Raw genomic sequence first — 57671 nt, forward strand, 5'->3', positions numbered from 1 at the left:
CTTGCCGGCCAGCGGCGGATACGCTACCCACCCGGTCTGGGCGAATTCGCCCACGCCCAGCGAGATGTTGATGAGTATCACCCCCACCACAAAAAACCAGAAGCTGATGGAGTTCAGGAAGGGGAATGCCACGTCGCGGGCGCCGATTTGCAGCGGCACCGCCAGGTTCATCAGGCCGACCACGAATGGGGTCGCCATGAAGATAATCATGATGACGCCGTGGGCGGTGACCACCTGATCATAATGGTGGGGCGGCAGGAAACCGGCTTCGCCGGCGGAGGCCAGCGCCTGCTGCGAGCGCATCATGATGGCGTCCGCAAAGCCGCGCAGCAGCATTACGAAGGCCACAATCATGTACATTACGCCGATTTTTTTATGATCCACCGAGGTAAACCATTCATTCCACAGATATTGCCATTTGCCAAAATAGGTAATGGCCGCCACCAGAGCCAGGCCGATAACGACAATGGCGGCCACGGTGATAATAATGATCGGTTCATGATACGGAACCGAATCCAGCGTTAATAATCCGAACATCGTGTTATTCCTCGGTTCCCGCGTGAGAGTGCTCACTCATGCTCATGTCCATCCCGTTTTTCTGGGTCATGTCCATGCTCTTGCCCTTTCCCATGAATTTACCGATGACCGAATCGAACAGGTCGGGTTTCACACTGGAAAAATACTCCACCGGATGGAATTCGCTCGGCGCGGCCAATTGTTCATAGGCATCCATGGTATTTAGGGTTTCCGGCGACGATTTCACCTTTTGGACCCACTCATCAAAACCCTGCTGGTCCGGTGTGGCAATCGCGGTGAACTTCATGCCGGAGAATCCCCTGCCGCTGAAATTGGAAGAGATGCCGTTGTAAGCACCGGGTTCATTGGCAATCAGGTGCAGCGTGGCATTCATTCCCGCCATGGCGTAAATCTGTCCGCCGAGCCGGGGAATAAAGAAGGAGTTCATTACCGAGTTGGAAGTGATGTTGAACTTGACCGGCACATTCACCGGGAAGGCAATCTGATTAACGGTGGCGATACCTTGCTCCGGATAAATGAACAGCCATTTCCAGTCCATCGCCACCACTTCGATATTGATGGTCTTGGCATTGGATGCGATGGGTTTGCCGGGATCCAGCGCATGGGTTGATTTCCAGGTCAGTGTCGCCAGAAAAATGATAATCAGAATCGGCACGGTCCAGACCACCAGTTCCACTTTACCTGAGTGGGACCAGTTGGGACTGTACGTTGCCTTGGTGTTGGTAGCGCGATATTTTATGGCGAAGACCACCGCCATGACGATAGCAGGTATGACTACCAGCAACATCAGCCCGAGGGCAGTCAGTATAAGTGAACGTTGCTCCAGTCCGATCTGTCCTTTGGGATTCATTAACGCCATATCGCAACCGCTCAGTAAAGCGGCGGCGGAAATCAATGACAGAATCCCTATACTTTTATTGTATTTCCTGAGTCTCATCTAACGACCTCAATAAAAAAGGGCTCTAATGTCGTTTCTTGTGTGTGGGCATTTTACGGGAAGGTTGCAGTACTGTAAACATGCTTAAGGTTATGTCAGAAACATGTTTCCGCTCGATGTGAAAGATATCATTGGCTTGGAAAATTATGACAAAATATGAATACTCACAAAGGCTTAGAGAAAAATAAGCCACAGAACAAATATTCTCGATTCATAAAGAATAACGCGGCGGTGTTCTTATCATTACATTAACATAAAAATAGCATTTAACGACAAATAAGCTACAAAAAAGCAAATATGTACCTCCCGCAATAGTAAAGTTGTTAAACTATAACCTTCCTGCCCTATTGCGATAATAAAAATCAGATACAAAAAAAGCCCTTTTTGTATAGCAATAAGAGACGTTTTTACGGCAAAGAGATGAGGAGAAATTCTTATTTAGTCTATTTTTTGGCCTATCAGCCGGCATCCTGTGAACGCCGCATCGACGCAAAATCACAGCAGCATCCCGCCAGTATGGCCAGGGAGATCAGCGCGGCGCCGCTTTGCCAGCAATAGCCGGTCACCGGCGTGGCGTCCAGCCATCCGGCCGACTGCGCCAGCATAAGCACCAGGCCCGCCGCAAGCAGCGAGGCGCCGGCCAGCAGTAACCACAGCGCCCACCGGTAGGGGCCGGCATAACCGACGCGTCTGGGAAAGTCGCCGGTTTCCTGGGCGAAGCTCAGCGTATCCCGGCACACTATCAGCAACAGCAGGCCGGGGACGCCGGCAACGACGGAGAACAGATAGAACCAGGCCCAGCCATGGAGTTCCACGAACCAGCCGGCGATGGGGCCCACATAGACCCGGCCGACGGCGGACAGGGCGGAAAGCAGTGCGAACTGGGTGGCGGAAAAGGACTTATTGCAAAGGCTCATCAGCAGGGCCACGAAGGCCGCGGTCCCCATGCCGCCGCAGAGATTTTCCACAAAGATGGCCGCGCCCATGGAGGCCAGATGCTTATCGGTGACCGCCAACACCCAGTAGCCGGCATTGGATACCGTTTGCAGCACGCCGAACAGCAGCAGGGCGCGAAACAGCGTCAGTCGCTGCATTAATACGCCGCCAACCAGAGTACCCAGTATGGTGGCCAGCAAACCGAAGGTCTTGTTCACTACACCCACTTCTCCGGCGGCGAAACCCACCCCTCGTATCAAAAATGTCGTACTGAGGGCGCCGGCGAAGGCATCGCCAAGTTTGTAACTCACTATCAGCAACAGGATAAGCCAGGCATTGTTGCGGCCGAAGAAATCCCGCAGCGGTTCCACAATAGCCTGCTCCAGCGTCCGGGGAGCCGGAATCGCGTTATCCGGCTCCGGCGCCATCGAGGCCGTCGCCACGCCAATCACCATTAAGCCGGCCATAAGATAATAGGTGTATTGCCATCCCAAAAAACCGTCCGCCAGCCAAAGCGCCAAACCTCCCGAAACCAGCATGGCGATGCGATAGCCTAATACCGAGACGGCGGCGCCGGTTCCGCGCTCTTCCGGCGGCAGCAGATCGGTTTTATAGGCATCGAACACGATATCCTGCGACGCCGAACAGAAGGCCACCCAGACCGCCACCACGGCCATAGCGCCCAGGTTGCGCTCCGGCGTGAGGCTCGCCATGGCGAGAAGGCCGCCTATCAGGGACAATTGGGTAATGATCAGCCAGCCCCGCCGCCGGCCGAACGACGGCGGGGTATAGCGGTCCATCACCGGCGACCACAGGAATTTAAAGACATACGCCTGGCCCACCAGGGAAAAGAAGCCGATGGTTTTCAAATCCACATTGGCCACGGTCATCCAGGCCTGGAGCGTGCCGGACGTTAACGCCAGCGGCAGGCCGGAGGCAAAGCCCAGGCACAGCAACATCAGCGATCGGGGTTGGGCCAGGGTTGCAAGGCTAAGATGGCGATTGGGCATAGGTCGTTCAGTTCGTTAACCGGTGGGTTAAAAGCCCACCCGCGCGGAGCGGGTGGGAACGTGGAAGGGTCGATAGGAATGATACCGCTTATTAATGAGAGTTTTCTTTAATAAATTGGCTGATGCTGGTGTCCTGCGCCATATCGCTGATGACATCGCTCAACACGCTGTTAACGGCTTTGGTGATATTTTCGTTGTTGGCGTTGAATGCGCCCTGCACGCTGTAGTTCGACTGATAATGCTTCATCTGCTTGTTGCCGTTTTTCGCCGTGGCGATAATCGAGATGTCGGCGTTGGTGGTGATGTTATATCGCACGTTGCCTTGGGAAACGTCGGCAAAGAGCTTGTTGACCACGATTTGCAAGTCAACCGCACCGTTCGGCCCTATCATATAGCCACGTGCGGTCATTTGTTTTTCCAGGACTTCCTGCAGCAGGAAGCGCAGATCCCGCGAGGGCGTCAATACCACTATTTGGCCGTCGCGGTTCACCTTCGCCAGGGCCTGGTCGGGGCGCTGGTCGGCACCGTTAATGCTGACCGTAACGCCCATTAGGGAAGGATCCTGCTGCGGCAGGTCGATTCTCGGGGTCACTTCAAGGGTATTGCTTTTGGCGGCGCAGCCGGCGAGCAGCAGCGCAGCCAATAAGGGGAAGAACATTTTTTTCAGCATAATCGCCTTCTCAATCATTAAGATGCATAGGGGGAGACAAATTGGCCACATAATAACATTGCCGTTCGCGGTGGGAAGATCAGAATCACGTTAAATTATGCTAACGTTGCTCTTCCGGCCCGCAATTTTCCTGGTTGGCAAAAAAACACATTACCGGCGCTTTAGCGTAGCGCAGGTCATCTGGGTTGAAGTTTCGGCTTTTTAAGACAAATATTTATGATATTAGTGCTATGAGTTAATAAAAAGTCGGCTAAAGTTCTAATTGACGATATTGAGCGCGCAGCCTAGGCAGTAAGGAGAAAATCATGTTCCGCGAGCAAATAGAAGCAAAAATAAGGGCAGCGTTTGATCCTATCCATCTGGAGGTCATCGACGAGAGCTATCGGCACAACGTGCCGGCGGGTTCGGAAAGCCATTTCAAGGTGATAATGGTGAGCGAGCGTTTTGCCGGCGAGCGGATCCTGAACCGGCATCGCGCGTTATACGCGGTTCTTTCCGAGGAACTGGCCGGGCCGGTGCACGCCCTGGCCCTGCATACCTACACCCTTAAAGAGTGGGCCAGTTTGCAAAATGCCGTACCGGCGTCGCCGCCCTGTCGCGGCGCGGGGCTGATGGCCTGATGAGAGTCTTCGTCTACTCCTTTTCCATATTGAAATTATTCATGCAATCAGAACGGCCGCCCGGCCGTTTTTTTTATTTTTGTGGGCGGCGGCTCGCGGTTTGTGTCAAATTTCGCGCTGTTCTCGACTCATAAACTCTATGCCGCTATAATGCCGCGTCTTATATTTCCGGAATGTATTCGGGATGCTTCTGACGACGACGGGGAACGGGTTTCTGTTCACTCAGACCTCCCGGTTCTAAGAGGCCATTTTCACGTCAGTGGACCTGGATGACCGCTTCTTTGAAAACGGCTTCTGGAGTTGACCGAGCACTGTGATTTTTTGAGGTAACAAGATGCAAGTTTCTGTTGAGACCACTGAAGGCCTGGGGCGCCGCGTAACCATTACCGTTGCCGCCGACAGCATTGAGCAAGCGGTAAAAAGCGAACTGGTGAACGTCGCCAAAAAAGTTCGCATTGATGGCTTCCGCAAAGGAAAAGTGCCGATGAATATCGTGGCACAGCGTTATGGCGCTTCGGTACTTCAGGATGTACTGGGCGACCTGATGCAGCGTAACTTTGTCGATGCCATTATCCAGGAAAAAATCAATCCGGTCGGCTCGCCCGACTATGTCCCCGGCGAATACAAGAAAGGGGAAGATTTTACCTACCATGTTGAATTTGAAGTTTATCCTGAAGTTGAGCTGAAAGATCTGGATACCATCGAAGTCGAAAAGCCCGTGGTTGAGGTTAACGACACCGATGTCGATCAGATGCTCGAAACCCTGCGCAAGCAGCAGGCGGACTGGAAAGAAACCGACCGTGACGTTATCGCTGAAGACCGCGTGACCCTTGATTTTACCGGCACCATTGACGGCGAAGAATTTGAAGGCGGCAAAGCCGCTGATTTCGTGCTCGCGCTGGGCCAGGGCCGGATGATTCCGGGCTTCGAGGAGGGCGTGATTGGCCATAAAGCCGGCGATAGCTTCGAGATCGACGTCAATTTCCCTGAAGATTATCATGCGGAAAATCTGAAAGGCAAAGCGGCCAAGTTTGCCATCGTATTGAAAAAAGTCGAAGAGCGTGAATTACCGGAACTGTCCGAAGACTTCATCAAACGTTTCGGCGTGCCTGACGGCTCCCTCGACGGCCTGCGCGCCGAAGTGCGTAAAAATATGGAACGCGAGCTGAAAAACGCCGTTCGCAACCGGGTTAAGAACCAGGTTATCGACGGACTGATCAGCGCCAATGACATCAATGTCCCGGCGCGGTTGGTGGACGGTGAAATCGACGTCCTGCGCCGCCAGGCCGCCCAGCGTTTCGGCGGCAACGAAAAGCAGGCATTGGAATTGCCGCGCGAACTGTTTGAAGAACAGGCTAAACGCCGCGTTAAAATTGGATTATTGCTGGGCGAAGTGATCCAGACCAACGAGCTGAAAGCCGATGAAAACCGGGTCAAGACCTTGATTGAGGAAATGGCCTCGGCATACGAAGACCCGCGCGAAGTCATCGAGTTTTACGCAAAAAATCAGGAAATGATGAATAATATGCGTAACGTGGCTTTGGAAGAGCAAGCGGTTGAAGCTTTGTTGGCCAGCGCTAAGGTAGTGGAAAAAAACACCACGTTCAGCGAACTGATGAATCAACCCACCGCGGCATGATAAATCTGTCTGGCCGGGGGCTTGCTCCAGACCAGGCGCTGTGTTTATCATTAATGGCCCGTCATCCTATGGTGGCGGGTTTTTTTATTTGCGCAAGGCTGTTCTATGCATCCGTTGCGTCTTCATAAAGGGCGGCGGTTTAGCGCAAATAGTTATGCTTATTTGATACTTAGCGGCCGCCGTTAGATATCGGCACGATGGTTTTCACGTTGCAGCCAATGAAAGAACAGGCGCCGGCGCTTGAAAAGCGTGGTCGGACCCCCCAATTAAAGGTTACAGGGAATTATTACGCCCAAACGCATACGTCCCTGCTGATAACATCCGCTCGACCGAAAAGGCGATCCGTCTGCTTGAACGTGGTGATTGTTCCTCATCTCAAGTAGAATTGGTAAGAATGGCGCCGAAAGAAATTTATCTAGGAGATGGTAATGTCATACAGTGGCGAAAAAGATCAACACGCACCCCGCATGGCGTTGGTGCCGATGGTGGTTGAGCAGACTTCACGCGGAGAGCGTTCTTACGATATCTTTTCGCGCCTGCTGAAGGAACGTGTCATATTTATGACCGGCCAGGTCGAAGACTATATGGCGAACCTGATTGTGGCGCAGATGTTATTTCTTGAGGCCGAGAATCCCGAGAAAGACATCTATCTTTACATCAATTCGCCGGGCGGGGTTATCACCGCAGGCATGTCGATATACGATACCATGCAGTTTATCAAGCCGGATGTCAGCACTATTTGTATGGGGCAGGCCGCCTCCATGGGGGCATTCTTATTGACGGCGGGCGCCAAGGGTAAACGGTTCTGCCTGCCCAATTCCCGGGTGATGATTCACCAGCCTTTGGGCGGCTTCCAGGGTCAGGCGACGGATATTGAAATTCATGCGAAAGAGATTTTGAAGGTGAAATCCCGCATGAACGAACTGATGGCCAAACATACCGGCCGTCCGCTTGAAACAATTGAGAAAGACACGGAACGCGATCGTTTCTTATCCGCCGATGAGGCGGTAGACTACGGATTAGTGGATGGCATATTAAACCATCGCGATTGAGGCGAAATTCTGAATACCCATAGACTATAGTTAGAGTATAGGTGTTCGGGTAGACTCATATTCACTCATCGCGCCGGTTTTACGTTTAGCAGTCGCGTTGCCGCCGTGGTTGATTTGCGGGACAAGACTAGAGAAAGAGGTTACTGATGACAGATAAGCGCAAAGACGGTTCAGGAAAGCTGCTGTATTGCTCTTTCTGCGGTAAAAGCCAGCATGAGGTGCGGAAGCTGATCGCCGGGCCGTCAGTGTATATCTGCGATGAATGCGTCGATTTATGCAATGACATTATTCGCGAAGAGATCAAGGAAGTTGCCCCGCACAGGGAACGCAGCGCGTTGCCGACGCCCCATGAAATCCGCCACCATCTGGACGATTATGTGATCGGCCAGGAGAAAGCAAAAAAAGTCCTGGCGGTAGCGGTATATAACCATTACAAGCGATTGCGCAACGGCGATACCACCAATGGTATCGAACTGGGCAAGAGCAATATTCTTTTGATCGGTCCCACCGGCAGCGGCAAAACGCTGCTGGCGGAAACGCTGGCGCGTTTTCTGGATGTGCCTTTTACCATGGCGGATGCAACCACGCTGACCGAGGCGGGTTATGTCGGCGAGGATGTGGAAAACATCATTCAGAAACTGCTGCAAAAATGTGATTACGACGTGCAAAAAGCGCAGCGCGGCATCGTTTACATTGATGAAATCGACAAGATATCCCGCAAATCGGATAATCCGTCCATCACGCGTGATGTGTCCGGCGAGGGCGTCCAGCAGGCGCTGTTGAAACTCATCGAAGGCACCATTGCCGCCGTGCCGCCCCAGGGAGGCCGCAAGCATCCGCAGCAGGAGTTCCTGCAGGTGGACACCTCGAAGATCCTCTTTATCTGCGGCGGCGCCTTTGCCGGTCTGGACAAAGTCATTGAGCAGCGTATCGATACCGGCCGCGGCATAGGTTTTAGCGCCACGGTCAAAGGCAGCGCCGAAAAGGCGTCCGAAGGACAGCTGCTGACCAAGGTTGAGCCGGAGGATTTGATCAAATTCGGCCTGATACCTGAATTTATCGGTCGTCTGCCGGTGCTTGCCACCCTTAATGAATTGAGCGAGGACGCGCTGATTCAAATCCTGAAAGAGCCGAAAAATGCCCTTACCAAGCAGTACCAGGCATTATTCAATCTGGAAGGAGTGGAGCTGGAATTCCGCGACGAGGCGCTGACGGCCATTGCCAAAAAAGCCATGGCCCGTAAAACCGGGGCGCGTGGATTACGTTCCATCGTCGAGGGCGCGCTGCTGGAAACCATGTATGAACTGCCTTCGCAGGATAGCGTGGAAAAAGTGGTCATCGACGAGTCGGTTATTGACGGCCAGTCGGAGCCATTATTGATCTATGGTAAACATGAGGCACAGCAGGCTTCCGGTGAATAATAGGCCGGCAAGCCGCTGAAATAACGACAAAGTAATTAATGTGGGGGATTTTATCCCCCATTTGTTTTCCATTACCTTGCCCGTTGAATGTAAAAAAATTGCCCCCATATACTCTGATACCTATTTGTTGAAACTGGCAAAAGCCGAGTTTTGCGAATCCCCTAAACCTGGCGGAAGCTAAACTAAGAGAGAGCTCTATGAATGCTGAGCGTTCCGAACGCATAGAAATCCCCGTATTGCCTCTGCGCGATGTGGTGGTCTATCCGCATATGGTCATCCCGCTGTTTGTCGGGCGGGAGAAATCGATTCGGTGCCTTGAAGCAGCCATGGACAGCGACAAAAAAATCATGCTGGTGGCGCAGAAAGAGGCCTCTACGGATGAACCGGGTATTAACGATCTTTTTTCAGTGGGGACCGTCTCTTCGATTCTCCAGATGCTGAAATTGCCCGACGGTACGGTAAAAGTACTGGTTGAGGGTTTACAGCGCGCCCGTATAACGACTTTGTCGGACAGCGGCGAACACTTTGCCGCCCAGGCTGAATATTTCGATACCCCCGAAATAGACGAGCGTGAACAGGAAGTCCTGGTACGTACGGCGATCAATCAATTTGAGGGATACATCAAACTCAATAAAAAGATTCCGCCCGAAGTACTGACGTCTTTGAACAGTATTGATGACGCCGCCCGTTTGGCCGATACCATAGCCGCGCATATGCCGTTGAAATTAAGCGACAAGCAATCGGTTCTGGAAATGGCCGATGTTACGGAGCGGCTGGAATATCTGATGGCGATGATGGAATCGGAAATCGACCTGCTGCAGGTGGAAAAACGGATCCGTAACCGCGTCAAAAAGCAGATGGAAAAAAGTCAGCGCGAATACTATTTGAATGAGCAAATGAAAGCCATTCAGAAAGAATTGGGTGAAATGGACGACGCACCCGATGAAAACGAAGCGCTGAAACGCAAAATCGAAGCGGCGAAAATGCCTAAAGAGGCGCGTGAAAAAACCGAAGCGGAATTGCAAAAGCTAAAGATGATGTCGCCGATGTCCGCCGAAGCCACAGTGGTGCGCGGTTATATCGATTGGATGCTTTCGGTGCCTTGGCACGCGCGCACCAAAGTGAAAAAGGATTTGGTGAAGGCGCAGGAAATACTGGATAAAGACCATTACGGCCTGGAACGGGTTAAGGAACGTATCCTTGAGTATCTGGCGGTGCAGAGCCGGGTCAGCAAGATAAAAGGGCCGATACTCTGTCTGGTGGGACCGCCGGGGGTGGGTAAGACCTCTCTGGGGCAATCCATCGCCAGGGCCACCGGGCGCGAATATGTGCGTATGGCGCTAGGGGGAGTGCGGGACGAGGCTGAAATACGCGGCCACCGCCGGACCTATATCGGTTCCATGCCGGGTAAACTTATCCAGAAGATGTCCAAGGTCGGGGTGAAAAATCCGCTGTTCCTGCTGGATGAGATCGATAAAATGTCCTCGGATATGCGCGGCGATCCCTCTTCCGCGCTGCTGGAAGTGCTGGATCCCGAACAGAACGTGGCATTTAACGACCATTATCTGGAAGTGGATTACGACTTGTCCGACGTCATGTTCGTGGCAACGTCGAACTCCATGAATATCCCGGCGCCGCTGCTGGATCGTATGGAAGTGATTCGCCTGTCCGGCTACACGGAAGACGAAAAACTCAATATCGCCCGCGAGCATCTGCTGCAAAAACAGATTGAACGCAACGCGTTGAAATCGGGTGAGCTGACTATCGAAGACAGCGCCCTGATCGGTATTATCCGCTACTACACCCGTGAAGCCGGGGTGCGTAATCTGGAACGGGAAATTTCCAAATTATGCCGCAAGGCGGTGAAGACGCTGCTGATGGACAAGACCATCAAGCATATCCATATCGACGGCGATAACCTCAAAGACTATCTGGGCGTGCAGCGTTTCGACTATGGCCGCGCCGAAGGCGAAAATCGCGTAGGGCAGGTTACCGGCCTGGCCTGGACCGAAGTCGGCGGGGAACTGCTGACCATCGAAACGGCCTGTGTGCCGGGCAAGGGCAAACTCACCTATACCGGTTCGCTGGGCGAGGTGATGCAGGAGTCGATTCAGGCGGCATTGACCGTGGTGCGTTCCCGTGCGGATAAATTGGGCATCACCGCCGATTTCTACGAAAAGAGGGATATCCATGTGCATGTGCCGGAAGGCGCGACGCCCAAAGATGGTCCCAGCGCCGGTATCGCCATGTGCACCGCCCTGGTTTCTTGCCTGACAGGTAATCCGGTGCGGGCTAACGTTGCCATGACCGGTGAAATAACGTTGCGCGGTCAGGTGCTGCCCATCGGCGGTCTGAAGGAAAAATTGCTGGCGGCGCATCGCGGCGGGATTAAAACCGTATTGATCCCTTACGAGAATAAACGCGATTTGGAAGATATGCCGGCGAATGTGATTCGCGATCTGGATATCCACCCGGTTCAGCGTATCGACGAAGTGCTGACGCTGGCCCTGCAAAACTCGCCTTTTGGCATGGAGATAGTGACCGCGGCGGCAAAATAGTGGCTCAATGTAACATATAGCGTTAAAAATAAGGCTGACAGGCGAATTCCCGCTTGCCAGCCTTTTTTTGTACCGTTAAGTTAGGTAGCTGTCTGGCCTGGTCGGTAATTGCGTTACACTTGCCAGTACATAACAGGCTTGGTATAACAGCTGCGCTGTCGCGTTTAAGGAAAATTCCGCCGCGACAAGAGAATTTTAGAGGGGATGAACGAGTGAATAAGTCACAACTGATCGACAAAATTGCCGCAGGTGCTGATATTTCCAAAGCGGCTGCCGGACGTGCATTGGACGCAATTATTGGTTCCGTTACCGAAACCTTGCAACAGGGAGATGACGTTGCATTGGTCGGCTTCGGCACTTTTACGGTTCGCGAACGCTCTGCCCGTACCGGTCGTAATCCGCAAACTGGTAAAGAAATCAGTATCCCAGCGGCTAAAGTGCCCGGCTTCCGCGCCGGCAAGGGTTTGAAGGACGCTGTCAACTGATTGTTGCACCGTTGTTTTTTGCGTCAAACTATTACCTGACGCAAGTGAACGGGTAGGGTAGAATACAGGGCGCATCTTTTCGATGTGCCTTTTTTGTTTTCTCCTGACAGATGGCTAACGTTGTTGTCAGAGGAATAGCTTTAGCGCGCAGCCGCTCTCGGATGACGGCATGATATACCCTATATGATCCTAGTTGCAGGAAGGCCAACGCACCTGCGGCTTGAAATATGACGGGTGTAGCGGGATATCACCGCCGCGCAGGGTTTCATTCATTTTACAGCGGAGTGTTGTCACACTATGATGGACAATTTACGCGCGGCCGCAAATCACGTCGTGCTCAAAATTATTCTGGCCATTGTCGCCATTTCATTCGTGCTGACCGGGGTAGGCAACTATCTGATAGGCGGCGGCGGAGATTATGCCGCCAAGGTCAACGGTCAGCAGATCAGCCGCGCCCAGTTGGAGCAGGCGGTGCAAAATGAGCGTAATCGCCAGCAGGAATCCTTGGGCGACAGCTTCTCGGCCCTGGCGGGCAACGAAGGTTATATGCTCCAGATGCGGCGGCAGGTCTTGTCCCAGCTGATAGACGAAACCTTGCTTGACCAATATGCGCAGACCCTGGGTCTGGCGGCCAGCGACGACCAGATCAGAGACGCGATCTTCGCCATCCCGGCGTTCAGGACCGACAACAAATTCGATAATGAAAAATACCGCTCCATCATCAACAGCATGGGATTGACGCCCGACCAATATGCGCAGCTGATGCGCAAACAGCTATTGACCCAACAGTTGATTCAGGGCATGGGGGGCACCGGTTTTATGCTGCCGGACGAAACCACCCGCCTGCTGTCGCTGGCTATTCAGGATCGTAAAGCGCGCTTGGCGACCCTGGACATCGATACCCTGGTGGCCGCACAGACCGCCACCGATCAGGAAATCCAGGACAATTACAATCAGAACAAAAACGCTTACGTCCTGCCCGAATCCTTTAAGGTCTCCTATATCCCCCTGGACGCCGCCTCGATGATGGATAAAACCACCGTCAGCGACGCCGAGGTACAGGCCTATTACGACCAGCACAAAGATCAGTTCACCCAGCAGGCACGGAAACATTACCGCATCATACAAAGCAAAACCGAGGCTGATGCGAAAGGCATCCTGGCGCAGCTGCAGCAGGGAGCTGATTTCGCCACCCTGGCGAAACAGAAATCCACCGATGTGATTTCCGCCAGAAACGGCGGCGATATCGGCTGGATGGAGGCTGACTCCACCGTCGAAGAACTTAAACAGGCCAACCTCAACGATAAAGGCCAGCTTTCCGGCGTGATCACCTCGTCGGTCGGGTATTTGATTGCCCGGCTGGATGATGTCCAACCGGCGCAGGTAAAGCCCCTGGCCGAGGTGCATGACAGCGTCGCGGCGAAGGTGAAGCAGGAGAAAGCGGTGGATGCTTATTATGCTTTGCAGCAGAAAGTAAGTGATGCCGCCAGCAATGATAACGAATCGCTGGCTTCGGCGGAAGCCGCCGCCGGTACCAAGGCTATCGAAACCGACTGGTTCAGCCGCGACAGCGTTCCGGCCGGGCTGAATTTTGATCCGGTGAAACAGGTCATCTTCGACGGTTCCCTGCTGGGCGCCAACGGCGCCCCCGGCAATAATTCCGATGTCATTACCGTGGACGGCGACCGGGCCTTTATCGTGCGTATCGCCGAGCATAAACCGGAGTCCACCAAATCCCTGGATACGGTGCGCTCGCAGGTGGAGCAGCAGGTTAAACGCCAGAAAGCGGCGCAGCAGGCCCGGGTGGACGCCGAAAAGATCCTGATGGCTTTGAAACAGGGCAAAGGGGATGATGCCCTGAAGGCGGCGAACCTGGCGTTTGGCGAGGCGCAGACCTTCGATTCCACCCGGCAGAACGACCGGTTGAGCCAAGCGGTCTTTACCCTGCCGCAACCGCAGCCGAATAAATCCTCCTATGGCCTCTCCGAGGATGGCAAGGGTAATATAGTTCTGCTGGCACTGGATGAGATCATTCCGCGCAAGCTTGACGATCGGCAGCGCAGCCTGTTTGTCGGCCAGTTGAATCAGGGCATGACCGGCGTGACTTTCGATGCGCTGCTTAATAACCTGCGCGGTGAAGCCAAAATCAAATTGGGCAATGCCGCACAAATGCAATAGCGGTCATAAAAATCCCGCATAGGATGTAACGGCAAAGGGTCCCGCATGGGGCCTTTTGCATCTTCGGTATTCCCTGGTTGTCCCTTTCTCCCGCCTCGGGCATTCTGCCACCCGTGCAAGCAAACAAGGAGAAAGCACAATGTATACATCATGGAAACGCACCCTCGGTATCATTCTGTCCACCGGTTTATTTATCATGCCGCTTGGCGCCTATGCGACGGTGGGAGATGACCAGGATACGACGGCCATCGGCCACATTGCCGAAGCTCATCACCATACCGGGCAGGATGAAGGCGGGACTAAAGCGACGCGCGGCGACTCATCAGCAGAGGTCGATGCTCTAACCCCGGACCTCGAAGCCACATCAACGGCAAGCGGCCAGGATTTGCCTATTGCCCAAACGGGAGATAAGGTCGTCCAGGGGGCTGATTCACAAACGGCCGTGGCTCCGCAGGACGACGCCGAAGGCAACGCAAAGGATAAATCCACGCAAACCGACGTCTCGGCGGCGGAAGGAGAAGGCGCCGGCAAGTCTGATAAAGCCGATAGCACTGCCGATGATGAAGATGAATTCGAAAAGGTCAATATCAATACCGCCACCGCAGAGGAATTGGCGGAGGGTTTGAAAGGCATCGGCCCGTCCAAAGCCGGCGAAATTATCAAATACCGTGAAAAGCACGGTCCTTTCAAGAAAATAGATCATCTGAAAAAGGTCAAGGGAATAGGAACTGCAACCTACGAAAAGATCCAATCTCAACTAGAGCTCTGATTTAACATTAGATTTGTGGGTTCTCCCGGCTGCGTCAGCGGGTGAATCCGCTAATTTAAAGCGCTTAACAACTTAATGTATTGATTTTAAAGGCTCTCTGGCCTATAAGTTAACAAGCGCTTTTTTTTAAAGTCGGCTAAAATGTATTCTCTCAATATGTCGCAAATTTTTGACAATAATATTAAATTTTTATGACAGCCTAGACAACCGGAACTAACTTTCCTAAGTTAGTGGCTCTTCTATGAATAGGAAAGCACGATGAGTGAGACAGCTAACTTAACAATCAAACTTCCTCTGCAACTCAAGGAAAGAATTAAAGCCTTGGCAGAGAGCAATAGCGTTTCCATGAGTGCAGAAATAGGCGCAAGGCTGGAACGCAGCCTGAATGAGGACAGCGCTGCGCCAACGGAGCATGTCGCCGCCGACGTCGATAATCAACACACCCAAGAAATCACTGAACAACCCTTTACCAGTAGTGAAGTGAAAAAACTGCGGGCGTTGCTGAATGCCACTTCCAAGAAAAAATCCAAGAAAAAATAAGCATTCTTCGTTCGAATAATGAGTCGTTTATTTAATGAAAGATTCAGGCTCGGAGGGAGGCGGTTGGTCCCTCTGACCCGATAAGCCGATCAACCAAGGTGGTTGGTTAATAATAAGGTGCGGTCAATGGAAACAGGCGGCTAATCCATAAGACCGGTTTTACGTTTCATTTCAGCGGCGACCCTTTCCGGATCCTGTTCATATTCAGCTAATCCCCTCGCCCGCAAATGGCAGGCGGCGCACTCGCCGCAACCATCGCCTTTGATACCGTTGTAACATGTCAGCGTATCGTGGCGGATCTTGTCCAACTGATGATAATAATCAGCCAACGCCCAGGTTTCCGCCTTGTTCAGCCACATAAGCGGCGTTTTGAACTCTATATCCCGGGCCATTCCCAGCTTCACCGCCTGGTTCATCGCCTGCACAAATTCGTCGCGGCAATCCGGATAACCGGAAAAGTCCGTTTCGCATACCCCGGTAATTACCGTTTGCGCACCCACCTGGTAAGCATAAATGGACGCCAGGGTGAGAAAAAGAATGTTGCGTCCCGGCACAAAGGTCGAGGGCAACGCGTCGCCGGCGGTATCGTCGTAGTGGGGCAGCGGGATGTTATCGCGGGTCAGGCTGCTTATCGCCAAATCATTGAGCAATCCCGCGTCGATAACCTTATGGACACGTGCACCCAGCTCCTGCGCCAAATGGCGGGCAATGTCAATTTCCGCCCGGTGGCGCTGGCCGTAATCAAAGGTAATGCAATGGACTTCATCATATAACGTGAGCGCTTGTATCAGGCACGTCGTGGAATCCTGCCCGCCGCTAAAAACCACTACTGCTCGTTTCATCACTGGACTCGTTGCATGTGTTGCGCAAAAGGATATGTTACTGCCTTCTTGACGCAGGGCAAAGCCGAGATTTATTCAGGAGGTATCCCGGTGCCGCTATAGATCACGTAACATCTCCACCCAGGGAGCCGTATCGCCGATATGTTCTCTTACCCACGCCGGGTTGTAGTAGGTGTCCTGATAACGTTCCCCGCTATCGCACAACAGCGTCACGATAGCGCCCCGGCGGCCTTGTGCCCGCATCTCCTGGGCTAATTGCAGTACGCCCCACATATTGGTGCCGGTGGAGCCCCCGACCCGGCGGCCTAAAATCGGCTCCAGCCAATAAAGGGCGGCGATGCTTGCGGCATCGGGAACCTTGATCATCCGATGGATAACATCGGCAATAAAAGAAGGCTCAACCCGCGGCCGTCCTATTCCTTCGATGCGTCCGGCCTGGTCGCCTGTGAGCAGGGGGTCGCGCTGATGATAATAATCATGGAATACCGAATGTTCAGGGTCGGTGACCACCAGGCGGGTATCGTGTCCCTGATAACGAATATAACGTCCCAGGGTAGCCGAGGTGCCGCCGGTACCGGCGCTCATCACAATATAGTCCGGTTCGGCGAAGGGTTCCCGGGCCATCTGACGGAAAATACTTTCGGCAATATTGTTATTGCCCCGCCAATCGGTGGCCCGTTCGGCATAAGTGAACTGGTCCATATAGTGACCGTCCAATTCTTCGGCAAGCCTGGTGGCCTCTTCGTAAATCAGCCCGCTGTGGCCGACAAAATGGCAGCGTCCGCCATAAAAGGTGATTTGTTCTATTTTTCGCCTGGCAGTACACTCCGGCATGACCGCGATGAACGGCAGGCCCAGCAGCCGCGCAAAGTAGGCTTCCGATACCGCCGTGCTGCCTGAGGAAGCCTCGATAACGGGCCGGTTTTGTTTGATCCAGCCGTTGCATAATCCGTATAAGAACAGTGAACGGGCTAAACGGTGTTTCAGGCTGCCTGAAGGATGGGTGCTTTCATCTTTCAAATAGAAAAAAATGCCGGGAAACGACGGTAGCTCGAAGCGTATCAAGTGCGTATCGGCCGAGCGCTGGAAGTCAGCCTGTATGTCGCTGATAGCCTGTTTAACCCATTGCTGGTTCATAATATCCCCCGAAGTGTCGATGACCACAGCATAGCGGGGAAGCGGGAAAAAAAAGTTGCCTTTTTCTCCCTGATACCGTGTTATGGGAGAACGTTTTTCTCCAGAAGCTCGCCATGTTAGATAAAACCGATCGCACGTTACTCTCATTACTGCAGCAGGATTGTACGACGTCATTACAATCCCTGGCGGAAGCCGTGAATTTAACCTCCACGCCCTGCTGGAAACGTCTCAAACGCCTGGAGGAAGAGGGGTTCATTCGCGCCAAAGTGGCCTTGCTGGATCATGATAAACTGGGATTGGCACTTACGGCCTTTGTACATATCAAAACACAACAGCACAATAGCGACTGGTATCACAGCTTTGTCGCCCTGGTAAAAGAGATGCCGGAAGTCCTGGCGTTCTATCGTATGGCCGGCGAGTATGACTACCTGATGCGGGTGCTGGTTGCCGATATGAAAAGCTACGATAATTTTTATAAGCGCCTGGTTAACGGTGTGCCGGGGCTGATTGACGTTACCTCAAGTTTTGCGATGGAAGAGATCAAAAATACGACGGTAGTGCCATTATAATGGGTTCCCCTGAGCCGCCCCGGTTATCGGTCCGGGGCAAACAGGTAAATGATGCTGGAATAATATTTCGTGAGATTATTTGCACAACTGGGTTGGTATTTCCGTCGCGAATGGCGGCGTTATCTGGGATCGGTAGTCCTGCTGATCGTCATCGCCATTTTACAGTTGATCCCTCCCAAGCTGGTGGGGGTGATTGTGGATGGCGTGACCGAACACCGGGCGTCAAACCATATGATCATGCTGTGGCTCGGCGCCATGGTCCTTACCGCGGTACTGGTCTACCTGCTGCGCTATGTCTGGCGCGTACTGTTATTCGGTGCGTCATATCAGCTGGCGGTGGAACTGCGCGCCCGTTTCTACCGTTTGCTCAGTGGGCAACTGCCCGGCTTCTATTTGCGCCACCGCACCGGTGATTTGATGGCCCGCGCCACCAATGATGTGGATCGGGTGGTGTTCGCCGCCGGGGAAGGGGTGTTGACCCTGGTGGATTCGCTGGTAATGGGCTGCTCGGTGCTGGTTGTGATGAGCGTACAGATCAGTTGGCAGCTCACGCTGCTGTCCCTGGTGCCGATGCCGATTATGGCGCTGATTGTCAAACACAATGGCGATGAACTGCATCGGCGTTTCAAATCGGCGCAGGCCGCCTTCTCCTCCTTGAATAATCAGACCCAGGAAAGCCTGACCGGTATCCGGATGATCAAGGCTTTCGGCCTGGAAGATTACCAATCGGACCGGTTCGTACAGGTGGCCGCCGATGCCGGCGCGAAGAATATGCGGGTGGCGCGTATCGACGCCCGTTTTGACCCGACCATTTATCTGACGGTTGGATTCTCTAATTTATTGGCCATCGGCGGCGGCAGCTGGATGGTGATGCGGGATTTACTGACCCTTGGCCAGCTCACCAGTTTCATCATGTATCTGGGGTTGATGATTTGGCCGATGCTGGCGTTGGCCTGGATGTTTAATATCGTCGAGCGGGGCAGCGCCGCCTACAGCCGTATACGGCAGACCCTCGATGAAGCGCCGGAAATCGCGGACGGCATCAGCGCATTGCCTCCCGGGCGCGGAACGCTGCAGGTGGATATCGGCAGTTTTACCTATCCCCATACCCTGCAGCCGACCCTGACCCATATCCAGCTGATGCTGTCGCCAGGGAAAATGCTGGGTATCTGCGGTCCCACCGGCGCCGGTAAAAGCACGCTGCTGTCCCTTATCCAGCGTCATTTCGATGTTACCCGCGGGGAGATCCGGTTTCACGGCATTCCGCTGCCGTCCGTCAAGCTTGACGAGTGGCGCGGGCGTCTGGCGGTGGTCAGTCAAACGCCGTTCCTGTTTTCCGATACCGTGGCGCATAATATCGCCCTCGGCAGGCCGGACGCCACCCGACGGCAAATTGAACAGGCGGCTGAGCTGGCCTGCGTGCATGATGACATTCTCAGGTTACCGCAGGGGTACGAAACCCAGGTGGGTGAACGGGGCGTTATGCTGTCCGGCGGCCAAAAGCAGCGTTTGTCCATCGCCCGGGCCCTGCTGCTGGAAGCGGAAATCCTGTTGCTGGACGACGCGCTGTCCGCCGTCGACGGACGCACCGAACATACCATCCTGCGCAACCTACGCCAGTGGGGCGAGGATCGTACCCTTATCATCATTGCGCATCGGCTGTCAGCGCTCCATGCGGCGGATGATATCCTGGTGCTGGCCCATGGCACGGTCACCCAGCGGGGACAACACCGCGGGCTGTTGCAACAGCCGGGCTGGTACCGGGATATGTTCCGCTATCAGCAGCTGGAAGAGGCCCTGACCGCCGATCCCGATGCGCCGGAGGCGGCCGATGCGTAAATGGCAAACCCAATGGCCCACCTTGAGGCGATTGCTGTCTTACAGCGCGCCCTATCGCAAACCCTTGATCCGGGCGGTGGTGATGCTCTGGCTGGCGGCGGCGGCGGAAGTGGCCGGGCCGGTGGTCATCAGTTATTTTATCGATCACGTGGTGCCTCTTAAGCGTTTCCCCGCGCTGCTGGTGACCGGGCTGGCCCTGGCATATATCGCGCTGCAGCTTATCTCCGCGTCGCTGCGCTATTTTCAGGCCCTGCTGTTTAACCGTACGGCATTGGACATAGTGCAACAGCTGCGTACCGAAGTGATGGATGCTTCGTTGCGACAGCCCTTGAGTACCTTCGATACCCAGCCGGTGGGACAGCTTATTTCCCGGGTGACCAACGATACCGAGGTGGTGAAGGATCTGTATATAACCGTGATGTCCACCTGGCTGCGCTGTATCGCGCTGGTGGTGGCCATGCTGGTGGCCATGTTCGCGCTGGACTGGCGCATGGCCTGCGTTGCGCTGGTCATCTTCCCGGTGGTGGCGCTGGTGATGTCTATATACCAATATTACAGCACACCCATCGTGCGTCGTCTGCGCGCCTATCTGGCGGATATCAATGACGGTTTTAACGAAGCAATCAGCGGTATGACCGTTATACAGCAGTTCCGGCAGCAGCAGCGATTCGGAAAAAAACTGGCGGAAGCCAGCCACTCACACTATCTGGCCCGCATGCAGACGCTCAGGCTGGAGGGTTTCCTCCTGCGGCCGTTATTGAGCCTTCTCTCCGCCCTGGTGCTGTGTGGCCTGTTGATGCTGTTTGGCTTCAGCCCGGTAGGTTCGGTGGGGGTAGGGGTACTATATGCCTTTATCAACTACCTGGGACGGCTGAACGAGCCGCTGATTGAACTCACTACACAGCAATCCATGCTGCAGCAGGCGGTGGTGGCGGGGGAGCGTATCTTCGAGTTGATGGATGGCCACCGGCAGCAATACGGCGCGGATGATAAGCCCCTGTGCAGCGGACGCATAGACATCCGTGATTTGACCTTTGGCTATCGGGACGGCGCGCCGGTGATAAAACACGTCTCGCTCACCGTTCCATCCCGCAGCTTTATCGCCCTGGTGGGACATACAGGCAGCGGAAAAAGTACGTTGGCCAATCTGATGATGGGGTACTACCGTATCGATGAGGGCCGCTTACTGCTCGATGGACGCTCCATCGACAGCCTGTCGCACCGGGTGCTCCGGCAAGGCGTGGCTATCGTCCAGCAGGATCCGGTGGTCATGGCGGATACGGTATTCACCAATATCACCCTGGGGCGGGATATCACCGAAGCCCAGGTCTGGCGGGTCCTTGAACAGGTGCAATTGGCCGAACTGGTGCGTGCGCTGCCCGACGGACTGTATGCCGAGCTCGGCGAACAGGGTAACACGCTGTCGGTGGGGCAAAAGCAGCTGCTGGCGCTGGCCAGGGTCATGGTATCGACGCCGGAAATCCTCATTTTGGACGAAGCGACGGCCAATATCGACTCCGGCACCGAGCAGGCAATCCAACGGGCGCTGGCCACCATCCGCCGGCAGACGACGCTGGTGGTTATCGCCCACCGGCTGTCCACGATAGTCGATGCCGATGAAATCCTGGTATTGCATCGCGGCGAAGCGGTAGAACGGGGTTCCCACGATTTCCTGCTGCGACAGCAGGGGCGTTATTACCAAATGTACCAGCTACAGCAGGCAGGCCGGGCCTTGAGTACCGCCGGGATATTGGCGACCCCCATAGCGCCGACGGTTTGACGGGGCTTTTTACCAAGGCTCGGCATAGTTCGTGATGCGCCTGCTTACCGGCGGGCGGGCTGAATGGTCCGCCCATTTACATCTACCCGCACCGCAATCGGGCATTAACCAGCATTCACCCGCGCCAATGCACCCTTATCAGGCGCGGCGCCTCTTTTTGGTGCACCTATTCTCCCTCTCTTTGGACGCAGCTTCCGATAAAATCAAAGACAAACCTGCCCGCGCTCCATGGGCAGGCATCGAAGGGTAAATTTCTATTTCAAAACATTTATGGCACATGCTTTGCTTTACTCAGGCGTAGTGGTCGCGAGTTCGGATCCAAATTCTTGAGGGGGAGCATATGAAGCTGGTAACCGTGGTGATAAAACCATTTAAATTGGAAGACGTGCGAGAAGCACTTTCTGCTGTGGGTATTCAAGGGCTAACGGTCACCGAGGTAAAAGGGTTTGGACGGCAAAAAGGCCATGCTGAACTTTATCGCGGGGCTGAATACAGCGTTAATTTCCTGCCAAAAGTGAAAATTGATATTGCCATTGCCGATGATCAATTGGATGAAGTTATCGACGTCATCAGTAAAGCGGCTTACACCGGTAAAATCGGGGACGGCAAGATTTTTGTTGCTGAGTTACAACGGGTTATTCGCATTCGTACCGGCGAGACCGATGAAGCAGCACTTTAACGACACGCGCGAATTTTGTGGATAGGGATGAATGAAAATGAAGAAACTTGTCTCATTAACCGGTCTTGGGGCAGTGGCATTGTTGCCCACATGGGCCATGGCCGCGACACCTGTTGTTGATAAGGCCGATAATGCGTTTATGATGATTAGCACCGCTTTGGTGCTGTTTATGACGTTACCGGGCATCGCTTTATTTTACGGCGGCTTGATACGCGCCAAAAACGTCCTGTCAATGCTGACCCAGGTGGCGGTAACCTTTGCCATGGTTTGCGTGCTGTGGATGCTGTACGGTTACTCTTTGGCCTTCAGTGAAGGCAATCCCTTCTTCGGCGGCTTTACCTGGGCGATGCTGAAAAACATTGAAACCACGGCGTTGATGGGGACTTTCTATCAGCTGGTGCATGTGGCGTTCCAATGTTCTTTCGCCTGTATCACCGTGGGTCTGATCGTCGGCGCGCTGGCGGAACGCATCCGTTTCTCCGCCGTTCTGATTTTTGTGGTTATCTGGCTGACATTCTCTTATGTGCCGATGGCGCATATGGTGTGGGCGGGCGGTTATTTGGCGTCCATGGGCGCGCTGGACTTCGCCGGCGGTACGGTGGTACACATCAACGCCGCCAGTGCAGGTCTGATCGGCGCTTATATGCTGGGCAAACGCGCAGGCTTTGGTAAAGAATCATTTAAACCGCATAACCTGCCGATGGTATTCACCGGTACCGCCATTCTTTATGTCGGCTGGTTTGGCTTCAACGCCGGTTCCGCCAGCGCCGCCAATGAAATCGCCGGACTGGCGTTTATCAATACGGTCATGGCTACCGCCGGCGCCATTCTTTCCTGGGTGTTCGTCGAGTGGATGATTCGCGGCAAGCCTTCTTTGCTGGGCGCCTGTTCCGGTTGTATCGCCGGTTTGGTTGCCATTACTCCGGCGGCCGGCTTCGTCGGTGTCGGCGGTGCGCTGGTCATTGGCTTGGTGGGCGGTGTCGCCGGTCTGTGGGGTGTGGTTGCCCTGAAGAAATGGCTGCGTGTGGATGACGTTTGCGATGTGTTCGGTGTGCACGGCGTTTGCGGTATCTGCGGCTGTCTGCTGACCGGTGTCTTCACTTCCGCTTCACTGGGCGGCGTCGGTTATGCGCAGGGCGTGACCATGGGTCATCAACTGTGGGTACAGCTTTATAGCGTGATCGTTTGTTTGATATGGTCCGGCGTGGTTGCCTTTGTCGGCTTCAAGATTGCTGATATCGCGGTGGGTCTGCGGGTTTCCGAAGAACAGGAACGCGAAGGTCTGGATGTCAACAGCCATGGCGAAAGTGCTTACAACGAATAACTTATGCAGGATTGGCCGGTAAAAGTTTACCGGCACATCATTGAACCGGGGCGTCTAGATGACGCCCCGTTTTTTTTGCGGACAGATTCGCCTCCATTTTCGCGGTCTCCCTTAACACGTTCGCTGCATGATCGGCGATAGCGGGCCTACCGCGCTGTGGGGCGCTTTTCCGCCGGTTGGATTAACCTGGTTCATTGGCGCGGCGCATGACGCCTTCCTGGGTTGCCGATGCGATAAGCCTCCCGTCGCGGCTGTAGAATTGCCCGCGCACGTAACCGCGCGCTCCCGAGGCGGAGGGACTTTGTATGGCATATAACAGCCAGTCCTCGAGATTGAACGGCCGATGAAACCATATGGAGTGATCAATGGTGGCGATGTTCATGCCCGGTTCGAGAAAGCCCACGCCGTGGGGTTGGAGGGCGGTAGGCAGGAAATTGAAATCGGATATATAACCCAGTAAATACTGGTGGCTATGGATATCTGCCGGCATGGCGCCGTTGGCGCGCAGCCAGATATAGCGCTCGGGTTTTTCCGGTCGGCCCTTGGCGGGGTTATGAAATATAACCGGGCGGACTTCGAAGGGTTGCTCTCCAGATAATCTTTCCCGCAGCAGCGGCGGCAGATTCCCCCCCAGGCGGGCCATAATTTCCCGCTCCGATGTTAATCCTTCGGGAGACGCCACCTGCGGCATGGTGTCTTGATGCTCAAATCCCTCTTCGGGATATTGGAAAGATGCAGTCATGGAAAAGAGGGTTTGGCCCCGTTGTATGGCGTCTACCCGGCGGGCGCTGAAATTATTGCCGTCGCGCAGGTTGGCAACTTGGTACATGATAGGTTCATTGCTGTCTCCGGGACGCAGGAAATAACAATGGCAAGAATGCAGAATGCGTCCGTCAGGCGCTGTTTGCCGGGCGGCAAACAGCGCCTGGCCGACCACCTGGCCGCCAAAAACACGCTTTAGCCCTAAGTCTTCGCTTTGGCCGAGAAAGCGCCCTTCTTCAATTTTTTCCAACGTCATCAGCGCCAATAGCTGATCAAGTGTGTGGCTCATAGGCGAATACCGTTAAAATTCAAATGGATTAAGGATAATGCTCTGGACACCGACTCCACCATTCACCAGGCGTCCGCCGCATCCCCTGAGCGGGGTTGACCCCAATGAGTTTACCCGCGAATGCGCCCGGCAGGAAAATATCAGGATCCTGTGCCATTATTAAAGCATTAGGTGGTATTAACCACTACGAATTCACCGCCGTTGACGAGTGGTGAAATGATGAACTGATAATAAGAAGGAGAGGTAAATCATGAAACTCTGGCAAACAATCGGCGGTGTCGTTTTATTGGCAGCGCTCGGCGGCTGTACTCACGGGAATAGAGAGCATCAGGTGGCGACTCCCGCGTTTAAAACCCCCGGTACGGCGGAGGGGGCGGATGCCATAAGACAGCCAGCGGTGACAGGTACCGTATGGATCAGGCAACGTTTGGCATTGCCGCCTGATGCGGTGTTAACCGTGACCCTGTCAGATGCAAGTTTGTCCGATGTCCCTTCCACCGTCATATCGCAGCGTGTGATACGCACCGAAGGCAAACAGGCGCCGTTCAGCTTCGTGCTGCCCTATAATCCCACCGAAATCCAGCCCAACGCGCGCATTCTGCTGAGCGCGGCCATTACCGTCAACGGACGTGTGGCGCTAATGACCGAGCAGGTAAAACCTGTGATTAACAATGGCGGCACCAAGCAGGATTTGGTTCTCGTCCCCGCAACGTCAATACCTTTGGCAAGCCGGCCCATAGTCCCCTCTACAGTGCCCGCCACGTCGCCGACGCAGGTTACGCCTTCAAGCAGCATACCGGCGCCTAATCAACTTTAAACCGGTTTGTCCCGCAGGTCTGTGGGACGCGACTGCCGGCTGATAAGGCCCGACGCCTGTCGACTTACCACTGCCAGCGGTAACGTTCAAGACTGACGTTACCCTGATCGTTGATTTCTATACCTTCGGCTTCCAGCGCCGCTTTTTGGCGGTGGAAGCCTTCTCCGGGCAGCGAAATACCGCCATGTCTATTGAGCACACGGTGCCAGGGCAGGGCTGTGCCCTCAGGCAGGCGGCTCAGGATACCGCCAACCTGCCTGGCGGCGCGTGGCGAGCCGGCCAGCAGGGCTACCTCGCCATAGGTGGTAATGCTGCCGGCCGGAATGGCGGCAATAATCTGGAAGACGCGCTGACGAAAGGAATCTGTTGGTTCATCCATATACGCTGCAGCCAAAGCCAAAATAGAGCGGTCCATGTTGGCACAAAAGGCGCCGGCGTGGAAGGCGCCCTGGTCGGACGGCGGTATCCGGAGACTTCGGCGAAGAAAGCAGCGCTTAAATGCTATCGGCTTGCAATTGATGGGGGCATCATCGATAATGCCCCGCGCCTTAGAAATTAAGGCCGTCAATGGAGGCTCTGTTGGTGCTCCCGCAACATTAACTTGTGAACTCGGTCAGGTCCGGAAGGAAGCAGCCGTAGCAAGCGTCGTGTGTGCCGGGATGTCGCTGGCGGAGCCTCCACCCATTTGAATCCGCTTTGACTGATTATTCGCTGTGAAACAATATGGCGACTTATTCCTGTGATCATCTCGTAAAGAGGTCGACGCTAAACAAGAATGTAATCTGCATGTTTATAGCATCCTAATACATTTTATCCCGGAAAGTGCCTGGATGATTCCTGGTGTCTATTGATATTAATGAATTATCACAAAGTTCGAACGTGGCGACAAAGTCTTAGTCTGTACATTATCGCCCCATTCCTTATTAGTCTTGGGCGAAATAGGATGTTTTGGATATATTGATTCTTGAATTTTTTCGGCTGATATTCCTTCCGCCAAACGCGCATTAAAATTAACCACTGGCAAATCCCGTTTGTACCATGCTTGCTGCTGGGAAAGATTTGAACGATGTTACTTTTTAGGCGAGCGTCCTTTGAACTAGGGATGTGAAACGGGTTTTCATATAGATTAGCAGCGATTCAAACCACAAAAAACAACACTTTTTATAAGGTTGATGATGTATGCACGATGACCATTTATATAGATGAGGATATATAATAATGTTAATACTTAGTAGCAAATGGTAGGCATTTATCGAACATACTTCCAGACAGATACCGGAACTTTATCATAGAGCTTATCCATCGTCAGCTCAGCCAGGCGATGGTCCGCTGCGGAGTTGAATATCTCAAGCTCATCGTCGGACAGTTCGTATTTGTTCTTTTCAATCACGCGTTCCAATGTCTCAAGGGTTCTGCATTTGCGTAGACGCATTAAATAGTCGATTTTTTTCATGATGGCCTTAGATGTTGAGTAGAATGTTAAAATATCATTTACTGTTTCAAGAAATACAAAGCTCAGTCTCTGAGAATGTTCCGAATAAGCGGGAGCGGCTGGTACGCCATCTCTGAACATCCAAGTTGTTGATACCACTGCTGCTGAATAGCGTAAACGTATCATCCAGGAAAGATTCAACATGATCGGTGAGATCGCTTTCATTATGGTATTTAAGCTTGAAGCTCACCATATAAGAAGCAATATGATCAATTAATTCATTCATCTGCAGATTTATGGCGGAAGCGGGATCATTAACCCACCCATGGTAACTATCACCGAGGCTGGCAATGCCTTCATCATAAAGAGTAGCACAAAGGAATTTTAGTTGCGCAATATCATGTCTTTTGGGTGAATACTCGTCCATATCAGCCCTCCTACCTTCGACAAATTACCGTCATCTTTAAAATCGACCGAGATTGAGCTGCTTCTTATCCGTGCCGATACTTGCGCTCTATTTAAAGATAGAAGATTTGAGCAGTATAGCACAATCAGCTTACATTAACTTACTGTTCCATGCCCGTGCAATTTATATCGCAGCCAGAACCACTGCCCATGCACAGACCGGGTTATGAGCAAGATACCATCATCACAGTTAGGAAGTGAGTAGTAATACATATCGAAAACAAATTGAAGGATACCGGTGAAAGTCATTACCGTTGCCGAGTGGCCGCCAGATAAAGACTCATTTCTAGTAGAGCATCCTACACGATATTTATTATTACCATTTCTTGCTGCATTACACACCCTTTATTGACGAAAAATTATGACAACACGTTGCAAATCGGTCTTAATCGCTTAATTTACATAACACTTTGACCGGATAGCGTCAGATACACATCACAAGGGCCGCTCCCGCCAACTCTGCCTGAGGCGAATATCATCGCGGCTGTCGGGGTGGCTGCCTAGACTCTATATAGGGATGGTGTCGGTGTATTTCAACAATAACCGGCAATAAAAAAGGGCCCCGAACGGATGGCCCTGATAAAAACGACGAACGTGCCCTGGACTATTTTTTCCTGCTGCCGCCCTGGACGGCTTTAAAGCGAGGATTGGATTTACAGATAACATAGATACGGCCGCGACGGCGTACTACCTTGCAATCCTTGTGGCGGGTTTTCGCCGAACGTAACGAACTCAATACCTGCATGGCGAGGCTCTTCCCTTATGACGGCTCTTTACTGAAAAAACGACCAAAACGCTGGTTAAAGCGCGCCGTGCTGCCTTCTTTATCCACAATTCTCTGTTTGCCCGTGTAGTACGGATGCGATTCGGATGAGACCTCAACCGTCACGTAGGGATAGGTTTTCCCGTCCAGTTCAAGTGTGCGGTCGGTTTTTATGGTGGAGCCGATTTTGAAATAGGTATCAGCACTGGTGTCATGGAATACCACGGTGCGATAGTCCGGATGTATGGCAGGTTTCATAAATCACCTCATATGTTATGTTATATCATAACTATTATGCACGCTTTTCACCCCAAGTCAAACCGACAAAAAAAGCCGCTTGCGCGGCCTTGGTAAACACTTAATCATGGTAAGGATTGTCTACACCGGCCGATCAGGATGGTTTTCATTTTCGGACCGGTTGCCAAAGCGGCGGCGAACCACCACAAAGAACACCGGTACAAAGAAGATCGCCAGCAGGGTAGCGGTGATCATCCCGCCCATAACGCCGGTACCCACCGCGTTTTGCGCGCCCGAACCGGCACCGGTACTGATGGCCAGCGGCAATACGCCGAGGATAAAGGCCAGGGACGTCATCAGAATCGGGCGTAGCCGCATACGCACCGCCTCCAATGTCGCCTCCACCAATCCTTTGCCTTCTTTATCCATCAAATCCTTGGCGAATTCCACGATAAGGATAGCGTTCTTCGCCGACAGGCCGATGGTCGTCAGCAGGCCCACCTGGAAGTACACGTCGTTGGTCAGCCCGCGCAGGGAGGCGGCTATCAACGCGCCCACCACCCCAAGGGGAACCACCAGCATGACCGCGAACGGAATTGACCAGCTTTCGTACAATGCCGCCAGGCAGAGGAATACCACAATCAATGAAATAGCGTACAGCGCCGGCGCCTGGTTACCGGACAGGCGTTCCTGATAGGACATGCCGGTCCAGCTGTAGCTTATGCCGGCAGGCAGTTTTGCCGCTAATTGTTCCATCATCTCCATGGCTTCACCGGTACTTCTACCCGGTACCGCTTCCCCCTGTATTTCCATAGAGGGCAGGCCGTTGTAGCGTTCCAGACGCGGCGAACCGTATTGCCAATGACTGGTGGTCACCGCCGACAACGGCACCATCTGGCCATCGGAACCGCGCACGAACCAATTACCGATATCCGTCGGCAGCATACGGAACGGAGCATCGCCCTGGACATAGACCTGTTTGACACGGCCGCGGTCAACGAAGTTGTTGACGTAGCTACTGCCTAGCGCCGCGCCGATGGTGGTATTCAGGTCCGAGAGGGTGACTCCCAGCGCCTGCGCTTTTTCCTGATCCACGTCAAGCTTGAACTGCGGCGTATCTTCCAGTCCGTTGGGCCGGACCCCCGCCAGCAGATCCGGATGCTGGGCGACCATGCCCAACAACTGGTTACGCGCTTCGGTCAGCTTCTCGTGGCCCAGACCGTTGTTATCGATCAATTCGAAATCGAAACCAGTGGCGTTACCCAGTTCGATGATCGCCGGCAGGTTGAACGAGAGCGCGATACCGTCCTTGATTTTGGCGAAAGCGGCATTGGCGCGGCCGAGTATGGCCGGAACCTTATTGTCGCTGCCGCCGCGCTCGCTCCAGTCCTTGAGGCTGGCAAACGCCAGGCCGTTGTTTTGTCCACGGCCGGAGAAACCAAAGCCGCTGACGGTAAATACCGAATTGACGTTGTTTTTCTCGTCGTGCATAAAGTGATAGGCAACCTGGTCGAGCACATTCTGCGTGCGCTCCTGGGTCGCCCCCACCGGCAACTGCACCATGGTCAGGAACACCCCCTGATCTTCCTCGGGCAGAAACGACGTGGGCAGACGGATAAACAGCAGGGCCATGCCCACCACTATCAACAGGTAGATAATCAGATAGCGGCCGGTACTGTTGAGGATATGGCCGATACTGTCGGTATAGTGATGAGTGCTTTGACTGAATCTTTTATTGAACCAGCCGAAGAAACCGGTATTGATGCCGTGATCGCCTTTTGCTATCGGCTTCAACAGCGTGGAGCACAGGGCCGGCGTCAGAATCATCGCCACCAGCACCGACAAGATCATGGCGGAAACGATAGTGATGGAGAACTGACGGTAGATGGCGCCGGTGGCGCCGCCGAAAAATGCCATGGGTACGAATACCGCCGACAGCACCAGTGCGATGCCCACCAGGGCGCCCTGGATTTGCGTCATGGACTTGCGGGTGGCGTCCTTGGGGCTCAGGCCCTCTTCAGCCATCACCCGCTCGACGTTCTCCACCACCACGATGGCGTCGTCCACCAATAACCCGATGGCCAGCACCATAGCGAACATGGTCAAGGTATTGATGGAGTATCCGAAGGCATTCAAAATGGCAAAGGTCCCCAACAACACCACCGGCACCGCGATGGTGGGGATGAGGGTCGCGCGGAAGTTTTGCAGGAAAAGATACATCACCAGGAATACCAGGATGATCGCTTCCACCAGGGTCTTGACCACTTCCTGAATGGAGATTTTCACGAACGGCGTGGTATCGTAGGGATAGACCACCTTCAATCCGGCGGGGAAGTTCTTTTCAAGCTCTCCCAGTTCGGCTTTTACCGCCGCGGCGGTATCCAGGGCATTGGCGCCGGTGGCCAGCTGTATACCCAGGCCGGAAGCCGGACGACCGTTGAATTTCGCGACAACGTTATAGTTTTGCCCGCCCAGCTCTATCTTCGCCACATCCCGCAAACGCACCTGGGAACCGTCGGGATTCACTTTCAGCAGGATGTTGCCGAATTCCTTGACGCTGGTGAGCTGGGTCTGCACGATGATGGAGGCGTTCAACTGCTGGCCCTGGATGGCCGGCATTCCACCCAACTGGCCGGCGGCGATCTGGCTATTCTGTACCGTCAGCGCATTGATGACATCCACCGGGGTCAGCTGGTAATTATTCAGTTTATTCGGGTCCATCCACACGCGCATGGCGTACAACGAACCGAACAACTGGAAATTCCCTACGCCTTGGGTTCGGCTGATGGGGTCCTGGATATGCGACCCCACATAATCCGAGATATCCTGCTGCGTCATGTTGGGGTCATCGCTGATAAACCCTGCCACCATCAAAAAGCTGGAACTGGATTTCTGGATTCTCACCCCTTGCTGCTGTACTTCCTGCGGCAACAGCGGCATCGCCAGCTGCAGTTTGTTCTGCGTCTGCACCTGGGCGATATCCGGGTTGACGCCGGAATCGAACGTGAGGGTAATCTGCACCGTACCGGATGAGTCGCTGTTAGACGACATATACAGCAGATGGTCGATACCGTTCATGTTCTGTTCGATAACCTGGGTTACGGTATTTTGTGCCGTTGTGGCATCGGCGCCAGGATAGGTGGCGGTGATCTGGATTGCCGGCGGCGCAATGGCAGGATATTGCTCAATAGGCAGCTTTAAGATCGATAAAGCGCCCCCGAGCATAATGATAATGGCAATCACCCATGCGAAAATGGGGCGATCTATAAAAAACTTGGCCATGTGGTTTACCCGTTCCTATTAAGACTTGCTGGCATTTTCAGGCTGCGGTTGTCCCGGTTTTTGTTCGTCTGTCGTTGCCTCTTTTGCTGTCACCTGCGCGCCCGGTCTGACTTTTTGCAGCCCGGTGACGATGACGCGATCGCCTTCCTGCAAACCGGCGGTCACCAGCCATTTATCGCCAATCGCCTGCGGCGCGGTGATTTGACGTAGGGCGACTTTATTGTCCGGGCCGACTACCATGGCGGTGGCATTGCCGCGCGGGTCATGGGTAATGCCTTGTTGCGGCACCAATAGCGCGCTGTCGTTTACCCCTTCATCCAGGCGGGCACGGACAAACATGCCGGGCAGCAGGGTAAGCTGCGGATTGGGGAATATGGCGCGCAGGGTAATGGACCCGGTGGTTTCATCCACGGTGACGTCTGAAAATTCCAGCGTACCGCTTTGTGCGTAAACGCTGCCGTCTTCCATCAGGAGACGCACGGTGGCCTTACCGTTTTGCTGCTTCAGCGTGCCGTTGGCCAGTTCCTGCTTCAACCGCGAATAGTCATTGCTCGACTGGGTGACATCCACATACATGGGATCCAACTGCTGCACGGTAGCCATGGCGGTAGTTTGGGCATTGGTGACCAACGCGCCTTCGGTATAGGCGGATTTACCGATACGGCCGCTGATGGGGGAGGTGACGCGGGTATAGGCCAGGTTGATGCGGGCGGACTCAAGGGTGGCTTTGGCCGCTACCACTGCGGCATCGTCCTGACGCATGGTGGCCACTGCCGTATCATAATCCTGCTTGCTGACAAAATTGGTGGGGAGCAGTTTTTGATACCGGTTGACGGTAACCTTGGCGATAGCCGCGTTTGCCTGCGCTTGCGCCAGGGCGCCGTTGGCGTTGTCATAGGCGGCCTGGTAAGTCGCCGGGTCGATTTGATAAAGCGATGCTCCGGCCTGCACGTCGCTGCCTTCGACAAAATTCCGCTTCAAGATGATACCGTTGACCTGAGGGCGGACTTCGGCAACACGGAAGGCGTTGGTACGGCCGGGTAGATCGGTTGTGACATTCAATGATTGTTTTTTTACCGTCACTACACTCACTTCCGGGGCCTGTTGCTGATTACCTGCCTGTTTAGCATCCTTATTGTCACATCCAACAAGAATAAAGCTGCCTGAAAGCATCAGAACGGCTGCCAGAGGCAAAATCCCTCTGTTTTTGATCATAGTAAACCTCAAGAGTCCGATTTTAAAAAATTTAAAGTTGATCAACTGATCACAAGCCTGCAAACCTATTGCTGCGTAACAATTAGCCTTATGCTATGTTACATACATTCGCGAATGTATGTAAATCTAAAGACCTCCAAAAAAAGCGCCATGGCACGAAAAACCAAACTACAGGCTCTGGAAACCCGGCAACACATTTTAGACGCCGCTGTCCATGAATTCTCCCGTCGCGGCGTCTCGGTTACGTCGTTAACCGATATCGCGACGGTGGCGGGGGTGACCCGTGGTGCTATTTATTGGCATTTCAAGAATAAAGTCGAGTTATTTAATGAGATTTGGCATAACGCCGAATCAAAGATTCATGCGTTGGAGCTTGAGTATCAGGCAAAATTTCCCGATGATCCACTCCATGTGCTCACAGAGACATTGATTTACATTCTGGAGTCCACCGTTTCCAATACAGAATGGCGCGCGCTGATGGAAATTGTATTTCATAAATGTGAATTTGTCGGCGAAATGGCCCTGTTCCAGGACGTGCGCAAAGGATTGTATGCCGAATGCTACGAACGGATCGAAGAAGTTCTCAAGCGGTGTATTGCCTGCGGACAATTGCCGGAGGATTTACACTGTCGCCGCGCCGCGATTATGCTGCGGGCCTATATGACCGGCCTGATGGAGAACTGGCTGTTCGTGCCGGGAACCTTCGACCTGCAGGGGGGCTCACGGGTTCTGGTCGCCGTGTTGATCGATATGCTGCGGCTTAGCCCCAGCCTGCGCCACGCGGCGGCGTCAGCATAGAGGGTTCTCTTCCTGCCGCCGGTGCTTTAGCTGATAGTCTTTTTTGACTATTTCCAGCGCCGCCAGGACCAGCTCCGGTTCCACATCATTGCTTTCCAACAGCATGATCAAATCGACCGCTAATTTAACCTCTGGGGACTCATCTTCAAGCGCCACCGGTCTCTCCCGCAAGCTTTGCCAAGCTGGATAAAAAAGAGAGTATAGATGAGATTGATAGCATGCCAAATAGTAAGCGTATCATTAATGATGACCATCCCGTCCGAGGCCCAGCCCCAAGCTCAACCGATACTTCCCCCGTTTTCACGGCGCTCAATCAGTTTTTCAATTCGCGTCAACGCCTGCCGGCAACGGGTGAGACGGCCTTCCAGGGCGGCGATTTCCTGTTGTAACTGATGTTGGCGGCCTCTATCGCCGCAGTTTTGCCGCAGGCTTTCCCGGTCACGGATAAGCGTCATCAACCGGCGTTCGTAATCCTGATGTTCCGCCAGCTTTACATAATCATCCACCGGCGCGGCAACCGGCGCCTGCCGGCGGCGTAAATCCAGGGTGGCCAGTTCCCGCGCCAGGGCGGTCATTTGATCCAGTAGCCGTTGGGCCAGCCAGGCGACCTGCTCGGTTCGTCCCTGTTGCGCCGTCTCGGTCAGGTGCTGCAGCGTCAGCCTGCATTCGGCCAGGTAATCCGCCAGTCCTGTGCCGCGGCTTTGAAATAGCTTATGATCAAAGCGAGACTGGGCTGCGTCATTATGGCCGGTGGCCTCGATGCGGGTGGCCAGTGCATTGAGCTTTTCGCTTAACGCATTGATAAATTTAAGTGACTGCACGCCGCTTACCTGTTGTTGATTACCCATTTACCTCAATACGCAATAATAACGCGCTCGCGCCGGTCATGCACGGTGTTAACAGCAAATCCCAGTAAGGGAAATGTTTTCAATGTAATGTAATTAAAGGCCAAGAGTGGCAGAATTACTTTGACCGCCGTGTTCCGTCCGGGTTGATGTGAAACAATAAAAGACCAGATGGCGGTGCACCGGTATTGCAATTTTTTGCCGGTTTGCATAAATTTGAGCGCTTTCGTGCGCGGTATTTCCCGCCAGTCCATGATAGCCTGAGCATTACTGTCGGCGGGCTGGTTTATATGTCCGCGCGGATTGTGATTTCAAAAGTTTCAGGCGCATATATTATGACCGCGATGGACCTACAGCTAGAACGTATAAAAAATAGTATCAAAACAATCCCCGATTACCCTAAACCAGGCATTTTTTTTCGGGATATCACCAGCCTTCTGGAGCAGCCCGAGGCTTATGCCGCCAGTATTCGGCTGCTGGCCGATCGCTACCGGGACAAAGGGCTGACCAAAGTCGTCGGCACGGAGGCCCGCGGGTTCCTGTTCGGCGCTCCGGTGGCGCTGGCGCTGGGGTTGGGTTTTGTACCGGTCCGCAAGCCCGGCAAGCTTCCCCGCGAGACGCTGAGCGAAAGCTATGCGCTTGAGTACGGCGTGGATATGCTGGAAATCCATCAGGACGCTATCAAGCCGGGGGATAAAGTGCTGGTGGTGGATGATTTGCTGGCCACCGGCGGCACCATCGAGGCGACGGTTAAACTCATCCGCCGGCTGGGCGGCGAGGTCCATGACGCGGCGTTTGTGATTAATCTGGCGGATCTCGGCGGCGAAGAGCGTCTTAAACGCATGGCGGTAGAGAGTTACAGTCTGGTGGTTTTCCCCGGCCACTGATTCATTTACCCATCATCTTTCACGTTACAGCCGACACAGCTGTAACGTGAAAGATGATGGGTATATCAGCCTCGCGCTTCGGTGTGGGGCTGTGTTAGCATGGCCTCCTGTTCACCGACTTTTTCGCGACCCATGAGCTATCAGGTTCTTGCCCGTAAATGGCGTCCGCAGACGTTTTCAGATGTTGTAGGTCAGGAACATGTTCTGACGGCGCTCACCAACGGCCTTTCACTGGGCAGGATTCATCATGCGTATTTATTATCCGGCACCCGGGGGGTCGGCAAGACCACTATTGCCCGTTTGCTGGCGAAGGGGCTGAATTGCGAAACCGGGATTACTGCCACGCCGTGCGGCGTTTGCGATAACTGCCGAGAGATTGAACAGGGACGATTCGTCGATCTTATCGAGATTGACGCGGCCTCACGCACCAAGGTGGAAGATACCCGCGATCTGCTGGATAATGTGCAATATGCTCCCGCCCGGGGCCGCTTTAAAGTCTATCTTATAGACGAAGTCCACATGCTGTCGCGGCACAGCTTCAACGCGCTGCTGAAAACGCTGGAAGAGCCGCCGTCCCACGTGAAGTTTCTTTTGGCCACCACCGACCCGCAAAAGCTGCCGGTGACCATATTATCCCGCTGCCTGCAGTTTCATCTAAAGGCGCTGGACATCGTACAGATTCGCGATCAGCTCGATCGTATCCTCCAGCGGGAGGGTCTCGGCAGCGAGCCGCGGGCGCTCCAGCTTTTGGCCCGGGCCGCCGACGGCAGCATGCGCGATGCGCTGAGTTTGACCGATCAGGCCATCGCCATGGGCGGGGGGCAGGTGACCACCCGGACGGTCAGCGATATGCTGGGCACCCTGAATACCGAGCAGCCCCTGGCGCTGATAGAGGCGCTGGTGAAGGCGGACGGCAGCGCCATGATGGCGCAGCTGGCCCAGTGCGCCTCCCGCGGGATTGACTGGGAAACGCTGCTGGTGGAAATGCTGACGCTGTTGCATCGCGTTGCCATGGGGCAGCTTTTGCCGGATGCCCTGTCGGATGAAGACGATGCCGTTATCCTGTCAAGATTGCGTGAGCTGGCGCGGCTGATCCCCCCCGCCGATTTGCAGCTTTATTACCAAACGCTGCTGGTGGGACGTAAAGAGCTGCCCTTCGCGCCCGATCGGCGGATGGGCGTTGAAATGACACTGCTGCGCGCACTGGCATTTCATCCCCGTCACCAGGCGTTTTCGCCGCAGGCGGAGCACTCTTCGGGCGATACATCGGCGAACCTGGATTATGGCGCTGACGAAACCGCTCCGGCAAACGCCGGACCAGAAGAACGCGCTCTTCCGAGCCCTATCCACCCTCGACCGGCGGAACGACAGGGCACGATTCTCCCGCCGCGTTCGGGTAGGAACGAAACCAGCGCGCCGGCACAGTCGCATACAGGCGCACAGGATGCGCCGGCTTCCTCGTTGCCCCCTACGAATCCCAATGCTGTTTACCCGGCGCCAAGTTCTCGGGCCGAGGGTGATGCCGACTCGGCGGCCATGTTTGGGCCGGCGGAGCCGGACGCCGCCGCCGGGCCGGCTCCTGGGCCCGGAGCCGGCGATGAAGATCTTCCCGCGGCGGCTGATTTGCCAAAGAACACCGCCCAGCTACTGCAGGCCCGCACCGCGCTGATGCAACGCAGTGAGAGCCGCAAGCCAAAAAAAGCTGAACCGGCTTTGACGCCGGAGCGCCAGAAACCGGCGAACAGCGCATTGGAGCGTTTGGCGTCGGTCACTGAACAGGCCCAACAGCGTCAGCTCGGCGGACAAAAGGGACCTAAAGCGGACCAAGACGCCAAGCCGGAGGCCTACCGCTGGCGGGCCAGCGTTCAATCCGAGCCGGACGAACCGGTCACTACGCCAAAGGCGTTGCGTAACGCCCTCGAACATGAAAAAACGCCGGAGCTGGCCGCCCGGCTGGCGGCGGAATCGATGGAGCGCGATCCGTGGGCGGCGTTGGTGGACCGGCTGGCTCTGCCCAAGCTGGTGCAGCAGCTGGCGTTAAACGCCTTTCGGGAAGATTTGGCGCCGGGCAAGGTGTGTTTGCATCTGCGGTCGGGCCAGCAGCATTTGAATTCCGACATGGCCCAGGGCGCCATTGCCGAGGCCTTGAGCACAGAACTGGGCGCACCGGTTGAATTAAGCGTGGTGACGGACGATAATCCGGCGGTGCGTACGCCTCTGGAATGGCGGCAAGCTATCTATGAAGAAAAATTGATGCAGGCGCGTCAGGCAATTATCGAAGATAATAACATCCAGACGCTTCGGCGTTTTTTTGACGCCGAATTGGATGAAGACAGCATCCGTCCTGTTTAACCGCCGCACCGTCGGCATGACTACCGCGCTGCGGTTAGCTACGAGAGAGAGAAGATTATGTTTGGTAAAGGCGGCATGGGCAACCTGATGAAGCAGGCCCAGCAAATGCAGGAAAGAATGCAGAAAATGCAGGAAGAGATCGCCCAGTTGGAAGTGACCGGTGAATCCGGCGCCGGTCTGGTTAAGGTGACCATCAACGGCGCCCATAACTGCCGCCGGGTGGAAGTGGATCCCAGCCTGCTGGAGGACGACAAGGATATGCTGGAGGACCTGATCGCGGCGGCGTTTAACGATGCGGCCCGGCGCATCGCCGAGACGCAGAAGGAAAAAATGGCCTCTGTCTCCAGCGGCATGCAGCTTCCTCCCGGTTTTAAAATGCCGTTCTGATGCAAACCAGCCCATTGCTTGAAGCGTTAATGGAAGCGTTGCGTTGCCTGCCGGGGGTGGGACCGAAATCGGCGCAGCGCATGGTTTTTCATTTATTGCAACGGGATCGCGGCGGCGGCATGCGGCTGGCGCAGTCCTTGACCCGCGCCATGGCGGAAATCGGCCAGTGCGCCGACTGCCGGACGTTTACCGAGCAGGATATCTGCACCATCTGCGCCAATCCGCGCCGTGCGCAGAGCCGGCAAATTTGCGTGGTGGAAAGTCCCGCGGATATTCACGCCATTGAACAGACCGGCCAATATGCCGGCCGCTATTTTGTGCTGATGGGGCATTTATCCCCGCTGGACGGTATCGGTCCGGAGGATATCGGCCTCGGCCGGCTGCAGGAGCGGCTGGCGGTTGAAAACATCGCTGAAGTGATACTTGCCACCAATCCCACGGTGGAGGGGGAGGCCACCGCCAACTATATCGCCGAGATGTGCGCCCATCACAATGTACTGGCTAGTCGTATCGCCCACGGCGTGCCCATGGGCGGCGAGTTGGAAATGGTTGACGGTACAACCCTTTCACACTCCCTGGCGGGCCGCCAACCCATCAAATTTTAAGGCCGGGGCGGGGATTTTCCCCGCGCGTGCCGGCCTCTTCCTCGTTGAATCCGCCAACAATTTTCATTTTTTTGCCTTGAAATTCCTCTGAACCACCCCCATTTGTTCTTCATCGTTGTACGCAAACCCGCCTGACTGACAGCTATTTGGATTGAGGTAAGTATAAGTATGAAAGGACAAGAAACTCGCGGATTCCAATCTGAAGTAAAACAACTACTTCAGTTAATGATCCACTCACTTTATTCCAATAAAGAAATCTTTATACGCGAACTGATCTCTAACGCCTCGGATGCGGCGGATAAGCTTCGTTTTCGCGCATTGTCGCAGCCCGAGCTCTATGAAGGCGACGGCGAACTTCGAGTCCGCCTGTCGTGCGATAAAGAGAAACGTACGCTGACCCTGAGTGATAACGGCATCGGCATGCGTCGGGACGAGGTTATCGACAACCTGGGCACCATCGCTAAATCCGGCACCAAGGCCTTTCTTGAGTCCATGGGGTCGGATCAGGTGAAGGACAGCCAGTTAATCGGCCAGTTCGGCGTCGGCTTCTATTCCGCCTTTATCGTGGCGGATAAAGTGACCGTGCGCACCCGCGCCGCCGGTGCTCCCGCCGAGGAAGGCGTGTTCTGGGAATCCGCCGGTGAAGGGGATTACACCATTGCCGATATCACCAAACCTGAACGCGGCACTGAAATCACGCTGCATATGCGCGAGGGCGAGGATGAATTCCTGGATGACTGGCGTTTGCGCAGCATCATCAGCAAATATTCCGACCATATCGCCCTGCCGGTGGAAATAGAAACCCGCAGCAAGCCGGAGAAAGAAGGGGACGCGGAGGATCAAGACGCGCAAGCCGCCGATGACGCCGCCGAAACCATTAGCTGGGAGAAGATCAATAAAGCCCAGGCGCTGTGGACCCGCAGCAAGGGCGAGATAAGCGACGAAGAATACAAGGAATTCTACAAACACCTTTCCCATGATTACAGCGATCCGCTTATCTGGAGCCATAACCGGGTGGAGGGGAAGCAGGAATATACCAGCCTGCTGTATATTCCCGCCCAGGCCCCCTGGGATATGTGGAATCGCGATCATAAGCATGGCCTGAAGCTGTATGTGCAGCGGGTCTTTATCATGGACGATGCCGAGCAGTTCATGCCGAATTATCTGCGATTCGTGAAGGGCCTGATTGATTCCAACGATCTGCCGCTGAACATCTCCCGAGAAATCCTGCAAGATAACCGCGTAACGCAAAACCTGAAAAGCGCCCTCACCAAACGCGCGCTGCAAATGCTGGAAAAGCTGGCCAAGGACGATCCGGAAAACTATCAGAAATTCTGGGAACAGTTCGGCCTGGTGCTGAAAGAAGGTCCGGGGGAAGATACCGGCAATGGGGAAAGCATCGCCAAGCTGCTTCGTTTTGCCTCTACCCATACCGACAGCTCTGCGCAAACCGTCTCGCTGCAGGACTATCTGGGCCGGATGGTGGAAGGCCAGGAAAAAATCTATTACCTCACCGCCGACAGCTATGCCGCCGCCAAGAGCAGTCCGCACCTGGAACTGCTGCGTAAAAAAGGCATCGAGGTGCTGCTGCTGTCCGATCGTATTGATGAATGGATGATGAGCTACCTGACGGAATTCGAGGGCAAGCCGTTCCAATCCATCAGTAAAACCGATGCGACGCTGGATAAACTGGCGGATGAAGAGACGCCGGAAGAGCGCAAAGACGCCGATAAAGCGCTGGAACCTTTTGTCAGCCGGGTGAAGACCCTGCTGGGAGATCGGGTCAAGGACGTGCGCCTGACCCACCGTCTCACCGATACCCCGGCCATCGTGACCACCGATGCCAACGACATGACCACCCAGATGGCGAAGCTGTTTGCCTCCGCCGGGCAGAAAGCCCCGGAAATCAAATATATATTTGAACTCAATCCGGAGCATGCGCTGGTCAAGCGTGCGGCTGATATCAATGATGAAAGCCATTTCGGTGAATGGATCGATCTGTTGCTGGATCAGGCGCTGCTGGCGGAGCGCGGCACGCTGGACGACCCGAACCAGTTTATCCGCCGCATGAATCAGCTGCTGGCCAAATAAGCCGTTGGGGGGGTGGGTAAAAGCCTTGCCCCGACCGAACGTTTTGTCAACAAGCTCAGGCCGGGCTTGCCCGGCCTATAATATGGACATTCACGTCGTTTTTTTACCCCCCCGTACCGGGCAAGATTCCTAAAGCGGCATAAAACCGCTTCTCCCAGCCGCCATGCCTTGAGGAACGCTATACACTAGTGGTAAGGTTTAGCGTTTTCTCACTTTTTTACATTTAAGATTAGCAAGGGGATTTACGCAATGCGTATCATTCTGCTGGGCGCTCCAGGCGCCGGTAAAGGCACTCAGGCGCAGTTTATTATGGAAAAGTACGGTATTCCGCAGATTTCAACCGGCGATATGCTGCGCGCTGCGGTGAAAGCGCAATCCGAACTGGGGAAAAAAGCCAAGGAAATCATGGATGCCGGCAAGCTGGTGACCGATGAATTAGTCATTGCGTTAGTGAAAGAACGGATTAAACAGGACGATTGCCGTAACGGATTCCTGCTGGACGGTTTCCCCCGCACCATTCCCCAGGCGGATGCCATGAAGGACGCCGGCATCAGCGTGGACTATGTGCTGGAATTCGCCGTACCGGACAGCCTGATTATCGAACGCATCGTCGGCCGCCGCGTGCACACCCCTTCCGGCCGTGTTTACCACGTCAAGTTCAACCCGCCGAAGGAAGAAGGCAAGGATGACGTCACCGGCGAGCCGCTCACCAGCCGTAAAGACGATCAGGAAGAAACCGTGCGCAAGCGTCTGGTGGAGTATCACCAGCAGACCGCGCCACTGATTGATTACTACCGTCAGGAAGCCGATGCCGGCAATACCCGCTATTTCAAAATCGACGGTACCCGGAAAGTCGCTGAAATCAGCGGCGAACTGGCAAAGATCCTCGGTTAAAAACCCACGCTCAAGTCGGGCGGGCCTTTGGCTCGGCCCGCCACCTATTGCAACAATTGATAATCTTAGCCCGGATCATAAACACCCGCGCCGGTTTTTCGGCTACACTGTTTTATCGAAACCGCCGGGCTATTCCCATTGTATTACAGGATGTTGGCGGCTAAACCTTAACTGGAGATAAGGTCATGGAGCAGGAAAAAAACGCCGTCCTGATGGTTAATCTGGGCACTCCCGAGGCACCCACGCCCCAGGCGGTAAAACGATATCTGGCCGAGTTCCTCAGCGATCGGCGGGTAGTGGATACCCCGCGTCTTCTTTGGTGGCCGCTGCTGCACGGCGTGATACTGCCCTTTCGTTCCCCCCGGGTGGCGAAGCTGTATAACAGCGTCTGGATGGAAGAGGGGTCGCCGCTCATGGTGTATTGCAAGCGTCAGCAGGCGGCGCTGGCGGCCGCCTTGCCCGATACCAGGGTGGAATTGGCCATGAGCTATGGCCGGCCCACGCTGCCGTCCGCCATTGAGCGCCTGTTGGCCGCGGGGGTAACCAACCTGACAATCCTGCCGCTGTATCCGCAATATTCCAGTTCCACCAGCGCCGCCATCTGGGATGCCGTAGCCCGCATTTTAACCGGCTACCGCCGTTTGCCCGCGATCCGCTTTATTCGCGATTACGCCGAGCATCCCGCCTATATCGCGGCGCTGAAGCAGAGCATTGAAGCTTCTTTCGCCCGGCTCGGACGCCCGGACCGGCTAGTTATCTCTTTCCACGGCATTCCCCAGCGCTATGCGCGTGAGGGGGATGACTATCCGCAGCGCTGCGAGGATACCCGCCGGGCTCTGGTGGCCGCGCTGGATTTTCCCCCGGAGCGGGTCATGATGACCTTCCAGTCCCGTTTCGGCCGCGATCCCTGGCTGATGCCGTTTACCGATCACAGTCTGCGGGATTTACCGGCACAGGGGGTGAAACATGTGCAGGTGATCTGTCCGGGCTTTTCGTCGGACTGTTTGGAAACCCTGGAAGAGATTAATGTCCAGAATCGGGAAATCTTCACTCATGCCGGCGGTGAAACGTTCCATTATATTCCGGCCCTGAATGATAACCCCTCGCAGATTGCGCTGTTTCGGCAATTGGTGAGTGAACCAACGGACAAATAAGCCGCCCTTCGGCATCACGCCGTTAAAACGGCAGCGAACGCTGCCCCGGTACGCTGTCATCCGTCTGGGGTACCAGGGAGGTCTCAAGCTGCAGCAGGGAAATCATGCTATTGGCAATCTCCCGCTCACCCATGACCACCTGCGTTGCGCCGCGTTCGGTAATATAGGTCACTTCCTCATCATAATGTGCGCGGGCGACAATGTGCAGATCCGGCCGCTTGGCTCGGGCCATGGCGACAATTTGTCCGGCTTCAAAGCCGTTGGGAATCGTCAATAGCAGCCAGTGGGCGCAATCCAGGCGCGCCAGCGAAAGAATCTCCGCCTTGGCGGCATTGCCCATGACCACATTAATCCCTTGCTCGCGCAGGGCGTCCACCCGGGGGCGGGCGTTCTCAACCACCACCATCGGCATGCCTGCCTGTGCCAGTTTGGCGCCGATAAGGCTACCCACCCGGCCATATCCCACCAGCAGCACGTGATGGCAGATTTCCATGGGGGACTGGGGCTCTTCCCCCGGCTTTTGTTCCGCATATTGTTCTTCATCGGTCGCATCCCGGGCCAGATAGCGCTCCAGCACGGCAAACATCAGCGGATTAGTCATGATGGATAAAATCGCCCCCGCCAGCACCAGATTTTGCCCTTCCTGGGTCAGCATGCCCAGGGCGATGCCCAGTCCGGCGAGAATAAAGGCGAATTCGCCGATTTGCGCCAGGCTGACGGAAATCGTCAGCGCGGTGCGGGTGGAGAGGCCGAACAGCTTCACCAGAGCGAAAGCAGCCGCCGATTTACCCAGCAGGATAATGGCCAGCGTCGCCAGCACCGCTCCCGGTTCGTTGATAACGATGAGCGGGTCGAACAGCATGCCCACCGACACAAAAAACAGCACTGCGAAGGCATCCCGCAGAGGCAGGGTATCTTGGGCGGCGCGGTGGCTCAGTTCTGATTCGCTAAGCACCACGCCGGCGAAAAATGCCCCCAGGGCAAACGAAACGTCAAACAGCTTCACCGCGCCGAAAGCGATACCCAGGGCCATGGCCAGCACCGAAAGGGTAAACAGCTCCCGCGAGCCGGTACTGGCGCTTTTGGCCAGGACCCAGGGTACTACCCGGCGGCCCACCACAATCATCAAGGTGATAAACGCCACCACCTTGCCGATGGTAATGGCCAGGTCTTGCCACGACAGCGCGCTGCCGCCTGCGTCGCTGCCCAGCATATTGCCGTACGCCGGCAGTAATACCAGCGTCAGCACCATCACCAGATCTTCCACAATCAGCCAGCCGATGGCGATTTGTCCGCGCCGGCTATCGATGAGCTGCCGCTCCTCCAACGCCCGCAGCAATACCACGGTGCTGGCGGTGGACAGGCACAGACCGAACACCAGGCCGTTGACCGGCGTCCAGTCCATCAACGTGGAAAAAAGCATGCCCAGCAGGGTGGCTACGCCGATTTGGGCAATGGCGCCGGGGATGGCGATGGATTTTACCGACATCAGATCCTTGAAGGAAAAATGCAGCCCCACCCCGAACATCAGCAATATCACCCCCAGTTCTGCCAGTTCCGTCGCCAGGGAGGTGTCGGCGACGAATCCAGGCGTATGGGGACCCACGAGAACCCCGGCGGCGAGATAGCCCACCAGGGGGGAGATGCGAAAACGACTGGCAAGGATGCCCAGCAAAAAAGCCAGGACCAGGCCTCCGACAATGGTATTGATGAGTGGTGTGGCATGATGCATCCCGACTCCTTGCCAAGAGGCGTTAGAAACAAAAACTTACATATTGAGTTTATGGCAAAGCCGGGGAGTTTGGGTAGGAATTTATGGCAAGACGGCAAAAAAAAAGCTTTTACCGGGAAAAGGCTGTAAAGGTGTATTTCTTCCGATTTTATAATTTGCCACCAAGGATTTCGGGGTAAAAACGTTCCCCGCTGAACAATCTTCAGCGGGAAAGGAGGAGATTGTCAGCGGGGATCGGGCAGAAAAGCGGTGAGAATGCCTAGCAAAGGCAAGAATGCGCAGATTTGGTACACAAATTCAATGCTGGTCAAATCGGCAATATAACCCAGCACCGCCGCCCCAAGGCCCCCCATGCCGAACGCGAAGCCGAAAAACAGTCCGGATACCATGCCGATGCGGCCGGGCAACAGCTCCTGGGCGAAGACCAGGATGGCGGAAAAGGCCGAAGCGATAATCACGCCGATAAACAGTGTCAGCACGCTGGTCACCGCCAGGGACGCATGGGGCAACCACAGCGTAAAAGGGGCGACGCCGAGTATGGAGCCCCATATAACATATTTCCGGCCGATACGATCGCCCAACGGGCCGCCGATAACGGTGCCTACCGCCACGGCGAACAAAAAGGCGAACAGGTGGAGCTGCGCCGCCTGCACTGACAAACCGAATTTATGGATCAGATAAAAAGTGTAATAACTGCTGATGCTGGTTAAATAAAAATACTTAGAGAAGATCAGCACCAGTAAAATAGCAATGGCCCCCGCCACCCGGCGGGCGGGCAAAACGGACGCTGCGGCGGGCCGGCCGCGGCGAGCCGCGGGCGCCGTTATCGCGCCGCGGTACCATTTGCCTACCTGCAGCAGAATAACCGTAGCCAGCAGCGCCGCCAGAGAGAACCAGGCAATATGCCCCCGACCGTAGGGTGCGATGATTAACGCGGCCAACAGCGGCCCCAGCGAAGCGCCGAAATTGCCGCCCACCTGGAACAGCGATTGGGCCAGGCCATGGCGCCCGCCGGAGGCCATGCGCGCCACCCGTGAGGATTCCGGATGGAATACCGAGGAACCGGTGCCCACCAGCGCCGCCGCCGCCAGCACCCAGGGGAAACTGCCGGCGGTGGCCATCAGCAGCAGGCCGCACAAGGTAAACATCATGCCGATGGGCAGCGAGTAGGGCTGCGGATGTTTATCGGTATAACTGCCGATAAGGGGTTGCAGTAACGAGGCGGTGATCTGGTAGGTCAGGGTAATCATGCCCACCTGGGTAAAACTCAGGGAAAAAGAGGCTTGCAGCAGCGGGTAAATCGCCAGGATCAGCGACTGAATCATATCATTGAGCAGGTGGGCGACGCTGATGGCGGCCAGCACGGGAAAGACCGTGCGCCGGGCCAGGCTTGCACCGGATTTTGCCCCTGAGAGAATACGTTCGGTCATGCTTGGTCCGCCGCCTTGTCCTGGCCGTCCCGCTTGGCGATATCGGCGAAAACGGCCGATAATAACAGGCCTAAATCGCCGGGTTTCAATTCAATATCCAGTCCCCGCTTGCCGCCGGAAACGAAAATAGTGGCGAATTGCCGCGCCGGCCGGTCAATAACGGTGGGCAGGCGTTTTTTCTGTCCTAACGGACTGATCCCGCCCACCAGGTAGCCGGTGGTTTTTTGCGCCAATTGGGGATCGGCCATTTCGGCTTTTTTGGCGCCCAGGGCTTTGGCGACTTTTTTCAAGTCCAGCTGCAGCGCCACCGGGGTGACCGCCACCGCCAGATGCCTGGGGTCGCCATTTAATGCCACCAGCAAGGTTTTATACACCTGGGCGGCGTCCAGCCCCAGCTTTTCAACGGCCTCATCGCCGAAATGGGTTTCATCGCTGTCGTGCTCATAGGGATGGAGGGTAAAAACGATATGGTTTTTTTCCAATAACTTAACCGCAGGGGTCATAGCGTCAACCTGAGCGTAAATCGCATTAGGGATAATTTAGGGTAACGTACCGGCGCCGGAGGGTAAATGCCCGGCGTTTAAAATACTATTCAAGACTGTAACAGCGAGGGCAGGTTTTGCTCGCCATATAAATGCAGCGCGCCTACCGCCACCACATACGCCCCGGCGGGGAGGGCCTCCAATGCTGATTTCCAGCGGCGGTTGCGTTCGGTCATCAGGTAATGGTAAAGCTCGCTGCTGAAGGTGGCGGGGAAGGCGTTGCCTACATCCGCGGGCCCGCGGTTCATCCACCAGCCGATCATGGTCTGCAGCAGGCGAGCGTTGGTATGCCAATGGCTCAGGGTATCCTCCAGCAGGGCATTGCCCTGATCCGGCAATTGCAGCAGCAGTCCCAGCTGTTCATCGGGGCCTTCCAGTTCAATTACCGGTTTATCCATGGCCTTCGCCGCCTGGATCAACTGGTAATCGATACCGTAAGCCGCGCGCAGTCCAAGCCCCTCGGCCTGGTGCGCCTGCAGCATCAGTGCGATACGCCAGGCGGGAAGCCCTGCAAGCGTGCTCTCGTCCAAATGATACTCTTCACACAGGCGCCGAAGGATCCCCAGGTGGTCGGGTGAGAGCCGCTCGGCCAGGGGCGCCGTTACAGGCGTGGCGCTGGTGAGCGGCGGGCTGACGGTAACATCCGCTTCCACGATCAGCGCGCTGGCTTTACGCAGCATCAGCAGCAGGCTGGCGGGCAGCGGCGCCATGTCCCGGGTACCCATATGGATACTGCCCACCAGATGCAGTTGCCGATCCGCCGGCAGGCTGATATCCATTCCCGGCCAGGCATAAACCGGCCGGGACAGCAATCCCAGTACGGTCGCCGTGCGCCGCCACCATTTTCTCATTACCTGTCGTCCCCGTTGTCTTATAGCATCCTAGGGTAACATGAAGCCGCCGGGACGTTATACCCGTCATACTTCAAGTCGCGGCTAACACAGCTGCGACTCGACGTATTCAAGTTTATGCTTTTGGTTTAAAACCTATCAATCGGTTGGCGTTGCTCACCACGGTAATCGATGACAGCGCCATCGCCGCGCCGGCCACCACCGGGCTGAGCAGGGTGCCGGTAAAGGGATACAAAATACCGGCGGCGATAGGAATCCCCAATACATTATAAACGAAGGCCCCCAGCAGATTTTGCTTCATGTTGCGCAACGTGGCCTTGGAGACCGCCAGCGCGTCCGCCACCCCGTGCAGACTATGGCGCATCAGGGTAATGGCGGCGGTTTCAATAGCCACATCGCTGCCGCCCCCCATGGCGATACCCACTTCCGCCTGGGCCAGGGCCGGCGCGTCATTGATGCCGTCGCCAATCATGGCTACCCGGTGCCCCTGCTGCTGTAACGTCCTGATGGCCTCCGCCTTGCCGTCCGGCAATACGCCGGCAATCACCCGGTCGATACCGGCCTCTTTCGCCACGCTTTGGGCGGTGGCGGGATTGTCCCCGGTGAGCATGACCAGGGTATAACCCTGAGCATGCAGCCGGTTGAGCGCCGCCACGCTGTCCGACCGCAGCGGATCGCGAACGGCGAACAGCGCCGCCACCTCGCCGTCCACCGCCAGAATCACCGGCGTGGCGCCCTGTTCCGACCACTGTTTTATCCTGTCGGCAATGGGCCCGGCGTTGATATGGTGCTGCTTTAGCAACGCGCTGTTGCCCAATAAAATCCGGGCCCCGTCTACCTCGCCGCTGACCCCGAGACCGCGCAGGGTGTGAAATTCCCGCACTACTTCCCGTACTACAGGCAGCGCCGTTTCACCGGCACGCTGGACGATGGCGTGGGCCAGGGGATGATTGGAGCCCTGTTCCAGCGCCGCAGCCAGCGACAGCGCCCGTGATTCGTCAAAACCGGCCATGGGTTCCACCGCCACCACTCTCGGGCGGCCCTCGGTGAGGGTGCCGGTTTTATCGAAGACCAGGGTATCAAGGGAGGTGGCGTGCTGCAGCGCATCGGCATCCCGCACCAGTACGCCGAATTCCGCCGCCCGGCCTATGCCGGCAATAATGGACATGGGAGTAGCCAGGCCCAGGGCGCAGGGGCACGCGATAATCAATACCGTGGTGGCGACCACCAGCGTATAGACGATTTGAGGCGCCGGCCCCACCAGATACCAGATGGCGGCGCTGATTAAGGCGATGGCCACAACCGTCGGGACAAATACCGCCGAAATCCGGTCCGCCATCTGTCCGATGGCCGGTTTACTGCTTTGCGCCTGGCGCACCAACCTGATGATCCGCGCCAGGGTGGTTTGGTTGCCCACCGCATCGGCGCGGAACAACACGCTGCCGTCCTGCGCTACGGTTCCCGCATGGACTTTATCGCCGTTGGATTTTTGCCGCGGCGCCGGCTCCCCGGTGAGCATGGATTCATCCAGCCAGATTTCACCCTGGGTAATTTCACCGTCCACCGGTACCCGATCCCCTGCGGTCAGCCGCAGGATCATGCCCAGTTGAACCTCTGACAGGGGCAGGGTTTGCTCGCCGTTTTCGGTGACCACCCTGGCCGTGGGGGGCGTCAGGTCCAACAGGCGTTCCAAGGCCTGCGATGAGCGCTGGCGGGCGCGTTGTTCCAGGGCATGGCCGAGATTAATCAAGCCGATGATCATGGCGCTGGCTTCAAAATAGAGATGGCGCGCCATCATCGGGAACACGTCCGGCCAAAGCACGATACTGATGGAGTAAAGCCAGGCCGCGCCGGTGCCCAGCGCCACCAGCGTGTCCATGGTGGCGCTGCCGGTTTTCAGACTGCGCCAGGCGCTGCGGTAAAAATGTCCGCCGGCGAAAATCATCACCGCCAGGGTAATCAAGCCGATGAGCAGCCAGGGCAAGCGGGTTTGCGGGGTGAGGGTCATGCTGCCGCCGAACAGGCCCCAGGCCATTAACGGTAGACCCAGGGTCAGCGCCAGCGCCGATTGCCAGCGGAAACGTCGCATTGCGCTTTGCGCGGTCTGCTGCTGCCGTTCCCGCCGCTGGGTTTCATCCGCAATCAGCTCCGCGCCGTAGCCGGCCTGTTCAATGGCGGTTATCAGCGCCCCACCGTCCGGGGTCCCCATCACCAGCGCGCTGCGCTCCGCCAGGTTCACCCGCGCCTGCTCCACGCCGGGAACCCGCTGTAGCGCATGTTCGACTTTACTGACGCAACTGGCGCAGCTCATGCCGCTAATCAACAGATGCAAACTGTCGTCGCTTTGCGGCGATGCGCTTTGAGGCAAGGCTGCGACGGGGGAAGGGGACGTCGTTGCCACCGCGTCCGGAGAATCGCTATTGATGTATGCCGGAAGAGATGTCGCCGCTGCCAGAAAGTCCGGCGCTGAGGTAAGCACTGTCAGCGGCTCAGTTTTTGGGTGCGGCTGACTCACCGTCGGAACGGCCTGGTAACCCGCCTGTTCCACCGCCTTGACCAGCGCCGCTGCATCCGTCTTACCGTACACGCTGGCGTGATCCAGCGTTACCGTGGCGCTGAAGACGCCGGGCACCGCTTCCAGCGCCTTGCGGGTGCTGGCCACGCAATGCCCGCAGTTCAGGCCGGAAAGGGCCAATTCGGTATCCCCCCGCTCCGCCGGCGCGGCGTCGTAACCGGCCTGTTCAATACTGGCAATCAGATCCGGCGCTCCGGCATCGCCGGTGACTTCCGCATAGTCCAGCGCCACCCGTGCGCTTTCAACATCGTCACGGGATTCGAGGGTCTCTTTGACCCGTTTAATACAGTGATCGCAAGACAAACCCTGCAATGCGAGTACGATAGTCTGTGACATACACGACTCCTTTGTGGTTAACGGGATTTCCCAAACAGGTTGACTTCGGTTGGGAAAATTCGATGTAATGAAGCTTAAACCTTGCCGCAAGGGGAAGGTCAAGGGGGGAAAATGAATATTAGCGACGTGGCGAAAAAAACCGGCCTGACCAGCAAGGCGATCCGGTTTTATGAAGAGAAGGGCCTGGTGACGCAGCCCACCCGCCGGGACAATGGTTATCGCAGCTATGACGCACGGCATCTGGAAGAGCTGACGCTGCTGCATCAGGCGCGGCTGGTGGGATTCAACCTCGACGAATGCCGCGAACTGGTGGCGCTCTTTAATAATCCCCAGCGCCACAGCGCCGACGTCAAGACCCGCACCCTGCAGAAAGTGAAAGACATCGAAAATCACATCGAACAGCTGAAAGCCATGCGCGAGCACCTGTTGGCGCTGGCGGAAAGCTGTCCTGGGGATGAAGGCGCCGATTGCCCGATTATTGATAATCTGTCGGGATGCTGCTCGAGCCGCTGACCGGACGGACATGCAACGTAATGCCTTCCGCGGCCATCACTTCCACGGTGGCCCCCACGGGCAGATCTTCGTCGCAGATCGCCCGCCATGTGCCGTCGCCGACGCGTACCCGGCCGACGCCGTTCACCACCGGTTCCACCAGGATGGCATGGATGCCCACCAGCTGTTCGCCGCGTCGGTTGAGCAACGACGCGGGCAGGCTTTTGTTATGACCGCGCAGCCAATACCACCATAAAAAGCCTGAAACCAGGGTGAGCAGCGCGAATAGGAGGCCTTGCGCCGCCCAATCCATGGGCACCACCCATATCACCAGTCCCACCGCCACCGCGGCGCAGCCGCTCCATAACAGGAACCCGCCGGCGCCCAGCATTTCGGCAGCCAGCAGCAGACCGCCGAGCGAAATCCAGAACCAATGAGGATTTACCACCAAAGCGGTCAGCATGGTTATTTACCCCGGACCTGTTTGCTTTCGCCGATCAGTTCGGCAATACCGCCGATGGCGCCCATCAGGCTGCTGGCATCCAGCGGCATCATGATAACCTTGCTGTTGTTGGCGGAACCGATATGTTTCAGCGCATCCGTATATTTCTGGGCGACAAAATAGTTAATCGCCTGGATATTGCCCGCCGCGATGGCATCGGAGACCACCTGGGTGGCCTGCGCTTCGGCCTGCGCCGCCCGTTCACGGGCTTCCGCCTGCAGGAAAGCGGATTGACGCTCACCCTCCGCTTTCAGGATTTGCGACTGTTTTTCACCCTCGGCCCGCAGGATGGCGGCCTGGCGTATCCCTTCCGCCTCAAGGATATTCGCCCGCTTGGTACGTTCAGCCCGCATCTGCGCGTTCATCGCGGCAATCATTTCCACCGGCGGCCGGACGTCGCGGATTTCGATACGCGTGACCTTGATGCCCCAGGGACTGGTGGCTTCATCCACGATATGCAGCAGGCGGGTATTGATGCCGTCCCGCTGGGACAACATTTCGTCCAGCTCCATGGAGCCCAGCACCGTACGGATATTGGTCATGGTCAGGTTAAGTATGGCCTGCTCCAGGTTACTGACTTCATAGGCGGCGCGCGACGGTTCCACTACCTGGATAAAGCAGACCGCGTCGATGGTGACATTGGCGTTGTCCTTCGAGATGATTTCCTGCGACGGAATATCCAGCACCTGTTCCATCATATTGATCTTGCGCCCGATCCGGTCCATGAACGGCACCACCAGATTGAGGCCGGGTCTGAGTGTGTGGGTATAACGGCCAAAACGCTCCACTGTCCAATGATATCCTTGCGGGACAATTTTTATCCCCGCCCAGACGATAATCAGGGCGACAATAACTATGATTGGTATAACCGTCAGCATAGGGGGAATCTCCATTTCTTTACGTGAAGGAACTAACGTGGCCGGCCCGACCCAAAAGGCATCGCCCGCGGCTGCCGGCCAGCATGACACAGCGTTTTCAACGCTGGCTTAATAGTACGCTTTTGCCGTCGCGGATTCGCGGGGGACAGAGCATATTCGGCGACGGGATCGGGATTTCACCGGTCCGGCGGATTGAACGCGTTGCGCGGTTTAAGCGGCGAAGCACCGCAGGCCGAGGCTTTCCGGCTTACCGACGCCTGCGGAGCGGGGCAGCGGCCCCACCCGGCATGAAGGCTTAATAGAGCAGGGAATACAGCTTGCGGCGATATTTTCCCGCCAGGGCGTCGCCGGTGCCCAGGGCCGACAGGATATCCATCATGGTTTTGCGAGCTTCACCCTCCGCGGCGGCGAGATCCTTGCGCAGATGGCCAAGAAGCAGTTCCAGCGCTTCCTCGTTCCGGCCGACCTGATGCAGCTGCAGCGCCAACTGCACCGCCAGCGCCGCATCGTCCGGCGCATTTTGCACCTGGAGTTGTAATTGCTGCATTTCCGGCGTGTTCGCCGCCTGTTTCATCAGATCGATTTGCGCCAGCAGCCCCTGGTAGCGGGTATCTTTATCCTGTAGCGGGAAAACGTCCAGTACCGCCAGGGCATCGTCGATACGCTTGAGATGGATATAGGTTTCCGCCAGCAGCAGCCCCGATTCGCTGGACTGCTTGCTCATCTGCCAGGCCTCTTTCAACAGCGGCAGGGCTTCGCCGTAGGCGCCTTGGTCCATAAGGGCGGCGGCCTCGGTCATTTTGAGTTCGGCGGGATCCGGCAAGGCTCTGAGCAGCAGCTCGCGAATCACCTCCTCCGACTGCGGACCCTGCAGTCCGTCCAGCGGCTGGCCGTCTTTAAACAAATACAGCGTGGGGATGGCGCGCAGGCCGAATTGAGCGGCTACCTGCTGCTGGGCATCGCAATCCACCTTGGCCAGGATGAACTGGCCGGCGAATTCCTGCGCCAGCCGATCGATAACCGGCGTCAATTGCTGGCAATGCTGGCTGCGCTCCGACCAAAAATAGAACAGCACCGGCTGGGACAAAGATTGTTCGAGGGTTTGCTGCAGGTTTGTTTCATCAATTTCAACAAGGGTGGCTTGAGCTAGCATGAAATTTTCTCTCGTCCGTTTTAGCGATATATGGGGGCGTTTTCCCCCGCCTCAATGCCTGCCGCGTAAAATCATATCAAGGCTTCGGTCCGGTAAAATACGGCGTAACACTGACATAGTATGCGCCACCAGCGTGACCGGATAACGTAACCGGGGTCTCGGATGTTCCAACGCATGATGCAGTTTGGGCAGGATTGCCTCGGGAGGCAACGTAAATCGTTTGGCAATACCGGGATTGGTTACCGGTTTATCCGACCTGGACTGTCTGACGTTGCCGGTAAAAGCGGTGCTTATGGGGCCGGGCTCAATCAGGCTGACATGCAGGCCGGTGCCGTGCAGCTCCATCCGCAGAGTATCCGACCAGGCTTCCAGGGCGAATTTACTGGCGGCATATGCCCCGCGTCCCGGCGTGGAAACCAGCCCCATCACCGAACTGGTCTGGATAATCCGCCCCTCGCCGTGGGGCAGCATGGCCGGCAGCAAGCGCTGGGTGAGCTGATGAGTGCCGAACAGATTGCTGGCGAACTGTTTCTCCAATAGCTGACGCGACAGGTCGGCCAGGGGGCCGTATTGCCCGTAGCCGGCATTATTGAACAGGGCATAGACCCGATTGCCGGTGAGCTCAATGATAGCGGCGGCGGCAATGTCAACGCTCTTTGCTTCATCCAGATCCATTTGCAGCGCCTCGAATCCGGCGGCCAGCAGCCCTGCGACATCCTCCGGGTTGCGGCAGGTCGCCACCACCCGATAACCGCGCTGGCGTAAATCCGTCGCCGCGACGGCGCCGATACCGCTGGAACAGCCGGTGATCACCACCGTTTTTTGCATAACTTTACCCATGGCTTGGTCCTGAGACGGATGAATCATGCTTAAGTAACGGGGTGAGCTGCGTCGACATCCAGTCGGCGATAAAAGGCTGGGCCAAGGGATTGGGGTGAATGCCATCATCCTGCATCCACTGCGGTTTCAGATAGATTTGCTCCATAAAAAACGGCAGTAGCGGCACCCCGTATTTTTGCGCCAGCGCGGGATAAATCTCGCTAAACGATTGAGTGTAGCGCTGTCCGTAATTCGGCGGCAGGCGGATTTGCATCAGCAAGGGCTGCGCTCCCGACTGTTTTACCAGTTCGATGGCCCGGGACAGGTCCTGCTCGATGGCCTGCGGCGGGAAACCGCGCAGACCGTCGTTGCCTCCCAGTTCAATCATGACCCAGCGCGGATTGTAGAGTTTGAGCAAAGCCGGCAGGCGCGCCAGGCCTTGGGTGGCGGTATCGCCGCTGATGCTGCCGTTAATCACCCGGCTGCCGTCGGCCTGCTGCCGCCATTTATCATTAAGCAGCGACGGCCAGGCCTGCTCCGCCGCCATTCTATAGCCGGCGCTGAGACTATCGCCCAAAATCAATAAGGTATCAGCGGCAATTGCACGTACACTGAAGAGTCCTAACAGTAAAAGGAAGGGAAAATGCCAGCGGAAAACGTTCTTGAAGTTCATCATCTTGGTAAACACGTCGGTCAGGGGGAACACCAGCTTACCATCCTTACCGGAGTTGAGCTTGTTGTCAAACCGGCGCAGACAATTGCGCTGATTGGCGAATCGGGCTCCGGTAAATCCACCCTGCTGGGCATTTTGGCCGGACTGGACGACGGCAGCGAAGGAGAGGTCAGGCTGCTGGGCCACTCGCTGGCGGAGCTGGATGAAGAGGGACGGGCGGCGTTGCGGGCCCGGCACATCGGTTTCGTGTTCCAGTCTTTTATGCTGGTGCCTACGCTGACCGCCCTTGAGAACGTGCAGTTGCCCGCCTTGTTGCGGGGTGAAAGCGAAGGGCACAGCCGTGAACAGGCGCTACAATTGCTGGATCAGCTGGGTTTGTCCCGGCGCCTGGGCCATATGCCGGCCCAGCTGTCCGGCGGCGAACAGCAGCGCGTGGCGCTGGCCCGTGCCTTCAGCGGGCGGCCGCAAATTCTCTTTGCCGATGAGCCCACCGGCAATCTGGATCGCAAAACCGGCGATCGCATCGCCGATTCGCTGTTCTCCCTGAACCGGGACTCCGCCACCACCCTGATATTGGTGACCCATGATCTCCAGCTCGCTGCCCGCTGCGAGCGGCGCCTGCGCCTGCAGGACGGCCGATTGCAGGAGGTGGCATGATAGGACGATGGTTCTGGCGCGAATGGCGTTCTCCTTCGCTGCTGATAGTGTGGTTGGCGCTGACCCTGTCGGTGGCCTGCGTACTGGCTTTGGGAAACATCAGCGATCGTATGCAAAAAGGCATCGGGCAGCAAAGCCGCGAATTTCTTGCCGCCGACCGGGTACTGCGCACGGCGCGCCCGATAGATGAAAGCTGGCTGCGGCAGGCCGCCGCCGACGGCTTGACCTTGAGCCGCCAGGTAAGCTTTATGACGATGACCTTCGCCGGCGACAACGCCCAACTGGCCAATGTCAAAGCCGCTGACGAGCGCTATCCGCTGTACGGACAACTGGTCACTCGTCCGGCGGGCTTGCGGGCCCAGCCCGGCACCGTACTGGCGGCGCCGCGTTTACTGGCGCTGCTCGCCCTGAACGTCGGCGATATGCTGGCGGTGGGGGACGCCACGTTACGTATCAGCGGCGAGATCGTGCAGGAACCGGACAGCGGATTCAACCCGTTCCAAACCGCGCCGGCCATCATCATCAACGAGGCGGACGTGGAGAAAACCGGCGCCGTCCAGCCCGGCGGCCGGGTGACCTGGCGCTATATGTTCGCCGGCACGCCGCAACAGCTTCAAACCTTTGAGGGCTATCTGCTGCCCAAGCTTGGCGCCGACCAGCGCTGGTATAGCATGGATGACTCCAACGGCGCGCTGAACGTCTCCATCCAGCGCTCTCATTCCTTCCTGGTGCTGTCGGCGCTGTTGACGCTGATGCTCGCCGTGGCGGCGGTGGCGGTGGCCATGGGGCATTATTGCCGCAGCCGCGGCGACGTGGTGGCGGTATTGAAAACCCTCGGCGCCGGACGCCGGGCGCTGATGAAACTCATCATCGGCCAGTGGCTATCGTTACTGATCTTTGCCGGTATATGCGGCAGCCTCATCGGTCTGGCCTTCGAATGGCTGTTAATGCGCATGCTGGCGCCGGTACTGCCGGCGGCGCTGCCCTCCTCCGGCGTCTGGCCCTGGCTGTGGTCGCTGGGATCGCTGGTGATTATTTCCCTGCTGGTGGGCCTGCGGCCCTACCGGCAACTGCTGGCCACGCGCCCGCTGCGGGTGCTGCGCCGGGAATCGGCCGCCGCTGTCTGGCCGCTGCGTTATTATGTGCCGGCTGTCCTTATCGTCGTCCTGGGATTGCTCATCGCCATCGTCGGCGTCGGCGGGCTATTCTGGACCCTGGCCGGCGGCATTGCGGTCCTGACGCTGATGCTGGCGGCGGTGGGATGGGGCGCCTTATGGCTGCTACGGCATGTGGTTGTCCGACGGCTTACCCTGCGGCTGGCCATTAACCGCCTGTTGCGGCAGCCATGGATAACCATGAGCCAGCTGGCGGCGTTCTCACTGAGTTTTATGCTGCTGGCGTTGCTGCTGGTGATGCGGGGGGATTTACTCCAGCGCTTCCAGGAACAGCTGCCCCCGGGCAGCCCGAACTATTTCCTGCTGAACCTCACCGCCGATCAGGTGTCGCAGGTCAGGGATTTTCTCCGGCAAAACCAGGTATCCCCCGGGGCTTTTTACCCTATCGTCCGCGCGCGCCTGACGGAGATCAACGGGCAGATAGCAACCCAGATCGTTCATGAGAACGATCCCGGCGGCCGCACGGTCAATCGCGAGCTGAACCTGACCTGGATGGCGGACCGGCCCGAAGGTAATGAACTGGTGTCAGGCCATTGGCCTCCGGGGCCCGGGGAAGTCTCCATGGAGCAGCGGGTGGCCGATGATCTGCACCTGAAACTCGGCGATACCCTGGCCTTTACCGGCGATACCCAAGCCTTCACCGCCAAAGTGACCAGCTTGCGAAAAGTGGATTGGGAAAGCCTGCGCCCCAATTTCTTTTTTATCTTTCCGCCGGAATCCCTGGATAATCAGCCCCAAACCTGGCTCACCAGTTTCCGCTATCAGGGTGACGAAAAGCTGATGTCCCGTTTGAACCGCCAATTTCCCACCCTGACCTTGCTGGATGTGGGAGCCATTCTGCGGCAAATCGGCCAGGTATTGCAGCAGGTCAGCCGCGCCCTGGAAATCATGGTGGCGCTGGTGCTTATCTGCGGCGGCCTGCTGCTGCTGGCGCAGGTACAGGTGGGTATGCACCAGCGCCAGCGGGAACTGGTGGTCTATCGGACCTTGGGGGCCAGCGCCAAACTGCTGCGCTCGACCCTGTGGAGTGAATTTGCCTTGCTGGGACTGGTGGCCGGC

52 protein-coding genes and 1 other RNA gene (2 of these 53 running past the window's edge) are annotated in these 57671 nt (G+C 56.0%); 27 read left to right on the forward strand and 26 right to left on the reverse strand.

Features of this window, described 5'->3' with window-relative positions; genetic code table 11:
* From cyoB to ACL2XO_RS08080, 4 genes are all read right to left on the reverse strand, one after another.
* A protein-coding gene (cyoB, locus tag ACL2XO_RS08065) for a cytochrome o ubiquinol oxidase subunit I (protein WP_413742524.1) crosses the window boundary here: on the reverse strand, window positions 1–537 show its beginning. 1458 nt of this gene lie to the left of the window's left edge; only the first 537 of its 1995 coding nucleotides appear in the window; its start codon is at window positions 535–537; its stop codon lies beyond the left edge, outside the window.
* A gap of 4 nt (window positions 538–541) precedes the next feature.
* A complete protein-coding gene (gene cyoA / locus ACL2XO_RS08070) occupies window positions 542–1474 on the reverse strand; it encodes a cytochrome o ubiquinol oxidase subunit II (protein ID WP_132922938.1) in 933 nt (310 codons plus the stop codon).
* A gap of 458 nt (window positions 1475–1932) precedes the next feature.
* Complete coding sequence (gene ampG, locus ACL2XO_RS08075; protein WP_413742525.1) at window positions 1933–3420, reverse strand: muropeptide MFS transporter AmpG; 1488 nt, start codon at window positions 3418–3420, stop codon at window positions 1933–1935.
* Window positions 3421–3511: 91 nt separating this feature from the next.
* A complete protein-coding gene (locus ACL2XO_RS08080; RefSeq protein ID WP_132922936.1) occupies window positions 3512–4090 on the reverse strand; it encodes a lipoprotein in 579 nt (192 codons plus the stop codon).
* A gap of 302 nt (window positions 4091–4392) precedes the next feature.
* Between ACL2XO_RS08080 and bolA the strand changes: the two genes are divergently transcribed.
* The 9 genes from bolA (at window position 4393) to ACL2XO_RS08125 (ending at window position 15352) form a co-directional block, all read left to right on the forward strand.
* On the forward strand, window positions 4393–4710 hold the full coding sequence (gene bolA, locus ACL2XO_RS08085; RefSeq protein ID WP_207918049.1) for a transcriptional regulator BolA: 318 nt from the start codon (window positions 4393–4395) through the stop codon (window positions 4708–4710).
* A gap of 334 nt (window positions 4711–5044) precedes the next feature.
* Window positions 5045–6349 carry a trigger factor gene (gene tig, locus ACL2XO_RS08090; RefSeq protein WP_132922934.1) on the forward strand — a complete coding sequence of 435 codons (1305 nt, stop codon included), beginning with the start codon at window positions 5045–5047 and terminating at the stop codon, window positions 6347–6349.
* 428 nt (window positions 6350–6777) lie between these two features.
* Window positions 6778–7401 (forward strand): ATP-dependent Clp endopeptidase proteolytic subunit ClpP, encoded by a 624-nt coding sequence (gene clpP, locus ACL2XO_RS08095; RefSeq protein ID WP_132922933.1) that lies wholly within the window; start codon window positions 6778–6780, stop codon window positions 7399–7401.
* 146 nt (window positions 7402–7547) lie between these two features.
* Window positions 7548–8822 (forward strand): ATP-dependent protease ATP-binding subunit ClpX, encoded by a 1275-nt coding sequence (clpX, locus tag ACL2XO_RS08100; RefSeq protein WP_132922932.1) that lies wholly within the window; start codon window positions 7548–7550, stop codon window positions 8820–8822.
* 197 nt (window positions 8823–9019) lie between these two features.
* A complete protein-coding gene (gene lon / locus ACL2XO_RS08105; protein ID WP_165934156.1) occupies window positions 9020–11380 on the forward strand; it encodes an endopeptidase La in 2361 nt (786 codons plus the stop codon).
* 212 nt (window positions 11381–11592) lie between these two features.
* A complete protein-coding gene (gene hupB, locus ACL2XO_RS08110; RefSeq protein ID WP_132922930.1) occupies window positions 11593–11865 on the forward strand; it encodes a nucleoid-associated protein HU-beta in 273 nt (90 codons plus the stop codon).
* A gap of 297 nt (window positions 11866–12162) precedes the next feature.
* On the forward strand, window positions 12163–14043 hold the full coding sequence (gene ppiD / locus ACL2XO_RS08115) for a peptidylprolyl isomerase (RefSeq protein ID WP_413742526.1): 1881 nt from the start codon (window positions 12163–12165) through the stop codon (window positions 14041–14043).
* 139 nt (window positions 14044–14182) lie between these two features.
* Entirely contained in the window at window positions 14183–14812 is a 630-nt protein-coding gene (locus ACL2XO_RS08120) for a ComEA family DNA-binding protein (protein WP_413723636.1), read from the forward strand.
* A 258-nt stretch (window positions 14813–15070) separates the two neighbouring features.
* On the forward strand, window positions 15071–15352 hold the full coding sequence (locus ACL2XO_RS08125; RefSeq protein WP_132922928.1) for an Arc family DNA-binding protein: 282 nt from the start codon (window positions 15071–15073) through the stop codon (window positions 15350–15352).
* 140 nt (window positions 15353–15492) lie between these two features.
* Here ACL2XO_RS08125 and queC read toward each other — a convergent pair whose 3' ends face one another.
* Both queC and ACL2XO_RS08135 read right to left on the reverse strand, forming a co-directional pair.
* The gene (gene queC, locus ACL2XO_RS08130; protein WP_413723637.1) at window positions 15493–16194 is read right to left on the reverse strand and encodes a 7-cyano-7-deazaguanine synthase QueC; all 702 of its coding nucleotides are present in this window, start codon (window positions 16192–16194) and stop codon (window positions 15493–15495) included.
* 96 nt (window positions 16195–16290) lie between these two features.
* Window positions 16291–17331, reverse strand: coding sequence for a PLP-dependent cysteine synthase family protein (locus tag ACL2XO_RS08135; RefSeq protein WP_413742527.1), 1041 nt, complete (start codon window positions 17329–17331; stop codon window positions 16291–16293).
* A gap of 113 nt (window positions 17332–17444) precedes the next feature.
* Here ACL2XO_RS08135 and ACL2XO_RS08140 point away from each other — a divergent pair, with 113 nt between their 5' ends.
* The 5 genes from ACL2XO_RS08140 to amtB all read left to right on the forward strand — a co-directional run bounded on the left by ACL2XO_RS08140 (window position 17445) and on the right by amtB (window position 23522).
* Window positions 17445–17900: an Lrp/AsnC family transcriptional regulator gene (locus tag ACL2XO_RS08140; protein ID WP_132922925.1), complete on the forward strand. Its 456-nt coding sequence runs from the start codon at window positions 17445–17447 to the stop codon at window positions 17898–17900.
* A 69-nt stretch (window positions 17901–17969) separates the two neighbouring features.
* Window positions 17970–19739: a SmdA family multidrug ABC transporter permease/ATP-binding protein gene (locus ACL2XO_RS08145; RefSeq protein WP_413723639.1), complete on the forward strand. Its 1770-nt coding sequence runs from the start codon at window positions 17970–17972 to the stop codon at window positions 19737–19739.
* Window positions 19732–21519 carry a SmdB family multidrug efflux ABC transporter permease/ATP-binding protein gene (locus ACL2XO_RS08150; RefSeq protein ID WP_413723640.1) on the forward strand — a complete coding sequence of 596 codons (1788 nt, stop codon included), beginning with the start codon at window positions 19732–19734 and terminating at the stop codon, window positions 21517–21519. Before ACL2XO_RS08145 ends, ACL2XO_RS08150 begins: the two co-directional genes overlap by 8 nt.
* A 340-nt stretch (window positions 21520–21859) precedes the next feature.
* A complete protein-coding gene (gene glnK, locus ACL2XO_RS08155) occupies window positions 21860–22198 on the forward strand; it encodes a P-II family nitrogen regulator (protein ID WP_009639071.1) in 339 nt (112 codons plus the stop codon).
* Between the two features lie 37 nt (window positions 22199–22235).
* Entirely contained in the window at window positions 22236–23522 is a 1287-nt protein-coding gene (gene amtB, locus ACL2XO_RS08160) for an ammonium transporter AmtB (RefSeq protein ID WP_165934155.1), read from the forward strand.
* Window positions 23523–23703: 181 nt separating this feature from the next.
* Here the strand turns inward: amtB and tesB are convergent, their stop codons facing one another.
* The gene (tesB, locus tag ACL2XO_RS08165) at window positions 23704–24573 is read right to left on the reverse strand and encodes an acyl-CoA thioesterase II (protein WP_413723641.1); all 870 of its coding nucleotides are present in this window, start codon (window positions 24571–24573) and stop codon (window positions 23704–23706) included.
* 250 nt (window positions 24574–24823) lie between these two features.
* Between tesB and ACL2XO_RS08170 the strand changes: the two genes are divergently transcribed.
* Window positions 24824–25390, forward strand: coding sequence for a YbaY family lipoprotein (locus ACL2XO_RS08170; protein ID WP_132922920.1), 567 nt, complete (start codon window positions 24824–24826; stop codon window positions 25388–25390).
* 64 nt (window positions 25391–25454) lie between these two features.
* On the opposite strand, the gene ACL2XO_RS08175 is transcribed toward ACL2XO_RS08170, so the two are convergent.
* Window positions 25455–25769 (reverse strand): MGMT family protein, encoded by a 315-nt coding sequence (locus ACL2XO_RS08175; RefSeq protein WP_413723642.1) that lies wholly within the window; start codon window positions 25767–25769, stop codon window positions 25455–25457.
* Window positions 25770–25967: 198 nt separating this feature from the next.
* On the opposite strand from ACL2XO_RS08175, the gene ffs reads away from it, so the two are divergent.
* Window positions 25968–26064, forward strand: an RNA gene (gene ffs, locus ACL2XO_RS08180) — signal recognition particle sRNA small type.
* A gap of 575 nt (window positions 26065–26639) precedes the next feature.
* Here the strand turns inward: ffs and ACL2XO_RS08185 are convergent.
* The 6 genes from ACL2XO_RS08185 to ACL2XO_RS08210 all read right to left on the reverse strand — a co-directional run bounded on the left by ACL2XO_RS08185 (window position 26640) and on the right by ACL2XO_RS08210 (window position 32784).
* Window positions 26640–26843, reverse strand: a complete 204-nt coding sequence (locus tag ACL2XO_RS08185; protein ID WP_132922918.1) for an HHA domain-containing protein — start codon at window positions 26841–26843, stop codon at window positions 26640–26642.
* 46 nt (window positions 26844–26889) lie between these two features.
* Window positions 26890–27249 (reverse strand): Hha toxicity modulator TomB, encoded by a 360-nt coding sequence (tomB, locus tag ACL2XO_RS08190; protein ID WP_132922917.1) that lies wholly within the window; start codon window positions 27247–27249, stop codon window positions 26890–26892.
* Between the two features lie 642 nt (window positions 27250–27891).
* Complete coding sequence (gene ykgO, locus ACL2XO_RS08195) at window positions 27892–28032, reverse strand: type B 50S ribosomal protein L36 (protein ID WP_132922916.1); 141 nt, start codon at window positions 28030–28032, stop codon at window positions 27892–27894.
* Between the two features lie 15 nt (window positions 28033–28047).
* A complete protein-coding gene (locus ACL2XO_RS08200; protein ID WP_413723643.1) occupies window positions 28048–28308 on the reverse strand; it encodes a type B 50S ribosomal protein L31 in 261 nt (86 codons plus the stop codon).
* Window positions 28309–28428: 120 nt separating this feature from the next.
* Window positions 28429–31569 (reverse strand): efflux RND transporter permease subunit, encoded by a 3141-nt coding sequence (locus ACL2XO_RS08205; protein WP_413723644.1) that lies wholly within the window; start codon window positions 31567–31569, stop codon window positions 28429–28431.
* Window positions 31570–31587: 18 nt separating this feature from the next.
* Complete coding sequence (locus ACL2XO_RS08210) at window positions 31588–32784, reverse strand: efflux RND transporter periplasmic adaptor subunit (protein ID WP_132922913.1); 1197 nt, start codon at window positions 32782–32784, stop codon at window positions 31588–31590.
* Between the two features lie 150 nt (window positions 32785–32934).
* Here ACL2XO_RS08210 and acrR point away from each other — a divergent pair, with 150 nt between their 5' ends.
* Window positions 32935–33582, forward strand: coding sequence for a multidrug efflux transporter transcriptional repressor AcrR (gene acrR / locus ACL2XO_RS08215; protein WP_132922912.1), 648 nt, complete (start codon window positions 32935–32937; stop codon window positions 33580–33582).
* Here the strand turns inward: acrR and rsmS are convergent.
* Entirely contained in the window at window positions 33574–33738 is a 165-nt protein-coding gene (gene rsmS / locus ACL2XO_RS08220; protein WP_132922911.1) for a pleiotropic regulatory protein RsmS, read from the reverse strand. The two genes, acrR and rsmS, sit on opposite strands and share 9 nt — an antisense overlap.
* A gap of 122 nt (window positions 33739–33860) precedes the next feature.
* A complete protein-coding gene (priC, locus tag ACL2XO_RS08225) occupies window positions 33861–34403 on the reverse strand; it encodes a primosomal replication protein PriC (protein WP_132922910.1) in 543 nt (180 codons plus the stop codon).
* A gap of 359 nt (window positions 34404–34762) precedes the next feature.
* Here priC and apt point away from each other — a divergent pair, with 359 nt between their 5' ends.
* From apt to hemH, 7 genes are all read left to right on the forward strand, one after another.
* Window positions 34763–35314: an adenine phosphoribosyltransferase gene (gene apt / locus ACL2XO_RS08230; RefSeq protein ID WP_413723645.1), complete on the forward strand. Its 552-nt coding sequence runs from the start codon at window positions 34763–34765 to the stop codon at window positions 35312–35314.
* Between the two features lie 132 nt (window positions 35315–35446).
* Complete coding sequence (dnaX, locus tag ACL2XO_RS08235; RefSeq protein WP_413742528.1) at window positions 35447–37666, forward strand: DNA polymerase III subunit gamma/tau; 2220 nt, start codon at window positions 35447–35449, stop codon at window positions 37664–37666.
* A gap of 57 nt (window positions 37667–37723) precedes the next feature.
* The gene (locus tag ACL2XO_RS08240) at window positions 37724–38053 is read left to right on the forward strand and encodes a YbaB/EbfC family nucleoid-associated protein (RefSeq protein WP_132922907.1); all 330 of its coding nucleotides are present in this window, start codon (window positions 37724–37726) and stop codon (window positions 38051–38053) included.
* Window positions 38053–38658, forward strand: a complete 606-nt coding sequence (gene recR / locus ACL2XO_RS08245; RefSeq protein ID WP_413723647.1) for a recombination mediator RecR — start codon at window positions 38053–38055, stop codon at window positions 38656–38658. Before ACL2XO_RS08240 ends, recR begins: the two co-directional genes overlap by 1 nt.
* Window positions 38659–38826: 168 nt before the next feature.
* On the forward strand, window positions 38827–40749 hold the full coding sequence (gene htpG, locus ACL2XO_RS08250) for a molecular chaperone HtpG (protein WP_413723648.1): 1923 nt from the start codon (window positions 38827–38829) through the stop codon (window positions 40747–40749).
* 249 nt (window positions 40750–40998) lie between these two features.
* Window positions 40999–41643 (forward strand): adenylate kinase, encoded by a 645-nt coding sequence (adk, locus tag ACL2XO_RS08255; protein ID WP_203522383.1) that lies wholly within the window; start codon window positions 40999–41001, stop codon window positions 41641–41643.
* Window positions 41644–41828: 185 nt separating this feature from the next.
* Entirely contained in the window at window positions 41829–42797 is a 969-nt protein-coding gene (hemH, locus tag ACL2XO_RS08260; protein ID WP_413723649.1) for a ferrochelatase, read from the forward strand.
* A gap of 22 nt (window positions 42798–42819) precedes the next feature.
* On the opposite strand, the gene ybaL is transcribed toward hemH, so the two are convergent.
* The 5 genes from ybaL to copA form a co-directional block, all read right to left on the reverse strand.
* The gene (gene ybaL / locus ACL2XO_RS08265) at window positions 42820–44529 is read right to left on the reverse strand and encodes a YbaL family putative K(+) efflux transporter (protein ID WP_413742529.1); all 1710 of its coding nucleotides are present in this window, start codon (window positions 44527–44529) and stop codon (window positions 42820–42822) included.
* A 224-nt stretch (window positions 44530–44753) separates the two neighbouring features.
* Window positions 44754–45959: an MFS transporter gene (locus ACL2XO_RS08270; protein ID WP_413723651.1), complete on the reverse strand. Its 1206-nt coding sequence runs from the start codon at window positions 45957–45959 to the stop codon at window positions 44754–44756.
* Complete coding sequence (gene ybaK / locus ACL2XO_RS08275) at window positions 45956–46462, reverse strand: Cys-tRNA(Pro)/Cys-tRNA(Cys) deacylase YbaK (protein WP_413742530.1); 507 nt, start codon at window positions 46460–46462, stop codon at window positions 45956–45958. Before ybaK ends, ACL2XO_RS08270 begins: the two co-directional genes overlap by 4 nt.
* 89 nt (window positions 46463–46551) lie before the next feature.
* A complete protein-coding gene (locus ACL2XO_RS08280) occupies window positions 46552–47352 on the reverse strand; it encodes a TraB/GumN family protein (RefSeq protein WP_413742531.1) in 801 nt (266 codons plus the stop codon).
* A gap of 115 nt (window positions 47353–47467) precedes the next feature.
* Window positions 47468–50263: a copper-exporting P-type ATPase CopA gene (copA, locus tag ACL2XO_RS08285; protein WP_413742532.1), complete on the reverse strand. Its 2796-nt coding sequence runs from the start codon at window positions 50261–50263 to the stop codon at window positions 47468–47470.
* A gap of 111 nt (window positions 50264–50374) precedes the next feature.
* Between copA and cueR the strand changes: the two genes are divergently transcribed.
* Window positions 50375–50776: a Cu(I)-responsive transcriptional regulator gene (cueR, locus tag ACL2XO_RS08290; RefSeq protein ID WP_132922897.1), complete on the forward strand. Its 402-nt coding sequence runs from the start codon at window positions 50375–50377 to the stop codon at window positions 50774–50776.
* On the opposite strand, the gene ACL2XO_RS08295 is transcribed toward cueR, so the two are convergent.
* The 5 genes from ACL2XO_RS08295 to tesA form a co-directional block, all read right to left on the reverse strand.
* The gene (locus ACL2XO_RS08295; RefSeq protein ID WP_203522377.1) at window positions 50739–51218 is read right to left on the reverse strand and encodes an NfeD family protein; all 480 of its coding nucleotides are present in this window, start codon (window positions 51216–51218) and stop codon (window positions 50739–50741) included. The two genes, cueR and ACL2XO_RS08295, sit on opposite strands and share 38 nt — an antisense overlap.
* Window positions 51219–51220: 2 nt before the next feature.
* Window positions 51221–52135 carry an SPFH domain-containing protein gene (locus tag ACL2XO_RS08300; protein ID WP_132922895.1) on the reverse strand — a complete coding sequence of 305 codons (915 nt, stop codon included), beginning with the start codon at window positions 52133–52135 and terminating at the stop codon, window positions 51221–51223.
* A gap of 295 nt (window positions 52136–52430) precedes the next feature.
* Complete coding sequence (locus ACL2XO_RS08305; RefSeq protein WP_413742533.1) at window positions 52431–53288, reverse strand: tetratricopeptide repeat protein; 858 nt, start codon at window positions 53286–53288, stop codon at window positions 52431–52433.
* Between the two features lie 51 nt (window positions 53289–53339).
* Complete coding sequence (locus tag ACL2XO_RS08310; protein ID WP_413743045.1) at window positions 53340–54116, reverse strand: SDR family oxidoreductase; 777 nt, start codon at window positions 54114–54116, stop codon at window positions 53340–53342.
* 4 nt (window positions 54117–54120) lie between these two features.
* On the reverse strand, window positions 54121–54780 hold the full coding sequence (gene tesA / locus ACL2XO_RS08315) for a multifunctional acyl-CoA thioesterase I/protease I/lysophospholipase L1 (RefSeq protein ID WP_413743046.1): 660 nt from the start codon (window positions 54778–54780) through the stop codon (window positions 54121–54123).
* Here tesA and ybbA point away from each other — a divergent pair.
* A complete protein-coding gene (ybbA, locus tag ACL2XO_RS08320) occupies window positions 54751–55437 on the forward strand; it encodes a putative ABC transporter ATP-binding protein YbbA (RefSeq protein ID WP_132922892.1) in 687 nt (228 codons plus the stop codon). The genes tesA and ybbA overlap by 30 nt on opposite strands.
* Window positions 55434–57671, forward strand: partial view of a putative ABC transporter permease subunit YbbP gene (gene ybbP / locus ACL2XO_RS08325; RefSeq protein ID WP_413742534.1) — the 5' portion only. It continues 195 nt past the right edge of the window; the window shows 2238 of its 2433 coding nt (coding positions 1–2238); it begins with the start codon at window positions 55434–55436; its stop codon lies off the right edge, out of view. The genes ybbA and ybbP overlap by 4 nt, the downstream gene beginning before the upstream one ends.

The sequence above is a fragment of the Sodalis sp. RH15 genome (assembly GCF_047324255.1).
In the GTDB taxonomy this organism is placed as follows: Bacteria; Pseudomonadota; Gammaproteobacteria; order Enterobacterales; family Enterobacteriaceae; genus Acerihabitans; species Acerihabitans ligni.

What these genes read in the sequence shown, in the direction of transcription:
- acrR (WP_132922912.1), top strand. Translation starts at nt 32,935, where the DNA reads ATGGCACGAAAAACCAAACTACAGGCTCTGGAAACCCGGCAACACATT.
- recR (WP_413723647.1), top strand. Translation starts at nt 38,053, where the DNA reads ATGCAAACCAGCCCATTGCTTGAAGCGTTAATGGAAGCGTTGCGTTGC.
- htpG (WP_413723648.1), top strand. Translation starts at nt 38,827, where the DNA reads ATGAAAGGACAAGAAACTCGCGGATTCCAATCTGAAGTAAAACAACTA.
- apt (WP_413723645.1), top strand. Translation starts at nt 34,763, where the DNA reads ATGACCGCGATGGACCTACAGCTAGAACGTATAAAAAATAGTATCAAA.
- glnK (WP_009639071.1), top strand. Translation starts at nt 21,860, where the DNA reads ATGAAGCTGGTAACCGTGGTGATAAAACCATTTAAATTGGAAGACGTG.
- ACL2XO_RS08205 (WP_413723644.1), bottom strand. Translation starts at nt 31,569, where the DNA reads ATGGCCAAGTTTTTTATAGATCGCCCCATTTTCGCATGGGTGATTGCC.
- copA (WP_413742532.1), bottom strand. Translation starts at nt 50,263, where the DNA reads ATGTCACAGACTATCGTACTCGCATTGCAGGGTTTGTCTTGCGATCAC.
- clpP (WP_132922933.1), top strand. Translation starts at nt 6,778, where the DNA reads ATGTCATACAGTGGCGAAAAAGATCAACACGCACCCCGCATGGCGTTG.
- ACL2XO_RS08185 (WP_132922918.1), bottom strand. Translation starts at nt 26,843, where the DNA reads ATGAAAAAAATCGACTATTTAATGCGTCTACGCAAATGCAGAACCCTT.
- ACL2XO_RS08170 (WP_132922920.1), top strand. Translation starts at nt 24,824, where the DNA reads ATGAAACTCTGGCAAACAATCGGCGGTGTCGTTTTATTGGCAGCGCTC.
- ACL2XO_RS08270 (WP_413723651.1), bottom strand. Translation starts at nt 45,959, where the DNA reads ATGACCGAACGTATTCTCTCAGGGGCAAAATCCGGTGCAAGCCTGGCC.
- ACL2XO_RS08150 (WP_413723640.1), top strand. Translation starts at nt 19,732, where the DNA reads ATGCGTAAATGGCAAACCCAATGGCCCACCTTGAGGCGATTGCTGTCT.
- ACL2XO_RS08240 (WP_132922907.1), top strand. Translation starts at nt 37,724, where the DNA reads ATGTTTGGTAAAGGCGGCATGGGCAACCTGATGAAGCAGGCCCAGCAA.
- ybbA (WP_132922892.1), top strand. Translation starts at nt 54,751, where the DNA reads ATGCCAGCGGAAAACGTTCTTGAAGTTCATCATCTTGGTAAACACGTC.
- lon (WP_165934156.1), top strand. Translation starts at nt 9,020, where the DNA reads ATGAATGCTGAGCGTTCCGAACGCATAGAAATCCCCGTATTGCCTCTG.
- ACL2XO_RS08140 (WP_132922925.1), top strand. Translation starts at nt 17,445, where the DNA reads ATGTTAGATAAAACCGATCGCACGTTACTCTCATTACTGCAGCAGGAT.
- ACL2XO_RS08175 (WP_413723642.1), bottom strand. Translation starts at nt 25,769, where the DNA reads ATGGATGAACCAACAGATTCCTTTCGTCAGCGCGTCTTCCAGATTATT.
- cyoA (WP_132922938.1), bottom strand. Translation starts at nt 1,474, where the DNA reads ATGAGACTCAGGAAATACAATAAAAGTATAGGGATTCTGTCATTGATT.
- ppiD (WP_413742526.1), top strand. Translation starts at nt 12,163, where the DNA reads ATGATGGACAATTTACGCGCGGCCGCAAATCACGTCGTGCTCAAAATT.
- queC (WP_413723637.1), bottom strand. Translation starts at nt 16,194, where the DNA reads ATGAAACGAGCAGTAGTGGTTTTTAGCGGCGGGCAGGATTCCACGACG.
- tig (WP_132922934.1), top strand. Translation starts at nt 5,045, where the DNA reads ATGCAAGTTTCTGTTGAGACCACTGAAGGCCTGGGGCGCCGCGTAACC.
- tomB (WP_132922917.1), bottom strand. Translation starts at nt 27,249, where the DNA reads ATGGACGAGTATTCACCCAAAAGACATGATATTGCGCAACTAAAATTC.
- ACL2XO_RS08210 (WP_132922913.1), bottom strand. Translation starts at nt 32,784, where the DNA reads ATGATCAAAAACAGAGGGATTTTGCCTCTGGCAGCCGTTCTGATGCTT.
- adk (WP_203522383.1), top strand. Translation starts at nt 40,999, where the DNA reads ATGCGTATCATTCTGCTGGGCGCTCCAGGCGCCGGTAAAGGCACTCAG.
- hemH (WP_413723649.1), top strand. Translation starts at nt 41,829, where the DNA reads ATGGAGCAGGAAAAAAACGCCGTCCTGATGGTTAATCTGGGCACTCCC.
- ACL2XO_RS08310 (WP_413743045.1), bottom strand. Translation starts at nt 54,116, where the DNA reads ATGCAAAAAACGGTGGTGATCACCGGCTGTTCCAGCGGTATCGGCGCC.
- tesA (WP_413743046.1), bottom strand. Translation starts at nt 54,780, where the DNA reads ATGAACTTCAAGAACGTTTTCCGCTGGCATTTTCCCTTCCTTTTACTG.
- dnaX (WP_413742528.1), top strand. Translation starts at nt 35,447, where the DNA reads ATGAGCTATCAGGTTCTTGCCCGTAAATGGCGTCCGCAGACGTTTTCA.
- cueR (WP_132922897.1), top strand. Translation starts at nt 50,375, where the DNA reads ATGAATATTAGCGACGTGGCGAAAAAAACCGGCCTGACCAGCAAGGCG.
- tesB (WP_413723641.1), bottom strand. Translation starts at nt 24,573, where the DNA reads ATGAGCCACACACTTGATCAGCTATTGGCGCTGATGACGTTGGAAAAA.
- ybaL (WP_413742529.1), bottom strand. Translation starts at nt 44,529, where the DNA reads ATGCATCATGCCACACCACTCATCAATACCATTGTCGGAGGCCTGGTC.
- amtB (WP_165934155.1), top strand. Translation starts at nt 22,236, where the DNA reads ATGAAGAAACTTGTCTCATTAACCGGTCTTGGGGCAGTGGCATTGTTG.
- ACL2XO_RS08135 (WP_413742527.1), bottom strand. Translation starts at nt 17,331, where the DNA reads ATGAACCAGCAATGGGTTAAACAGGCTATCAGCGACATACAGGCTGAC.
- ACL2XO_RS08295 (WP_203522377.1), bottom strand. Translation starts at nt 51,218, where the DNA reads ATGCTGACCGCTTTGGTGGTAAATCCTCATTGGTTCTGGATTTCGCTC.
- ACL2XO_RS08300 (WP_132922895.1), bottom strand. Translation starts at nt 52,135, where the DNA reads ATGCTGACGGTTATACCAATCATAGTTATTGTCGCCCTGATTATCGTC.
- ACL2XO_RS08200 (WP_413723643.1), bottom strand. Translation starts at nt 28,308, where the DNA reads ATGAAACCTGCCATACATCCGGACTATCGCACCGTGGTATTCCATGAC.
- clpX (WP_132922932.1), top strand. Translation starts at nt 7,548, where the DNA reads ATGACAGATAAGCGCAAAGACGGTTCAGGAAAGCTGCTGTATTGCTCT.
- ykgO (WP_132922916.1), bottom strand. Translation starts at nt 28,032, where the DNA reads ATGCAGGTATTGAGTTCGTTACGTTCGGCGAAAACCCGCCACAAGGAT.
- ACL2XO_RS08305 (WP_413742533.1), bottom strand. Translation starts at nt 53,288, where the DNA reads ATGCTAGCTCAAGCCACCCTTGTTGAAATTGATGAAACAAACCTGCAG.
- ACL2XO_RS08080 (WP_132922936.1), bottom strand. Translation starts at nt 4,090, where the DNA reads ATGCTGAAAAAAATGTTCTTCCCCTTATTGGCTGCGCTGCTGCTCGCC.
- ACL2XO_RS08280 (WP_413742531.1), bottom strand. Translation starts at nt 47,352, where the DNA reads ATGAGAAAATGGTGGCGGCGCACGGCGACCGTACTGGGATTGCTGTCC.
- ampG (WP_413742525.1), bottom strand. Translation starts at nt 3,420, where the DNA reads ATGCCCAATCGCCATCTTAGCCTTGCAACCCTGGCCCAACCCCGATCG.
- ACL2XO_RS08125 (WP_132922928.1), top strand. Translation starts at nt 15,071, where the DNA reads ATGAGTGAGACAGCTAACTTAACAATCAAACTTCCTCTGCAACTCAAG.
- ybaK (WP_413742530.1), bottom strand. Translation starts at nt 46,462, where the DNA reads ATGACCCCTGCGGTTAAGTTATTGGAAAAAAACCATATCGTTTTTACC.
- ACL2XO_RS08120 (WP_413723636.1), top strand. Translation starts at nt 14,183, where the DNA reads ATGTATACATCATGGAAACGCACCCTCGGTATCATTCTGTCCACCGGT.